Raw genomic sequence first — 55,923 nt, 5'->3', positions numbered from 1 at the left:
ACAAAGGGCTTCACCAGATAGTCGTCAGCCCCCATCTCAAGGCCGAGGATCCGGTCGCTGTCGTCGGTGCGGGCGGTGAGCATCAGCACCGGGATATCCTGTTGCGGGTTTGCGCGCAGCTGGCGACAGAGCGTTAAGCCATCCTCCCCCGGCATCATGATATCCAGCACAATCAGGTCGATTTGATGGTTTTTGAGCACCGACCACATGGCTTTGCCGTTCGCCGCGCCGCTGGCGCGGTATCCCGATTTTTCCAGATAGTCGACAATCAGTTCCCGGATGTCGCGGTCGTCATCGACGACCAGGATGTGGTCAATACGCTCCAAAGGCTGCTCCTGCGGCAAATTAGACTCTTCACAAGCATAAGCCGTGTTGCCGGAAGCGCAACGTCGCGCCGCCGGCAAGGCGCGGGTTACAAACGATCGGCATCCACCACCGCCTGCACAAACGCCGTCGGGTCCTCCTGCGGCGGGTTATGGCCCACCGGCCCCTGCAGATCCCGGTGCTCATATTTACCGGTAAATTTGGCCCGGTAGCTGGCGGGAGCCGGATGCGGCGCGCCGTTATTCGCCCCTTCCAGAGTGATGGTGGGCACCGTAATCGGCGGCAGCGCCGCCAGCCGTTGTTCATAGCTGGCATACTTCGCTTCCCCCTTCTCCAGTCCCAGGCGCCAGCGGTAGTTGCTGATGGTGATCGCCACGTGGTCCGGGTTATCCAGCGCCCGGGCGGTTTTGGCAAAGGTTGCGTCGCTGAATGGCCACTGCGGCGACGCCTGATGCCAGATAAATTTCGCAAAGTCATGGGTGTTCTGCCGGTAACCGGCTTCCCCGCGCGGAGTGGCAAAATAGAACTGATACCACCACGACAGCTCCGCCTGCGGCGGCAGCGGTTTTTCGCCAATCTGCTGACTGCTGATCAGATACCCGCTCACCGAGACCAGGGATTTCACCCGCTGCGGCCACAGCGCGGCGACGATATCCGCCGTGCGCGCCCCCCAGTCAAAGCCGGCCAGATCCGCCTGCCTGATGTTCAGGGCATCCATCAGATGGACAATATCGGCCGCCATCGCCGACGGCTGACCGTTACGCGGCGTGCTGGCGGAGAGGAAACGGGTGGTGCCGTAGCCGCGCAGATACGGCACAATCACCCGGTAGCCCTTCTGCGCTAAAGCTGGCGCCACCTGGGCATAGCTCTGAATATCGTAGGGCCAGCCGTGCAGCAGAATCACCGGCTGGCCGTCGCGCGGGCCGATATCCACGTAGCCAATATTCAGATCGCCGGCGTGGATCTGGTGGATCTTGTCGAACGCCCCCGCGTCTTCAGCGGCGCAAACGGCGGCGGACCACAGGGTGGATAACCCCAGCGCCGCGGCGCTGGTATACCGGATCAGGGATAATCTGTTCATCGCTATGTCACCTTTTATCGTCATCAAGAGAGTACGTAACCAGTTAAGCGGAAATTTGTATCCGCCGTGTTCCCGACCGGGGCCGTTTTTATCTCTTCATGTCAGCGATCCGCCGCGGGATACAGTGTGATACATAATCAATGTTGGCAATTGTTGCTGGCTTGTGAATTTCTGCTTGCCCCCGGGCATAAATCCGCTACCGTGACAGCCATTTTTACCACCTGATAACCCAGGAGCCCGCTGTGGCGATTTTTGATGGTCACAATGACCTGCTGCTGAATCTCTGGCTTCACCATCGCGAGGATCCGGTGAACGCTTTCTTTGCCGGGATAGAGAACGGCCACCTCGATTATCCGCGAATTCGCCAGGGCGGTCTGGCCGGCGGCCTGTTCGCCCTCTTTGTACCGCCGCAGGAGTATATCGCCCGCGTGGCGCCCCAGTACGCCAGTCAGGAGTGGGACCCATTAACGATCCTCTGGCAGCAGCTGGCTATCCTCAAGGCGATTTGCGCCCATGACGCCAGCCGCGCGCGGCTGTGCCTGAGCGCGGCGGATATCGAACGCTGCCGTCAGGATAATGCGCTGGCGATGGTGGCGCACATCGAAGGCGCCGGCGGGTTTGACGCCCAGGGCGAAGATCTGCAGGACTTTTATCGCGCCGGGGTGCGCAGCATTGGTCCGTTCTGGAACATCGCCAATCGCTTTGGCTGCGGGGTCACCGGCGCCTTTCCCGGCAGTCCGGACAGCGGGCCGGGTCTTACCGGCGAGGGCATCGCGCTCATTGCCCAGGCCAACGCCCTGAAGATGCAGATCGATGTTTCGCACATGAATGAACAGGCCTTTTGGGATACCGCCCGTCACTCCACCGCCCCGCTGGTGGCCACCCACTCCAATGCCCACGCCCTGTGCCCACAGCCGCGCAACCTGACCGATCGGCAACTGCGGGCGATCCGCGACAGCGGCGGCGTAGTGGGCGTTAATTTCGGCAACGCCTTCCTGCGCGCCGACGGACGGCGCGATAGCGACACGCCCTTCGCCACCATCATCCGGCATATCGACTATCTTATTAACATAATGGGTGAGGATCATGTGGCCCTTGGTTCGGATTTTGACGGCGTCACCCTGCCGGACGCGCTGGGGGATGTGGCCGGCTTACCGCGGCTTATCAATGCCTTGCGTGACAGCGGCTATGATCAATTGGTGCTGGATAAGCTGCTGTGGCGTAACTGGCTGCGGGTATTAAAAAATGTTTGGCAACAATAGGTTATATTGTAAACATAAAGTTAATTCCTTACAGATTCCGGGTTGATCTCTCTCCCGGTGAAGCGCAATATGCGGCGGCCGTCACAGATCCTGCATTATCCGTGAGGCCTGTCGTCATTTTTAAGAGGAACAAAACATGTGGAAGAAACCTGCTTTTATCGATTTACGTCTCGGTCTGGAAGTGACGCTGTACATTTCTAACCGCTAATCGCCCCGCCCGCCGTTCGCGCGGGCCTCTTTTTTCATTACCCGGTCCGTCTTCATGTTCATTAAAGTCCTCGGTTCCGCCGCCGGCGGCGGTTTCCCGCAATGGAACTGCAACTGCGCCAACTGTCAGGGTCTACGCGACGGCACGATCCAGGCCAGCGCCCGCACCCAGTCGTCGATCATCGTCAGCGATAACGGTCAAGAGTGGGTGCTGTGCAACGCCTCGCCGGATATCAGCCAGCAGATTGCCCACACGCCCGAGTTGAATAAAGCCGGCGTGCTGCGCGGAACGCATATCGGCGGCATTATTCTCACCGACAGCCAGATCGACCACACTACCGGGTTACTCAGCCTGCGCGAAGGCTGCCCGCACCAGGTGTGGTGCACCCCGGAGGTCCATGAGGATCTCTCCACCGGCTTCCCGGTGTTTACCATGCTGCGCCACTGGAACGGCGGCCTGGTGCATCACCCCATCGCGCCGCAGCAGCCTTTTACCGTTGACGCCTGTCCTGATTTGCGGTTTACCGCGGTGCCTATCGCCAGCAATGCGCCGCCCTATTCGCCGTATCGCGACCGGCCGCTGCCGGGCCATAACGTGGCGCTGTTTATCGAAAACCGCCACAACGGGCAGACGCTGTTCTACGCTCCGGGGCTCGGTGAGCCGGATGAGACCATTCTGCCCTGGCTGCAAAAAGCGGACTGTCTGCTGATCGATGGCACCGTCTGGCAGGATGACGAACTGCAGGCCGCCGGCGTCGGGCGCAATACCGGCCGCGATATGGGCCACCTGGCGCTCGGCGATGAGCACGGGATGATGGCCCTGCTGGCCTCCCTGCCGGCAAAACGCAAAATTCTTATTCATATCAATAACACCAACCCGATCCTTAATGAGCGCTCTCCCCAGCGTCAGGCGCTGACGCAGCAGGGGATTGAAGTGAGCTGGGACGGGATGGCTATCACCCTTCAGGATATCGCATGCTGATCACCGACACGCTGTCGCCGCAGGCCTTTGAAGCGGCCCTGCGGGCCAAAGGCGCCTTCTACCATATTCACCACCCTTACCACATCGCCATGCATAACGGCGACGCGACCCGCGAGCAAATTCAGGGCTGGGTGGCGAACCGGTTTTATTACCAGACCACTATCCCGCTGAAAGACGCGGCGATCATGGCCAACTGCCCGGACGCGCAGACCCGGCGCAAATGGGTGCAGCGGATCCTCGACCACGATGGCAGCCACGGCGAGGACGGCGGGATTGAAGCCTGGCTGCGGCTGGGGGAAGCGGTCGGTCTGAGCCGCGACGATCTGCTCAGCGAGCGCCACGTGCTGCCCGGCGTGCGCTTCGCGGTGGATGCCTATCTTAACTTCGCCCGTCGCGCCTGCTGGCAGGAGGCGGCCTGCAGCTCCCTGACCGAGCTGTTCGCTCCGCAGATCCATCAGTCGCGCCTCGACAGCTGGCCGCAGCACTATCCGTGGATCAAAGAGGAAGGCTATTTTTACTTCCGCAGCCGTCTGAGCCAGGCCAACCGCGACGTGGAGCATGGCCTGGCGCTGGCGAAGGCCTACTGCGACAGCGCTGAGAAACAGAACCGGATGCTGGAGATCCTGCAGTTTAAGCTCGACATTTTATGGTCGATGCTCGACGCCATGACCATGGCCTATGCCCTGCAGCGCCCGCCCTATCATACGGTCACCGACAAGGCGGCCTGGCACACGACCCGACTGGTGTAATCATGCAAAAAACCTCCATCGTTGCCTTTCGTCGCGGCTACCGCCTGCAGTGGGAAGCCGCCCAGGAGAGCCATGTGATCCTCTATCCGGAGGGAATGGCCAAACTCAATGAGACCGCCGCGGCGATCCTCGAGCTGGTGGATGGCCGGCGCGACGTCGCGGCGATTATCGCCATGCTCAACGACCGCTTCCCGGAAGCCGGAGGTGTTGATGACGACGTCATCGAGTTCCTGCAGATAGCCTGTCAACAGAAGTGGATCACCTGCCGTGAGCCAGCGTAAACCCGCCGTCAATCCGCCGCTGTGGCTGCTGGCGGAGCTAACCTATCGCTGCCCGTTGCAGTGCCCCTACTGTTCGAATCCGCTGGACTTCGCCCAACAGGAAAAAGAGCTGACGACCGAACAATGGATCGAGGTCTTTCGCCAGGCGCGGGCGATGGGCAGCGTACAGCTGGGCTTTTCCGGCGGCGAGCCGCTGACCCGTAAAGATCTGCCGGAGCTGATCCGCGCCGCGCGCGACCTAGGGTTTTATACCAACCTGATCACCTCCGGGATAGGGCTGACGGAGAGCAAACTCGACGCCTTCAGCGAGGCCGGGCTGGACCATATCCAGATTAGCTTCCAGGCCAGCGATGAAGTGCTCAACGCCGCGCTGGCCGGCAACAAAAAAGCCTTCCAGCAGAAGCTGGCGATGGCCAGAGCGGTGAAAGCGCGCGACTATCCGATGGTGCTCAACTTCGTTCTGCACCGGCACAACATCGATCAGCTGGATAAAATTATCGCGCTGTGCATTGAGCTGGAAGCGGATGACGTTGAGCTGGCCACCTGCCAGTTTTACGGTTGGGCGTTCCTCAATCGCGAGGGGCTGCTGCCGACCCGGGAGCAGATCGCCCGCGCCGAACAGGTGGTCGCCGACTACCGGCGGAAAATGGCCGCCAGCGGCAACCTCACCAACCTGCTGTTTGTCACCCCGGACTATTACGAAGAGCGGCCGAAAGGCTGCATGGGCGGCTGGGGATCGATTTTCCTCAGCGTCACCCCGGAAGGCACCGCCCTGCCGTGCCACAGCGCGCGCCAGCTGCCGGTGGCGTTTCCGTCGGTGCTGGAGCAGAGTCTGGAGTCGATCTGGTATGACTCGTTCGGCTTCAATCGTTACCGCGGGTATGACTGGATGCCGGAGCCGTGCCGCTCCTGTGATGAAAAAGAGAAAGACTTCGGCGGCTGCCGCTGCCAGGCCTTTATGCTGACCGGCAGCGCCGATAACGCCGACCCGGTGTGCAGCAAATCCCCGCATCATCACAAAATCCTCGACGCCCGGCGCGAAGCGGCCTGCAGCGAGATAAAAGTCAGCCAGCTGCAGTTCCGCAACCGGGCCAGCTCGCAGCTGATCTACAAAACCCGGGACCTGTAATGACGCTGGCGACCCGCACCGTCACGCTGCCGGGCGGCCTGCAGGCCACCCTGGTCTATCAGCCGCAGGCCGAACGCGCGGCGGCCCTGGCGCGGGTCGCCGCCGGCAGCCACCACGAACCCTCGCGCTTCCCCGGGCTGGCGCACCTGCTGGAACACCTGTTGTTTTACGGCGGTGAGCGCTACCGGGATGATGACCGGCTGATGGGCTGGGTGCAGCGCCAGGGCGGAAGCGTGAATGCCACCACCCTGGCCCGCCATAGCGCGTTCTTTTTCGAGGTCGCCGCCGATGGTCTGGCTGACGGTGTCGCGCGTCTACAGGAGATGCTGCAGGCGCCGCGGCTGCTCAGGGAAGATATTCAGCGCGAAGTGGCGGTGATTGACGCCGAGTACCGCCTTATCCAGCAGCATGAGCCGTCGCGCCGGGAAGCCGCCGTGCGTCACGCCGCCAGCGCGCCCGCGGCGTTTCGCCGCTTTCAGGTAGGCAGCGCCGACGCGCTGGCGGGCGATCTCCCTGCACTGCAGGCGGCCTTACGCGATTTTCACCACACCCATTACGTCGCCCGGCGGATGCAGCTCTGGCTGCAGGGACCGCAGTCGCTGGAGGCGCTCGGCGAGCTGGCGGTCCGTTTCGCCGCCGGGCTTGCCGCAGGCGAGGCTCCGCCGCCGGCGCCGCCGCTGCGCCTGGGCGAGACCACTGAGCTGCAGCTGGCGGTCGACGCCCGGCCCGCCCTGTGGCGCTGTCCGCTGATCGCCTTAAGTGACAACGTCACCTTACTGCGCGAGTTTTTGCTCGATGAAGCCCCCGGCAGCCTGATGGCCGGGCTGCGCCAGCGTGGTCAGGCGCACGAGGTCGCGCTGAACTGGCTGTATCAGGATCGGCACCTCGGCTGGCTGGCGCTGGTCTTCGCCAGCGACCAGCCGGAACAGGTCGACCGGCAGATAACCCACTGGCTGCAGGCGCTACAGCGGACGACGCCAGACCAGCAGCAACACTACTATCAGCTCTCCCGGCGCCGTTTTCAGGCGCTGTCGCCCCTCGATCAGCTGCGCCAGCGGGCATTCGGCTTTGCCCCCGGCGCGCCGCCCGTCGGGTTCGCCGATTTTTGCGCCGCCCTGCAAGCCGCCCCTACGGTCAGCCTGGCCTGCCAGACCCTTTCCCCAGGGGAGCCTGTTGCCACCCAGGGCTTTAGCCTGCCGCTCAGCCGCTGGCGCCGCCGCCCGGTCACTGCCCCGGCGCTGAAATTCGCTTTTTATCCGCAAGCCGCTGGCGGCCTCGTGGCCGAAAGTCCGGCGCAAGCCGCGCCGCTGCTCCACCTCCCGTCATCGGGAGAGCCGCCGAGGCTCCTGCTCCGACCGCCCTTCTCCTGCTCGCCCACTCAGGCCGAGGGGCTGGCGCGCGGGGAACAGCTGCGCCCGCTGCTCGCCGCGCTGCGCCACGCCGGGGGCCACGGCGAGTGGCATCGCGTCGACGGCAGCTGGCAGCTGCTCCTGCAGTTGCCAGCTGCCGGCCGGCGGCCGGAGGCTATTCTGCAGGCCATCGTGCGGCAGCTCGCGCTCCCGGCCGACCCGCTGACCCCGCCGCCGGAGAGTATTGCTATCCGTCATCTCATGGCCCAGCTCCCCGAACGGTTGGCCACATCAGAGCATCAGGCTGGTTGGCTGGCGGCCCTGGCCGGCGGCCGCGCGGAGGATGCGCGGTGGGTCGCGCGCCAGCTGAGCCTGCTTACCGTCCCGGTCAACCCGCCGGGCAGCCTCCCCGGCCCCTGCCGGCGCGGCGTCGAACGGCTGGCTTTCCCCGGGGGCGATACGGCGCTGCTGGTCTTTATTCCGCTGCCGGATGGCGCCTCGCTGGCGGCTCTGCGGGTGCTGGCGCAGCGCTGCGAACCGCTCTTCTTCCAGCGCCTGCGGGTAGAGCAGCAGATTGGCTATGTGGTGAGCTGCCGCTATCAGCGCGTCGCCGATCGCGACGGGCTGCTGATGGCGCTCCAGTCCCCGGATCGCCGCGCCGTGGAACTGCTGCGCTGTTGCAAAACCTTTCTGCGCCAGCTGCCGCCGCTGGATGAGGCGGCCTTCAGGCCGCTACAGCAGCGCCTGGCCGCACAGGTCCGCGCCCGGACGCCGCCCGAGGCGCAGGCGCTGGCCGCCCTGCGTCAGAAGTATGCTTTACCGGAGCTGACGGCGCAGGCGGCTGACGCGCTGCGCGTCGAAGCGGTCGTCGACCTGGCCCACGAGATGTCCCGCCGGCGTCGCCGCTGGCGGGTGCTATTCACTGCAGGGGATTAATGGCCGGGTGCATCAGGGGGCAGAAAGGCGCTGACGAAGCGCGTGAGGATTGCCGCGGCCTGCGGGCTCTCCTGCACCTCATTGTATAACCGCTGCGGGTCGATGCCCTCTGCCTGCAGCACCGCCTCCCGGTAGCGGATCAGCGCGCGGGCAATCGGCGCGGTGAACTCCGGGTGAAACTGCGTGGAGACCGCAAGCGGCCCGTAGCGCACGATCTGGTGGGGGTCGTGAGCGGACGCGGCCAGCACCGTGGCCCCCTCCGGCAGGCGGGTAATGGTTTGCATATGGCTCAGATGCGCGGGAAAGGCGGCCGGCAGGTCCCGGAGCAGCGGGTCGTCGACACCCCATGGCGATAGCGAAACGGTTTGGCTGCCGCTTTCCCGTCCGGCTGGATGATACGCCACCTCGCCACCCAGGGCATGAGCCATCAGCTGATGGCCATAGCAAACGCCGAACAGCGGCATGCCGATAGCCACCGCCTGACGGATCCAGTCGGCGGTCCGTTCGCTCCACGCCAGGCGGTCGGAAACCATCGCCCAGGAGCCGGTCAGCACCGCCACCGTCTGGCGATCCGGCGCCGGCAGCGGCTCGTCCTCAAACACCCGTACCGCGGTGAGCTGCGCCTGCCACGGCGCCAGCAGCGTGCGGAACCAGCGCGGCAGATCGCCATGCTCCTCGCGGATGGCTGCCGGGGGCGTCCCGGTCTGAACCAGCAATAATCGCTTACGTGTCACCCTTCCTCCTCACTCGTCATGTTCCTTAAAAATACTATGCCGCCGGGAAGATAAGGGGACAAATAACCAATTTCTATGAACGATGCGCCTGCGGAATAAGTCCTGCCGCTTACTGGGCGTCCGCGCTCTCCCGCTGCGGCACGTCGGCGGCCGCCGCCGGCGCCTGCTGCGGGACAAAAATATGGTCCAGGATGGCGCGCGCCGTCGGTCCGGCCACCACCCCGTCCCCGCCGCCGTTCTCCAGGATCAGCGCCATCGCCACCTTCGGATGCTGATAAGGGGCAAAGAGGGTATAGAAAATGTGGTCGCGCAGACGCACCGGGATCATTTTGGCGTTATAGGTCTGGTTTTGCTTCAGACTGAACACCTGCGAGGTCCCGGACTTTGCCGCAATCTGATACGGCGCGGTATGGAACAGTTTATAGCCGGTGCCGTTGGGCAGATTCGCCATCCCATACATGCCGTTGCGCACAATGCCCCAGTACGGGGATTTCGGATCGCCGACCTGCGGCAGGTTCGCCGGCTGCTGATAACGTTCCACATGATTGCCCTGCTTCATCGAATAGAGCAGATGCGGATCCTGCACCTTGCCGTTGTTCAGCAGCGTGGTGAGCGCTTTCACCATCTGGATGGGAGTGGCGATCCAGTATCCCTGGCCGATGCCGACGGAGATGGTATCCCCCTGATACCAGGGCTTTTTATGCACCCGCTGCTTCCACGCCCGACTCGGCAGTACCCCGGCATACTCCTCATTGAGATCGATGCCGGTAGACTGGCCGTAGCCGAACTTGCTCAGCCACTCATGGATCCGGTCGATACCCATCTCGAAGGCAACCTGGTAGAAAAAGGTGTCTGCGGACTCTTCAATGGCTTTGGTGACGTTGAGCATCCCGTGGCCGGTTTTCAGCCAGTCGCGATAGCGGCGTTGCGTGCCCGGCAGCGTCCACGTCGGCGCCCCGAAGAAGGTGGTATTCGGCGTGATCACGCCCGCGGAGAGCGCCGAGAGCGCCATATAGGGCTTCACCGTCGAGGCCGGGGGATACAGCCCCTGGGTGACACGGTTGATTAACGGTCGGTCGGGGTTATCCAGCAGCGATTTATAGGCCTGATAGCCGATGCCTTTGACGAACGGGTTAGGATCGTAGCTGGGGCTGGAGACCATCGCCAGTACCCCGCCATCCCGGGGATCGACCACCACCACCGCCGCGCGCTGCCCCTTCAGCACCGACTCGATATACTGCTGCAGGTGCAGGTCAAGGGTCAGGTAAAGGTTTTTCCCGGCTACCGGCGGTACCTCTTTCAGCAGACGTACCACCCGGCCGTGGTTATCCACCTCCACCTCCTGGTAGCCGGTGGTGCCGTGGAGCGCTTTTTCGTAATAGCCTTCGATCCCCTGCTTGCCGATATTGTGGTCGGCAGCATAGTTCTCCTCTTCACCGTCTTTCGCCAGCCGCTGCAGGTCGCTGTCGTTGATTTTCGACACATAGCCCACCACGTGCGCCAGCTCTGCGCCGTAGGGGTATTCACGCTGCTGGTAGCTCTCCACCGTCACCCCGGGGAAACGGAATTCGTTGACCGCGAAGCGGGCCACCTCTACGTCGCTGAGGTCGGACTTGAGGGTAACCGCTTTATAGCGGCTGCTGTGGTGCATATCGTCGCGGAAACTGGCGATGTCGTCCGGCGTCAGGTCGACAATCGGCGTCAGGCTTTGCAGCAGCGCGGCCATATCGGGAATTTTGCTCGGGATCACCTGCAGGCGATACAGGGTAATATTCTGCACCAGCGGAATGCCGTTGCGATCGAATATCAGCCCGCGGCTGGGGGCGATGGGCAGCATTTTGATATCGTTTTGGTTGGAGCGGGTCTGGTAGAAATCGTGCTGCTCCACCTGCAGATGGTAGAGGTTGAAAATCAGCACGCCAAAGCAGACCACCACCAGCAGAAAGGCGATTGCGGCCCGGCGGATAAACAGCATCTCTTCCGCGGAGTGGTCGCGAATTTCATCTCTCAAAAGGGGCATTAGCGGTACATCACCTGGATCACGGGAAAAACCAACGGCGTAACGGCCGGGAAGCATAGCCTTATCGCGGCGTTAGCCCTACTGAAAGGTTGCTAATGATCTGGCAGAAATGTTTCAGCATGTTAGAGCGTGGAGAGCCTTTCTCTGTGGAAGAAAGGCATCAGGGCGCGAGGTTGGCCAGCGACAGGTCTCGCTGGCTAACCTTTCCCCGGTAAACCCGGTTATTTTCTGGCCTCAAAAGCGATCTTAACCGCCATCCCGGCCAGTACCGTCGCCATCAGCCAGCGTTGAAATTGTTGCCAGCCCGGTCGCCGACCAAGAAAAAGCGCCACCTGCCCGGCCAGCAAGATAATCAGGCCGTTCACCGCCACGCTGATTAATACCTGGGTACAGCCTAATATTAACGACTGGCTGAGCACGCTGCCGAGTCCGGGGGTGATAAATTGCGGCAGCAGGGACAAATACAGGATGGCAACTTTGGGGTTCGCCAGGCTGGTGATAAATCCCATCAGAAACAGCTTACGCCCACTGTCGGCGGGTAAGTCGCGCACCGCGAATATCGGCCGCCCTCCCGGTTTAATCGCCTGCCACGCCAGATAGAGCAAATAAGCGACCCCGCACAAACGCAATGCATCGTAGGCGTAAGGGACCGCGAAAACCAACGCGGTAATGCCGAAAGCGGCACACAACATATAGAAGAAAAAACCCACGGCCACCCCGGCAAGGGAGATAAAGCCAGCGCGTTTTCCCTGGCAAATCGAACGCGAAGTGAGATACATCATATTGGGGCCAGGGGTTAACACTAACCCCAGCGCCACCGCGGCAAAGGCCATTAAAGAAGCTAATTCAGGCATAACTTATCTCCAGATAGCGGTAATGCCCAGGCGCGCGGCGACGTTGACCATGCTCCCCAACAGTATTCTGTCTTTAGCGCCAGTCACATGGTGTCTAAGTATTAGCTTATTCTGCGTTTGCCAACAACCCCTGCGTCGGGCATTCGTTACGCTCGCGCAGCGGAAAACCCTCATCCTTTTCTCATAGTAAAATTGTCATATCTCAAACAATTAGCATTCCTTCTGCCCGTTTGACACAGATCGTTTCCTTTGCCGTCTCGTTACGACTATGGTTAATGATGAGGTTTATTTTTTACCCCTGGATCCGCCAGGGCATATAAGAGGGTGTTTCGCCCTTCGTTGAACGGAATTAGCTATTAAATCCGTAGACTCATTCAAATATCGCTTATTGGTAGCAGTGTATATCGTAACGGCATTCACAAAAGCAAACGGAGCCTGATATGAGCACGTCTAACGACCCATCCAACAACGCATCCGCCGGAAAGTGCCCTTTCCACGCCGAGACGCCCAAGCAGAGCGCCGGCAGCGGCACCGGCAACCGCGACTGGTGGCCTAACCAGCTGCGTGTCGATCTGTTGAACCAGCACTCCAGTCGTTCCAACCCGTTGGGTGAGGATTTTAACTACAGGGAAGAGTTTAAAAAGCTCGATTACTCCGCGCTGAAGGCTGACCTCAGAGCGCTGCTGACCGATTCGCAAGAGTGGTGGCCGGCAGACTGGGGCAGCTATATCGGTCTGTTTATTCGTATGGCCTGGCACGGCGCCGGCACCTACCGCACCGTTGACGGTCGCGGCGGCGCGGGTCGTGGACAGCAGCGCTTTGCGCCGCTGAACTCCTGGCCTGATAACGTCAGCCTCGATAAAGCCCGCCGTCTGCTGTGGCCGGTGAAACAGAAATATGGCCAGAAAATCTCCTGGGCCGATCTTTACATGCTGGCGGGTAACGTTGCGCTGGAAAACGCCGGCTTCCGCACCTTTGGCTTCGGCGCCGGCCGTGAAGATGTCTGGGAACCGGATCTGGACGTCGACTGGGGCGATGAGAAAGAGTGGCTGGCCCACCGTCACCCGGAAAGCCTGGCGAAACAGGCCATCGGCGCCACCGAAATGGGGCTGATCTACGTTAACCCGGAAGGCCCTAACGCCAGCGGCGAGCCGCTGTCCGCCGCGGCGGCCATTCGCGCCACCTTCGGCAATATGGCGATGGACGATGAAGAGATTGTCGCGCTGATCGCCGGCGGCCACACCCTGGGTAAAACCCACGGCGCAGCCGAGACCAGCCACGTCGGCGCCGAGCCGGAAGCCGCCCCGCTGGAAGCCCAGGGTCTGGGCTGGCACTCCAGCTACGGCAGCGGCGCAGGCGCGGATGCCATCACCTCCGGTCTGGAAGTGGTCTGGACGCAGACGCCCACCCAGTGGAGCAACTACTTTTTCGAGAACCTGTTCAAATACGAATGGGTGCAGACCCGCAGCCCGGCGGGCGCTATCCAGTTCGAAGCCAAAGACGCGCCGGAAATTATCCCGGATCCGTTTAACCCGGGTAAAAAGCGCAAACCGACCATGCTGGTCACCGACCTGACCCTGCGCTTCGACCCGGAGTTTGAGAAGATCTCCCGTCGCTTCCTCAACGATCCGCAGGCCTTTAACGAGGCGTTCGCCCGAGCGTGGTTCAAGCTGACCCACCGCGATATGGGGCCGAAATCCCGTTACCTCGGGCCGGAAGTGCCGAAAGAAGATCTCATTTGGCAGGATCCGCTGCCGGCGGCGACCCATCAGCCGAGCGCGGACGACATCGCCAGCCTGAAAACCGCCATCGCCGGCGCCGGCCTGTCGGTGAGTGAGCTGGTGTCGGTCGCCTGGGCCTCCGCCTCCACCTTCCGCGGCGGTGATAAGCGCGGCGGCGCCAACGGCGCGCGTCTGGCGCTGGCCCCGCAGAAAGACTGGCCGGTCAATGCTATCGCCAGTCGGGTGCTGCCGACCCTGCAGGCGATCCAGCGCGCCTCCGGCAAAGCGTCGCTGGCCGATATCATCGTGCTGGCTGGCGTGGTCGGCGTTGAGCAGGCTGCGGCGGCGGCCGGCGTCAGCGTCAACGTGCCGTTTACTCCAGGCCGCGTCGACGCCCTGCCTGAGCAGACCGACGTCGAGTCGTTTGACCTGCTGCAGCCGCTGGCGGATGGCTTCCGCAACTACCGTCGCATCGAGGGCGGTGTGTCGACAGAAACGCTGTTGATCGATAAAGCGCAGCAGCTGACCTTAACCGCTCCGGAGATGACGGTTCTGGTGGGTGGACTGCGCGTGCTGGGCGCCAACTACGACGGCAGCAAACACGGGGTGTTTACCGACCGCGTCGGCGTGCTCAGCAATGACTTCTTCGTCAACCTGCTGGATATGGCCACCGTCTGGAAAGCGGCCGATGATCGGGCGGAGCTGTTTACCGGCAGCGACCGTAAAACCGGCGAAGCGAAGTACAGCGCCACCCGCGTGGATCTGGTGTTTGGCTCCAACTCGGTCCTGCGCGCGCTGGCGGAAGTCTACGCCTGCGCCGACGGGCAGCAGAAGCTGGTGCATGACTTTGTCGCCGCCTGGACCAAGGTTATGAACCTCGACCGTTTCGACCTGTGATCCCCTCGCCCCGGCACCCGCCGGGGCGTTTTTTTATACCGCCCGCGGCAGCTGTTGCAGGCGGCTCCGCGTTCGCTGAATATCCTCCAGTTCCACCCCGGCCACCAGCGTCTCCAGGTCGCAGCGGGTCACCAGCAGCAGGCGGTTCTGCTTTTCATACAGCACATCAATCACGTTGATAAAGCGCTGCTGCGCCGCCGGCCCTACCGTGGCCAGCGGCGGCACCTCGTCCAGCAACCAGACGGCATAACGTTCGCTGAGCGCCAGATAGTCCATCACCGCCGTGGCGGCCTGGCAGAGCTGGGCAAAAGAGAAATGGAGCAAGTCGGGTGACGCCGCGGCCGCCTGCAGCGTGCGATAGCCTACCGCCAGCGGAACCGGTTCGGCAGGCAGCGAGGGCAGATCGTACAGCTGACGCTGTTGTTCGCTCGGGTTAACCCATAGCCGCCCGCTGCAGAAGGCGTTATCCTGGCTCAGGTGCCGTTCGCGATAATCCTCCTCGCCGTTAAGCGCGACGACCGCCAGGTGGGCGCGGATCAGCGCGATCGACGGTAAAAAGCGATCGTGATACAGCGGATTAGGCAGCAGCATCTCCGGCGGGTAGTTAGAGGTTGCCAGCAGCACGATGCCCCGTTGAAAAAGGTGTTCCAGCAGCGCCTTTATCAGCATGGCGTCGCCGGGGTCGTGAAGATGAAATTCGTCAAAGCACAGCAGGCGGCAGCCGGAGGTCATCTGCATCATCACCGCCTGCAGGCCGGGCGCGCCGGGGGCATTCAGCCGCTGATGCAGTTCGCGGAAGAAGTGATGAAAATGGACCCGACGCCTGGCGGCGAGCGGCAGGCTGGCAAAAAAGTGGTCGAGAATAAAGCTTTTCCCTCGCCCGGTGCGTCCCCAAACGTACAGTCCCTGCGGCGTGCCGGGCGCGGACAATAGCTGCTGGCCCAGGGCGTCGAGGCGGGCGATGAGCGACAGCTGATCGTCGTCCAGCGTCAGACGGGCACGCGCCGCCTGCTCGGCCATCACGCGGGTAAAGCGAAAATCAGCCATCGTCATAGTCTGGGCAGATCCCGACGACACACATCCATTATTTAACATTCTTATAACCTCCGGCAGGAGGCCATTCTAGCCGCTTTCCCGCAGGTTGGCGAATCGCGCGGCGAGCGGCCATGTCTGCTGCCCCGCCGCCTGTCTCTACGCTTCCCCGACGCGCCAGTGAACCGCGGTGACGTTCTGCTGGCCGGCCACCTGCGCCATAATCTGCGCCAGCGTTTTGTGATGCTGCTTATGGCTAATCAGCTCCGCGCAAATCTCCAGCTGATCCGCCGTGTCTGCCGCCGCCGACTGCAGCCCCTGCAGGGTGAACCTCTGCTGCTGAGCAATATTCAGCAGCAGCTGACGCACGGCCTTTTCATGCTCGCGTAAACAGGTGACGCGCAAGATATAGCGTTTCTCTTCGTCTCCGGCGCCCGGCAAGGCATGAATGCGCTGCGCCGCTTCGCGGAGCAGGATATTGGCGCACAGAATAATCAGCGTCGCCGCCGTCGCGTTCCAGAACTGTCCCAGGCCGCAAAGGACACCGATACCGGCCGAGCACCACAGGGTGGCGGCGGTATTGAGGCCGCGAACGTTCATGCCATCGCGCATGATCACTCCTGCCCCAAGGAATCCGATACCGGAGACGATCTGCGCCGCAATGCGCCCGGGGCTGTCCGGCGACGCCGACATCGCGCTAAGAATAAACACCGCCGCGCCGGTGGCCACCAGCGCATTGGTCCGCAAGCCGGCCATACGTTGCCGCCACTGTCTTTCCGCGCCGATCAGCGCACCCAGCAGCATCGCCGCGAGTAAATGTGTCATATAAGGAAATACCATCGCGCCTTCCTCCAGATAACAGAAAGCCAAAAATTATTGATGTCGCGCTCAGCCGCGCCGGGCAATTAGCGGGCGGGTGATGGTGGAGGAAATAAGCTGGTGGGAAACAGAAACATAACGGTGCCTCTCGCGTACGGTCGCGAATTACTACATTCAGGGAGGCAATCCGATAATCAAAGATTGCTGCCCGCCGGTTTGGCAAGCAGCGAAAACAGTCGCGTTAGCTTGCCGGAGAAAAACAATAAGGATGACTGTCCAACGCATGACTCCTGTATGAAAGTGGGCACATTATAGCCCGGCGTAATAGCGGGTAAAGCGGGAAAACGCCGCCGGTGAGGATTCGTTTACTCTGTCTGGCCCGGACCCTGGGCAGCGCGATAACGCCAGGCGGGGAGCATTGCCGTCCACGGTGATTTACTTCAATTCTTCCCCTGGCGTGCGGCGAAAAGCAGCATGAATCTCAACTTTCCTCCTGTACGGCGCGATCTTGCGCTAAAGATTGCCGTTAACGCTGAAGATTAAAAATTTAAAACTATTAACAATCACTTAACATTAGCAGGCAAACCATTCTTCCTGAGGAACACAACACCATGTCTACCACCCAGGTTCTCGGCGAAACGCCCTATGCTTCGCCAGGACAACCGCACGCCAGCTTAACCGGACGCATTGACGCGCTGCCCGCCTCCTTCGGGTTATGGTCGTTTATCACCCTGCTCTCTCTCGGCGGCTTCTTCGAGCTCTACGACTTGTTCCAGACCGGGTACATCAGCGCGGGCCTGCTGGCGGAGGGTATTTTCCACACCGGCGCGGCGGGGATCTTTGGCATCGCCGATCAGGCGGCCTTTGCCTCCGCCACCTTTATGGGGCTGTTTATCGGCGCGAGCCTGCTGGCGCCGCTGGCGGACAAGCTGGGACGCCGGCTGACCTTTATGGTGGCGCTCGCCTGGTACGGCTTTTTCTCGCTGCTGATGGCGACCCAGAGCAGCGCGGAAGGGGTGATCTTCTTCCGCTTTCTGGTAGGGATCGGCCTCGGCATTGAGCTGGTGACCATTGACACTTACCTCAGCGAATGGGTCCCTACCCACCTGCGCAATAAAGCCTTCGCCTTTGCCTTCTTTATTCAGTTTCTGTCGGTTCCGGCGGTGGCGCTGATGTCCTGGATATTGGTGCCAACCACCCTCTTCGGCCTCAGCGGCTGGCGCTGGGTGATCATCTTCGGCGCACTGTTCTCGCTGGCGATCTGGTTTATCCGCAAAAAACTGCCGGAGTCAGCCCGCTGGCTGGAAACCAAAGGGCGGCATGATGAGGCGCATGCGGTGATGTGCGCGATGGAATCCCGCTGCGGCCTGACGCCGTCGCCGAAGCATGCGCAGGCGGCGGAGAGCGTCGTCAAACGCGGCACCTTCCGCGAAATCTGGGCGCCGCAGTATCGGCAGCGCACCCTGATGCTGATGGTGATGAATTTCTTCCAGGCGATTGGTTTCTTCGGCTTTGGCAACTGGCTGCCGGCATTGCTCTCCGGTCAAGGCGCCAGCATTACCCACAGTCTGCTGTACGCCTTCTTTATCACCCTCGCCTATCCGCTGGGCTGCCTGTTCTGCACCCGCTTCGTGCATCGCTTTGAGAACAAGTGGCAGATCGTCCTCTCCGCGCTGATGACCGTGATCTTCGGCACCCTGTTTGCCCTGCAGAACAGTCCGGTTCTGCTGGTGATCTGCGGGTTTATGATCACCTGGTCCAACGCCTGGCTGACCATCAGCTACCACGCCTACCAGGCCGAGGTCTTCCCGACCCATATTCGCGCCCGCGCCGTCGGCTTCTGCTACTCGTTCAGCCGGCTCTCGACCGCGGTGACCAGCATCCTGATCGGCATTATTCTGCAATATGCCGGTACGCCGGGGGTGATTAGCTTTATCGTCGTCAGTATGCTGATGGTGATGCTGTCGGTGGGGATCTTCGGCCCGAGAACCCGGGGCATTCGACTGGAGAATATCTGAGGCTGGCCTCAGCCAAAAATCCCCTGCGCCTCGGCGAAGCATTTTTCCGCCAGGGTCGAGACCGGCTCCTGCTGGCGCATAATCAGCGCCAGCTGCGAATCGACCTGGCTTTCGGCGATGGGCAGGATGTCAAGATTGTCGCTGAGGGCTTCCAGGCCGTTGTTGAGCGGCATGATGGCGCAGCAGATCCCCGCCTGCACCGCCTGGATAATCTGAAACGTCGAATCGCTTTCAAAGACAGACTTCGGCGTTAGCCCTTTGGCCTTAAAGCTGATTTCAATGGATTCCCGGTAGTACATTCCCTTGGTCAGAAAGCCAAGGGGCAGCGTCGCCAGCGTATCCCACCCCGGCGTCCCGTCGCTGAAGTCGAAATGGCGTTTATCGTGCAACAGTCCCATCCGGGTTTGCGGCAGCCGGGCGATCTTAAACAGACGTTCATCCAGATGCTGCAGGTAACAGATCCCCAGGTCCAGCTGGTTGCGGCTGACGCCATCGATAATCTGCTCCGAGGTCATTGACAGCAGGCTGAACTGCAGCGCCGGGTATTTCTCCGCGAGAGGTTTAATCAGCTGCATCGGATTGAGGCTCGCCAGCGGCACCATGCCAACCCGCAGCTGACCGACCATCTGTCCGCGACAAATGGCCGCCTCCGCCGCCAGACCGTCATGGGCGGCCAGCACCGCCCGCGCCCAGGCCAGGATCCGCTCCCCCTCCGGGGTAAAACCCTCGAAGCGCTGGCCGCGCTGGATAAGGGTCAGGTTCAGCTCCTCTTCCAGATTACGAATGCGCATGGAGAGGGTCGGCTGGGTAATATGGCAGGCTGCCGCCGCCTGGCCAAAATGGCGCGTCTGATCGAGCGCGATCAAATACTTGAGTTGCTTAATATCCATTCTTTTTCCCGTTTGAACCCCGCCGTTCACCCCCGGGGCCGCGCACAGGTTACCAGAATGTTAGTTTCATAACCGATAAATTCAAGCGAGGAGACGAGGGGGCGACGGGCGCAGGACGGCGCGACGCCGCCCAACGCCCTCCTTCTTTAACGCACGCCGGACAGCGGGCGGATCTCTTTCGAGCGCAGCGTCAGGCGGACGGGGACCGACTTATAGGAGGGCGTTCCGCTCTCTTCATCCAGATAGTTCAGCGGCACCAGCACGTTGGCTTCCGGATAATAGGCGCCGACGGTGCCGGGCGCGATGCCGTAGGCCACCACCGTGATATCTCTGAGCGTCAGCGAGCTGCCCGGCAGCGCAGTGTGGATATCGACCCGATCGCCATGCTCCAGACCCTGGGCGGCCATATCCTGCTCGTTCATAAACAGCACGTCGCGACGGCCGAAGACGCCGCGGTAGCGGTCATCCATAGCGTAGATGGTGGTGTTGTACTGGTCGTGGCTGCGCAGGGTCACTAAGCGCATCACCTCCTCGCCCTCCACCACCACGTTCTCATGCACGCCTTTGAAAACCGAGAACATGGCTTTGCCGGTGGCGGTAGGCCAGATGCGCTCGGTCGGCGGCAGCGGCATGCGAAAGCCCCCGGGGTGGCGAATGCGCTGGTTATATTTCTCGAACCCCGGAATGGTCTGTTCGATCAGATCGCGAATACGGTCGTAATCTTCCACCAGATACAGCCAGTCCACTTTGCTGGCCGGCAGAGTGGCCTTCGCCAGACCGGCGACAATCGCCGGCTCCGAGCGCAGCGTCGGCGAGGCGGGCTTTAGCTTGCCTGACGAGGCATGCACCATCGACATCGAATCCTCGACGGTGATCGACTGTCGGCCGCTGGCCTGCAGGTCAAGCTCGGTGCGGCCAAGGCACGGCAGAATAAAGGTCTCTTTCGCCGTCAGCAGGTGCGAGCGGTTGAGCTTGGTGCCGACGTGCACGCTGAGCTCAAGGCCGCGCATCGCCGGGAAGGCGCGTTCGTGATCCGGCATCGCCACGGCGAAGTTGCCCCCGAGGCAGATCAGGGCTTTGGCGTCGCCGGCGATCATGGCCTCCAGCGCCTTCACCGCATCGTGACCATGATGCCGCGGCGGCGTGATCCCCATCACCCGCTGCAGGCTGTCGAGGAAGGCCGCGGAAGGTTTTTCGCTGATCCCAACGGTGCGGTTTCCCTGCACGTTAGAGTGGCCGCGCAGCGGACAGATGCCGGCCCCCGGCTTGCCGATATTGCCGCGCATCAGCAGCAGGTCGGCAATCAGCCGGACGTTGGAAGTGCCTTTATTATGCTGAGTGATCCCCATGCCGTAGGTGACGATGGTGGCCCTGGATTTGGCGTAGGCCACGGCGACCTGGGTCAGCGACTCGCGCGTCAGGCCGGACTCCTGCTCAATGTCCTGCCAGCGGGTGGCGTGCAGATCCTCGGCGAAGGCGGCGAACCCCTGGGTATGTTGCGCAATAAACGCGTGGTCGAGCACCTGGCCCTGCTCCTCCTCCAGCTGCAGCAGCGCTTTGGCGATCCCTTTCAGCGCCGCCGCGTCGCCGCCGGCCCGCACCTGGTAGTAGGTCGAGGCGATCGGCGTCGAGCGATACGTCGCCATCTCCATCACGTTTTGCGGGTCGGCAAAACGCTCCAGCGCCCGCTCACGCAGCGGATTAAAAACGATAATCGGCACGCCGCGGCGGGAAAGCTCATGCAGGGTGCCCATCATCCGCGGGTGGTTGGTGCCCGGATTATGGCCGATAGAGATCACCAGCTCGGTCTGGTCAAAGTCGTCGAGGGAAACGGTGCCTTTGCCAATGCCGATCGACTGCGGCAGGCCCACGCTGGTGGATTCATGGCACATGTTAGAGCAGTCGGGAAAGTTATTGGTGCCATACTCGCGGGCAAAAAGCTGAAACAGCCATGCCGCTTCATTGGAGGCCCGTCCGGAGGTGTAGAATTCAACTTCATCCGGCTGCAGGCCGCGAAGGATCTCGCCGATACGGGCGAAAGCCTCTTCCCACGCCACCGGGCGCAGCGTGTCGCTGGCGCGGTCGTAAACCAAAGGATGGGTTAAGCGGCCATAGCCCTCCAGTTCAAAATCGCTTTTCGCCAGCAGGGAGGTCACGGTGTTAGCCGCGAGGAACGCTGGCGTCACCCGTTTGGTGGTCGCCTCCCAGGTCACAGCTTTGGCGCCGTTTTCGCAAAACTGAAAAGTGGATTTATGCTCTTTATCCGGCCAGGCGCAGCCCGGGCAATCGAAGCCGTCAGGCTGGTTGGTTCGCAGCAGCGTGGCGGGCGCTTCAAAGGCATCCATCTGGGTACGCACGGCGATGGCCGTCGCCTTCAACGCGCCCCACCCGCCTGCCGGACCGTCATAAGGGTGAACACCGGGAACCGCGCGTCTTTTATTGGTCATCTTTTTACTCCTGCTGCTCTGTTCTGGCCGCCGCCGGCGGAAAAAAAGCGTGCGACGACCCCGGCGACGAGGCGTGGTGTGCGCGGCGTCACCTGATAAGAATGCTGTTTCTCAAGGATAGTACGATGGGAAAGCGTAGGTACTGCGTTTGTTAACCGAATAATAACATACACCACAAATCTGTATAATTGATGTTATCTATCGGGTGTTAAATTTAACTTATTTGCAAATTTTGCTTTTATCGCCCCCTCCGTGCGGCGGGTCGCATGGGCGCGGGAAAGTGATGACCGGGCAGCGGAAACTGCCCGGTGCGCAGGGGCTCAGGTCAGGTTGAAGTACCGGTCCGGACGCAGCGTCTCCGGCAGCGGATGTTGACCGGTCATGTCGAGCAGATTGCGCTCAATGGTATTGCACATCGCGTTCAGCGGCAGGTCGTTGGCGGCGGTGCCGAAGGGATCCTCCAGCTCTTCCGCCAGTGAATCCCATGACAAAAAGGTGTAGGAGATAAAGACCGAGACAAACGGCGTCATGTAGTGCAGATCCCCGACCAGGGCGAACGGCAGCAGCGTGCAGAACAGATACACGGTGCGCTGTAGGATCAGGGTATAGGCGAACGGCACCGGGGTGGTGGCCAGCCTTTCGCAGCCGCCCAGCACGTGCGCCAGCTCATCGAGTTTGTTGTCCATCAGCCCATAGGTGATGTCGCTAAGCTTGCCCGCCTCGCGCAGCTGGCCGATTTCGTTGCCGACCAGCAGCAGGATCCGGTTGGTGGGCATTGAGCTGGCGAGGATCTCCGCCACCTGGTCCGCCGGCTGCAACCGCCGCAGGTCAGCCGTCGGATCGGTTTTGCGCAGCTGGTGCTTCAGGCTCCAGCTAAAAGCCACCAGGTAGCTGACGATGCGGCGATGGGCATCGTGTTCGGCCGGCAGGATATTGCGCAACTGGCGCACCAGCGTACGTTCGGCGATAAGCACCGTCCCCCACAGATTGCGCGCCTCGACGAAGCGGCTGTAGCTGGCGCTGTTGCGAAAGCCGAGGAAAATCGCTATCGCGATCCCCAGCAGGCTGAACGGCGCCACCGTTAAGTGGATCCCCCACTGCGCGTACCATTGATAGCTGATAATGGCGATGATGGACATCAGCACATTAAGCAGCAGACGAAAGATGATTTTTGACAGCACGGAGCCGTGCCAGTCAAATAGGCGAAGAAACCAGTGTTGTTCTGGCCGAATGATCATTGTCTGACTTCCTGAATTACCGCTCTGGTTATTATCTCTAAATAAAAAATAGAGAGTATCGATGAACCGATTGGTTTATTTTATCGTTAACTGCAACGGGCAGATCTGCGCCATTATTTAGCGATGGTCATGGCCGGCTCAGTATGAGCCTTATTTATCGTTCGGGCAATCAAAGTGCGAGCGGGTGGCCGAGGAATAATGGCTCAGGGATAAAATAAACGCTGAGCCAGTCTGTTTTCCGCTTATGACGTCAGGCAGTTTGCCTCCCCCGGCGAACCGGCAACCGCCGCGCTGGGATCGAGATGCACCATCACATTGAGCACCGGATGGTGCGCTATGACTCGCGCCCGCGCCTGCCGGGCAATCTGATGCCCTTCGGCTACCGACAGCTCTCCGGCCACCTCGAGATGGACATCCACCAGCACCAGATCCCCCGCCTTACGGGTTTTCAAATCGTGCAGACCCGCTACGCCCGGCGTGGCCCGCAGCGTGCCGGCGATCGCCCGCTGCGTCTCTTCATCGACGGCGCGGTCCATTAAATCGTGCAGCGCGGTGGCGGCGAAACGATAGCCCATCCGCGTAATCACCAGCCCCACCGCCAGCGCGGCGAGCGGATCGAACCAGGCAAACCCGGCCAGATTACCGATGATCCCCAGCGCCACCACCAGGGATGACGCGGCGTCCGAGCGGGCATGCCAGGCGTTGGCGATGAGCAGCGAGGAGTTCAGCCGCCTGGCGGCCGCCAGCATATAGCGAAACAGTCCCTCTTTGACCACCAGCGCCGTCAGCGCCATCCACAGCGCCACGCTGTGCACCGGCGCAATCGTCTGCGGTTGCGCGAGATGACCCGCTGCAGACCACAGCATACCGACCCCGACCAGCGCCAGGATCGCGCCGAGGATCAGAGAGGCGCCGTTCTCATAGCGCCAGTGGCCATAATGGTGATCGTGGTCAGAGGGCCGGCGACTCTTTTTATTCGCCACCAGCACAACGCCATCGGCGAGCAGATCGGAAAAAGAGTGCATTCCATCGGCAATTAACCCCTGGGAACCCGAGAATATTCCCACCGCAATCTGCAACGTGGAGAGAAAAATATTGACCACCACGCTAACCAGGGTACTCTTTCGCGCCTGCTCCGAACGCTGATGATATTTATTATCATTGTCAAAATTATGTTGTGTCATTATTTCTCTCCCTCAGTGAGCGGGAAGAATAAACTGACAAGCTGAGTTTATGCTTAACAATATAAAAGCCATTGCCTTGCGGTTTAACGAATTCGCTGCGGTCGTTAATGAATAGATTCTGAAAGTGTGGCCGGAGAGGTACAACCGCGCGCGGATGGACTATCTTATCACTGGCGCCGACAGGTCGGGCCGCCTTCTCTTAGCCACCACAGGAGTCAGCGATGTCAGATATCACACCCTCCCGGCTGCGTTTTGCCATTAATCTGGGCAATGCGGTACTGGCCCATCCTGGCGAAAGGGGCGTGCCGACAGGCATTACCCCCGAGCTCAGCCATCGACTGGCGAAGCGCTGGGGCGTCGCCGCCGAGTTCGTCACCTATCCTGCCGCCGGTAAAGTGGTGGCCGACGCCGGCGGCGAACGCTGGGATATTGCCTTTCTGGCCATCGATCCGGCACGGGAGGCGACCCTGCGCTTTACCTCTCCCTATATCACCATCCAGGGAACCGCGCTGGTGAGAGCCGGTTCGCCCTGCCAGAGCGTGGCCAATATGGATCGCCCGGCAACCACGATTAACGTCGGGCAAAACGCCGCCTACGATCTGTGGTTAACCCGCCATCTGCAGCACGCCAGCCTGAATCGTCTCCCCTCCTCGCAGGAGGCCATCGACGCCTTCCTCGCCGGTGAAGGGGATATGGTCGCCGGCATCCGTCAGCCGCTGGAGGCGACAGCGCGCCGCCATCCGGAGGTGCGGGTCCTGGCGGATAATTTTACCGAGATCCACCAGGCCATCTGCGTCGCCCGGGAAGACGTGGCCCGCTTTAGCGCGGTGAACGACGCGTTGAACGAATGGCGAGCGGACGGTAGCCTGGAGGCGCTGATTGCCCGGCACCTGGGCGAGGCGGGCTGAATCACGCCTCTGCCATCCGGCGCATGGCGCAATGCCAGGCGCCGTTGCGTACCGAGGCGCGCAGCACGCGGGCGATAGCCTGCACCATCAGACGCGTCGTGCGCCGCTGCAGCGGCGTCAGCGACAGTCCCAGCATCTCCTGCGCCCATGGCGGCAGAAGATCGATCCCGGCCCTCATCATCACCTGGCCAACCGGCTGAATCAGGCGACCCGGCAGACGGGTGGTGAGCAGCACCTCGGCCACCTCCCGGGTACGTTCGTCACAGCGCAGCTGCGGGCGCATCGCCTCAAGATAGTCCGCGACCTCATTCGGCGTCCGGGGAATATCCTCGGCCCCCAGCCGGCGAGCGATCTCCGCCGACTCGCGAAAATAGTCCTCCTGGCGCTGGACGCTGACCACCGTGCGCTTATAGCGCAGGTGGGAGGCCATAAAGCGGCTGCACTCGGCGACATGCACCCAGGTCAACAGCGCCGGGTCGCTTGCCTGATACGGCGTGCCGTCCTTATCCACCCCGGCGATCCGCTGATGGATCCCCTGCACTTTGGCGATCAGCCGCTCCGCGTCAGGGGTGGCGGCAAAGGTGGTGGCGGAGATAAACTGACTGGTGCGGCGCAGGCGGCCAAAGATATCCTCGCGAAAACGGGAGTGGTCCCAGACGCCGGCCAGCGCCAGGGGATGCAGCATCTGCAGCAGCAACGCGCTAATGCCGCCGCACAACATAGAGGTAAAATCGCCATGCACCTGCCAGATGGCTGATTGCGGACCAAACAGCCCCGGCTCCCCTTTGGGCTGTTCAAAATCAATCTCTTTTAGCGCCATGCCGGTCAGGCCGAGCACCTGCGCCTCGATCATCCCGCGAATGCCGATCATGATGGATTCCTTTACGTTTGCGAAAGGACCAAAGATACCACTATTGCGCAGCGGAGGCAGTGGCGGGGAGAGAGATCGCGGGAACGGTGCCCGCAGAGTGCGGGCACGACAGCTTACGGATTCAGCTGGTAGTCGAGGGTGATATTGGCTTTCAGCACCTGCGATACCGGGCAGCCGGCCTTCGCTTTCTGGATGATCTCATCGAACGCCGCCGGCGCGACGCCCGGCAGGACAATCTGGCTTTGCAGCGCAATGTCGGTTATCGCAAACCCGCCGTCGGTTTTATTGAGGGTGACCACCGCGGTGGTGTCGATGGACGTCGCGGTATAGCCCTCTTCGCTGAGCATCAGCGACAGAGCCATCGAGAAGCAGGCGGCATGCGCGGCGCCGATCAGCTCCTCGGGGTTGGTGCCTTTCACCCCTTCAAAACGGGTGTTAAAGCCGTAGGGCTGCTGGCTCAGCGCCCCGCTCTCCGTCGACACGGTGCCTTTGCCATGCTTGAGATCGCCTTCCCAGTGCGCCAGCCCTTTCTTATGAATCGCCATATGACTCCTCCTGTGATGATGTCGAACAAAAAGTATAGTGCCTGATGCCGAACCTGCGTCTATTCTGCAGCCCGCCACCCCGGCGTTCCCGAAAAGTACCCGTTGCGGGTGACGCTAACGGCCATCGTGAGGATGATAAGGATCGGTTTTGTCATCCTCGCTGTCGTCCCGTTTACGCGGCACTTCGCCCTGTTCGCCCGGCGCCTCGCGCGCAGGGTGCTTCCCGCGCTCCTCGCCGTGCGGGTGAGATGTTGTGCTCATACCGGCAAGCTCCCCTTATTTAGGCGACTGTTTGAGCAGGCGATCGATACGCACTACCGGCGGCGTCATTTTGCGATCAAGGCTACCGTTAATACTGACCAGATCGTCAGGCTCTACATGCTGTTCATTAAACGCGGCAACCGGAATAATAGCGGTGATGGTGCCGCTTTTATCGCGAAACTGATAACGGTCATCTCCCTGCCGGGTCAGCAGATTGCCGCGCAACGAAATCGTGGCGCCGTCGTGCATGGTTTTCGCCTGCTCAACGGTCATGATCCGCCCCTCCTCGACGCCGCGATAGCCGTCATCCAGTTTGTGCGGCGGCGGCGGCGCGGCATCCTGGCTAAAACCGCCCTTATCGTCCGCTTGCGCGACAGCGGCGGCAAACAAACAGGCCATGGCCAAGGCTAATTTTTTCATCATGCCTCCTTGTTTTTGCTGATGAACAGAATAAAGCCTGGCTGAGGCTGGCCATTTTTACAAAGTCAATTGTTCTGATATCGTCTAATATAAGAATGTCCTTATCGTTGCGCTGATGCCGAAACGAAACGCGGGGGAAATTATAATGATTGAGAATCAACAGTCTTGTCCCATCGTCGACGAAAATGAACGAGCCCTCCGCTTTGAATATCGCTTCAGGCGCTATGGGATAATTGTACTCAGCCTCATTATCCTTACCGCGTTAAGCGGCCTGTGGTCCTCTGGTTATTTCAGTGAGGCGCACCGGGAAAGCGCCGGAGGTGAATTAATCGTCGATTACCAGCGTTATGCCAGACTGATGAGTGAAACCGAACTGAATATTCAGATCAAACCCAACCAGGAAAATGACACCACGATCAGCTTCGCCGCCACGTTATTAACTCGCTACCAGCTTGGCGATATCCGCCCGCAGCCGGATAAAATGTTCAGTGCCGACGGGAAATTATATCTGGTGTATCAGCGGACGACCAGCCGCTCGCCGCTCTCGGTGTGGTTAGCGATTACCCCCAAAACCATAGGCACTATCCCTCTGCAGGCGGCCGTCAACGATCGCCCTGCCGTCAGCTGGCAGCAGTTTGTCTATCCGTAGGAGTCGCGATGGAAATGGTCCTTAGAGCCGCAGCAATCTATCTGATATTGCTGATTATTTTCAAGATTGCCGGCAGACGAACCCTGATGCAGTTAACGAATTTTGACCTGATATTGCTGCTGATTATCAGCGAAGCTACCCAGCAGGCAATGCTCAGCACAGACTATTCCGTCACCGGTTCGATGCTGACTATCGTCACCCTGGTCAGTATTGATATTTTATTTGGTTATATTAAGAAAAAATTTGCCCAGGCGGAAAATTTCCTTGATGGCACGCCGGTTATCGTGGTGGAAAATGGTGCTGTCATCGATGAGAAAATCAAGCTCGTCAATATTTCTGTCGATGATATCCTGCTGGCGGCCAGGCAGCACCATGGGATTTATGAACTGAAAGCGATCAAATTCGCTATTCTCGAACGTAACGGCCAGATATCCATTATTCCGCAACAGGAATAACAGCGGAATAGCTATTTATCGCGCTCCGGTTGTTTATCCCCCGATTCCGGGGCGCGGGTGGCGTCATCCTCTTCTTTTTCAACGCTACGCGTGTTTAATGTCAACATTTTTCCTCCTCGCGGGTTGTTAGGGACCTTACAGATTATAGAACCTCAACGCCTGCTTATGCAGAAACAGGCCAGAGTCATCACGATATGTCGCCTGATTCACACTGCGCTTATTCCAGGATATTTCCCACCTCACCGTTGTTATTGGTGCTTAATAATTATTCGATCCGTGCAGCTTAAATTTGTGATAGCGAAAAAATGAATGAGGTCACTATGTCCGTGATGGTTATTACCGGCGGAACCGCCGGGGCAGGAAAAGCCACCGCGCTGCGTTTCGCCCGCGCAGGGTATCACGTGGCGCTGATCGCCCGCGATGAAACGGGTCTGCAGGAGACGCAGCAGGCCTGCGAACGGTTTGGCGTCAAAACGCTGGCGATTAGCGCCGATGTTGCCGATGCCGGGGCTGTGCAGCGCGCCGCCGCCGAGGTGGAAGCCACCCTCGGTGCCATAGACGTCTGGATCAACAACGCCATGACCACCGTGCTGGCGCCCTTTCGTCAGATGAGCGACGACGAATTTCGCCGGGTGACGGAGGTGACCTATCTTGGCTATGTCAACGGCACCCGCGCGGCGCTGGAGGTGATGACGCCCCGGGATCGGGGGGTGATTATTCAGGCTGGATCGGCGCTGGCCTGGCGCTCGATCCCCCTGCAGTCGGCCTATTGCGGAGCCAAAGCGGCCATTCGCGGCTTCACCGATGCCGTGCGCACCGAGCTGATGCATGAGAAAAGCCACCTCCAGTTGACCATGGTCCAGCTGCCGGGGATGAACACCGCTCAGTTTGGCTGGGCGCGCAACAAAATGGATCAGGCCATGCAGCCGGTACCGCCGGTCTATCAGCCGGAGGTCGCCGCCGAGGCTATCTACAGCGTGATCCAGCGGCCGGTGAACGAGCTGTGGGTGGGGAAAAGCACCATCCAGTCGATCCTCGGCCAGGTCTTCTTCCCTCGTCTGCTCGATCGGCTGATGGTGAAGAAAGCGTGGGAGGGACAGTTTTCCGGCCAGCCGAAGCCGGCAGAGCACCAGGACGACCTGTTCACGCCGGTGCGCGGCAATCATCCCGGACACGGCCCCTTTAACGATGGCGCACGGCGTAAAGCAGTGACCATCAGCGCCGATCTCCCGGGAAAAGTGGCTGCCGGCGTCGGCGTGGCGGTGGCGACGATGGCCCTGCGGGCGTTGTTCCGTCGACCGGGGAGACGGCGCTAAGGCAGGCTGCGGCTGAACCAGCGGTAGCCATACCCTGAGAGCGCCAGCCGCGCCTCTTTCCCGCCATGCAGCCCGTCCTGGTAGAACTTATCTTCCAGAATCGGGCTCCAGTAGTCCTCGGCCAGCGGCGGAAGCTGCACCTCTACCGCCTGCTGGCTGCAGTTCGCCAGCATCAGCACCTCCCGCGATTCACTGCGATAGCACAAGCCCAGCACCGCGGCAGGCTTCACCGTAAGGAGGGTAAAAGGGATGGATCCCGGTTCAGTATATTCCGTGCGCGCCAGCACCATATTGCGCACCCGATGCAGTAGCGAGCGGGGGTGGCGCAGCGCCGCTTCGACATTGATCCGCTGGTAGCGAAACCGTCCGCTGGCCACCGGTTTTACCGGCAAATCCTCCCGCGCCGCCCGGGAGAAGCCGCCGTTGGGCGCCGCCGACCACTGCATCGGCGTTCGGACCGCGTAGCGCTCCGGTAAGCGCAGATCGTCGCCCATACCAATCTCGTCGCCATAGCGCATCACCGGCACGCCAGGCAGCGCCAGCAGGATAGCATGGGCCAGCGCGATGCGTCGGGTATCGCCACCCAGCATTGGCGCCAGCCGCCGGCGCACGCCGCGCTGGTAAACCGACATCGATTTATCCGGGGCAAAGGTGCGGATAACCTGGCGCTTGTTGCGTTCGCCAATCCCCTCCAGGTCCAGTTCATCATGGTTACGCAGCCAGTTGACGAAGCAGCATCCGTCCGGCGGGGCCACCATCGCCTGCAGCGCCTTCACCACCGGGGCGGCGCGCTGCTGCGCCAGGCTGACATAGAGGTATTTATTAAGCCAGAAATTGAGCACCATCTGCAGCCGATCGCCGCGGCCGAAATAATGGCGATACGCCTCCACCTCCACGTCCACTTCACCCAGCAGTATCGCGTCGGGGTTAATGCGCTGCACGACCTGCCGGAGATGCGTCAGCAGCGGGTAGCCCCGCGCCTCTTCGCCCTTCCCGGCCTGCTTCACCAGATGTGACGCCGCATCGAGGCGAAATCCTGACACCCCGGCCTGCAGCCAGAAGGTGATGATGTTTTCTATTTCGGCGATCACCGGCGGATGAGCGAGATTCAGGTCGGGCTCATGCCGATAAAACATGTGACGATAGTATTGTCCGGCCTGGTCGTCCCAGCTCCAGACGCTCTCCTCGACGCCGGGAAACATGGGCGGATCGTCGTTCTCCGGTGGCCGATCGGCCCAAAGATAGTATGGCCGCAAAGGCGAGCGGGGATCGCGTCGCGCCGCCTGAAACCACGGGTGCTGGGCGGAGGTGTGCTGGATAACCAGCTCAACGATCACCCGCAGTCCCAGCTCCCGGGCGCGGGCAATCAGCTCAATCACGTCGGCGATGGTCCCGAAGCGGGGATCGGGCTGCAGATGGTCGCTGATATCATAGCCATCATCCTGCAATGGGGTGAGATAGAAAGGGGTCAGCCAGAGCACCGTCGCCCCCAGACTACGAATGTAGTGCAGCTTTTGGCGGATACCGGCAAGATCGCCAAACCCATCGCCATTGGCATCGTAAAACAGAGAACTGTCCACCTGATAGATGACCGCTCTGTGAAACCACTCTTCCTGTTGCATCACTATCACCTTGCGTTCTGCCCGCCACTGTCAGCTTCCTCAGCGCGCCCTCCTGTTCCTGACGTCTGCTTTGCCGACAGGCGGTACGGGATCGGGCTCTGCAGGAGGGGCCCTGTTCGCCACCGCGTCCACCAGCGCCTGCTGCCTGGCGGTTAATTTCAGCGGAACCGCTTTCTCAGTGGCGAGGAGCTCGATGGTGTGGCGCTTAACCATAATTGACTCCGGCGGCTTATTGTCCGGCCTCAACGCCGGGCAGATTGTTATGCATCAGATATTGCCCGGTCAGCGCCGGCAGATGATGCAGCAGCCAGTCAGCCATCCCTCTCTCTTCGGCAAGGATCCCTTCCAGAGTAGGCATCGCGCTATGGTCCCCCACTCGCTTCGCCGCCGTTAATAAAGCGGTATAGCAGGCGACCTCAAAATGGGCAAAAACGTAGGCGGTGATAATCAGTTTAATGAGCTCATCGCCGGGCAGCATGATGCCAATAGTCTGGCCCAGGGCTGCGACCCGGCTCATCGCATCCTTCAGCGCCGAGCGGGAAATGTGGTTGCGGGCGATAAGGTCCTGCAGGGCCGACAGTTGCCGACGGGTTTCATAGAGATGTTGTTCAAGGCGGGTCCGTAATTGCGGTTCATTATCGAGGCGTCTGATGGTGGCCATAAGCAGTGACTCGGCCTGTTTTTCCATGGCATGGGCATCGCGAAGCCAGTTATGGTAATTTTCACTATCCGTCATATCCACCTCTGATCATTAATTTTTTATTTTGACGGGGAATCTTCATTCTCTTCCGCCGCCTGGTCAGCTCGCGCTGCGCTATATCCAGATAAATGCCCAACAATATTAGCGTAAATACTGATAAGAATGACCCACAGGACGCTGTCTTTCCACCAGATTAACGAGGGTATCGCCAGACCCACCCACATAACGGCGGCCACAAGATGACAACGCTTAATAAATACCGGCGTCAGTTTCATTTTATTACCTTAGATCTGAACAATATTTAGCAAGCGGATGTGTTGCTGCCCACCCCTGGCATCCGGCGGTTAATGCCCGGCTAACAATATCTTCCCTTTCCACAGCCATAAAAACAGTGCCGTCATTTACTCGCCCTTACCGCTTCGCCGGCACATTGCCGCTGCGGTAAACAGCGCTTAATAATTAAGGTTGCTATAATTTAATTATCCTGCTCCTTTTCTTTCATCGCGGACAATAGACGATGGGTGAAGGAAAGCGTTCGCAAATAAACAGAAACCTGCGGACCGCCAGGCCCACAGGTTTCTGTCCCGACGCCGTCGAAACGGCGTCACGGGTCATCAGTCGCTAGCTGTCGCCGGCTTTACGGCCGCCGCCATGACTGTTCTTACCACCCTTTTTACCGGCTTCGGATGCACGCTCAGGATCATTTTTAAAGTTCCCGCCGCTGTGCTGTCCACCTTTACGCCCGGCTTCGGATGCTTTTTCACGATCTTCTGCAAAATTACCTGAACCGCCTCTATGCTCTGCCATAATGTTCACCTTTGGTTTGATCAATATCGGTTGGTAAATGGAAAATGACCCTGTTACAAATCATCGCCCTCGATATCTAACACTAGAGGAATACCCGCAGGAGTCAAATTAATTCCGGCCATTGATCAGCGTTACCAATAAATAAATTAACCACAGCGAAGCGGCACTAAAAATTAATCTTTCCGCAACCCCTTCTTCGCTTTGGATTATATGCCCATTATGGTCTGTTCTGCGGACAGCGATCCTCGTTTGTAAACAAATGAAAATAAAGTGATGAATAAATATTTCTTCCACTCCCGGACAGCCACCCTTACAAAAAATACCACCTAAGAGGCATGGCGTTATTAGCCATGCGTAGCGGGTTAACTTAATATTCCCTTTTTCACGACGCGTCTTCCTCTCCGTCTTTAAAAAAATTTCCCAGGGAGAAAAATAGCCCAGCCACGTTAAATATTGATGGAATAATCCTAATTTCACCCCAGCGATATTAACGCAGCGCTATTCACTTAAATACGCCGGGGATCAGTCGGTTAAGGAATAACAGTACCTCTTTTCCCGGGCATTCACTGGCCCTGGGCGAATCACCCGGGGTCTGGCGATGGGGGAACCTGACCTATCCTTACAGCTGGCCCGTTCTGTCTGAAGGAGATGACTATGCAAGATGAAAAACCGCCAATGAAGAAATTACCCACCTCCATGTTGCCAGAAGAGACGGCTCCACGTCCGGAGTTCCCGGAGCAAGAACAAAACCCGCCGGGTCTGGATGCTGAAATGGAGCCGTCACCGGACCATGGGGAAACCAGCTACACCGGCACCGGGCGGCTGGCCGGTAAGAAAGCGCTCATTACCGGCGGTGACTCCGGCATTGGCCGCGCGGTGGCGATCGCCTTTGCCCGCGAAGGGGCCGATGTCGCCATAAGCTATCTGCCGGAAGAGCAAGAGGATGCCGATGAAGTCATCGCCCTGATTAAAGCCGAAGGCCGCACCGCGGTGGCCCTGCCGGGGGATATTCGCTCCGAGTCCTTCTGTCAGTCGCTGGTGGCCGATGCGGTGGAACAGCTGGGTGGCCTGAGCATCCTGGTCAATAACGCCGGGCGTCAGCAATATTGTGAGACTCTCGAGGAGCTCACCACCGAAGACTTTGACGCCACCTTTAAAACCAATGTCTACGCGCCGTTCTGGATCACCCGCGCCGCGCTGCCCCATCTCCAGGCCGGGAGCGCGATCATCAACACCACCTCGGTGCAAGCCTATAAACCCAGTCCGATCCTGCTCGATTACGCCCAGACCAAAGCCTGCCTGGCGATTTTCACTAAATCGCTGGCCAAACAGGTGGCAAAACGCGGCATTCGCGTTAACGCCGTGGCGCCAGGCCCTTACTGGACGGTACTGCAGTCCAGCGGCGGTCAGCCGGACGAGAAAGTGAAACAGTTCGGGAAAGACACGCCGATGGGGCGTCCGGGACAGCCGGTCGAGATCGCCCCGCTGTACGTCACCCTGGCATCCGATGCCTGCTCTTATACCTCCGGCCAGGTTTGGTGCTCTGACGGTGGGGACGGGGTAGTCTAAGCCTCCCGGCAGACCGGCGTGCGACATCGCGCGCCGGTTTTACCTTCCGCTCCCCGGGGATCGGTATCTGCCCTCTCGCCTCGCCGGCGCGGCGATTTTTCCTCTCCTGCAGCCTACCGGCCGCATGCTATGATACTCGCCCGCCGCTGTGCGCTAACCCCGGCCCTGACGCCAATCCTGAGGACGACAGATGAGTAATGACATCCCCCTGAAATTTTATGACATCGTGGACGAATACGAGACCGAAGCGGCTGCCCCGGTTAAGGATGAGGAACGCGATGCGCTGGCGCGCTATTTTCAGCTGCTGATTGCGCGGTTAACCAATAACGAAGAGATAGACGAAGAAGCGCAGCAGGAGATGGCCCGCGAGGCGGCCGTTGACGAGCGCCGTATTGACGATATCGCTAACTTCCTCAATCAGTGGGGCAACGAGTAAGTCTTATCGTCAGCTCACCGGCAGGGCCGCCGCCCGCCGGTGTTGCCGCTGAAGGCGACGCCGCTGCTCAGGCATCGGCGAGCGTCTCCCCCAGACGTCGCTGCAGCGCATCCAGAAACAGCGGCAGTCCATCGGGCTGATAGTCGCGGGAAAGATAGATGCCGTAAACGCTCAGCGCCTTCGGCGTCCAGTCAGGCAGCACCACCTCCAGCGCGCCGCTGGCAATCGCGCCCCGCGCCTCCAGTTCGGGGAGCATCGCGATACCGCACCCGGCGACCGCCGCCTCCAGCAGCAAGGAAGAGATCCCCGCGCTCAGATTACCGTTCACCGACACCGACGCCTCCAGCCCCTGCGCATCGCTGAACTGCCAGCGCTGGCCGGCAAAATGGCTGTATAACAGGCAGTTATGCTGTTGCAGATCGTCAAGCGTCGTCAGCGGACCATGCTGGCGGAGCCAGCGCGGCGCAGCGCAGAGTAGCGACCGGCACACGCCGAGACGGCGAGCGATAGCCCCGGCCTCCGGATTATCGGTAATGCGAATGGCCACGTCGATGCGCTCGCCGATCAGGCTGACCGGATGGTTATTGATATCCAGCTCCAGGCGCAACAGCGGATAGCGAGCGAGAAAGTCCGGCAGCAGCGGGGAGATCAGCTGCATCGCGGTAAAATGCGCGCACGCCACCCGCAGCGTGCCGCTGGGGTCGGCCCGCTGGCGCTCGCCGGCGATTTCATCGGCGATCCGCGTCAACCCGCGGGTCTTGAGCAACACCGTCTCCCCCGCCGGGGTCAGCGTCAGCCGCCGGGTTGAGCGATGGATCAGCCGGGCGCCGGCCCAGCTCTCCATCTGTTCCAGATAGCGGCTGACCATCGGGCGCGACATCCCCAGCGCGCGCGCCGCGGCGCTGAGGCTTCCCAGTTCGCAAATCCGCAGATATACCTGCGCCGCAATCACCCTGTCCATCACGCCCCCTTCATCTGCACGATTTATGAAACTCAGCATCTCTTATTTCAGGAATTCTATCAAATAGCGAAATCCGTACAATGCTACGCATTCCCCTGTGACTGAGAATAAATGATGAAATTATCTGCCCTTGCTATTGCCACCGCCCTGTTCAGCGGCGCGGTCTTCGCGGCGCCGCTGACGCTGCAGACTTACAACCCTCAGGAGAAAGGTATTTTTGCCGTCAACTCCACCCTCGTTTCCGGCCCGCATGAAGCGGTGCTGTTTGACGCCCAGTTCAGCGTCAAAGACGGCGAAAAGCTGGTGGACATGATCAAGAAAAACGGCAAACCGCTGTCGCGGATTGTGATCACCTCCGGCGATCCTGACTTCTACTTTGGCCTTGAGCCGCTGGTGAAAGCCTTCCCGCAGGCGGAAGTGGTCGCCACGCCGGAAGTGGTTAAACATATTGAAGCCACCAAAGCGGCAAAGCTGGCGTACTGGGGCCCGCAGATGAAAGACGGCGCGCCGACGCAGGTATACGTCCCGCAGGCGCTGAAAGCCAACAGCTTTACCATCGATGGCGAAACAGTGACGATTATGCAGCCGCATGACTACGCGGCGTTCGTTTGGATCCGGGCGAACAAAACGATCCTCGGCGGCACCGGCGTGGCGTGGGGCATGCATCTCTGGACCGCCGACACCCAGACGCCGGCCAGTCGCCAGCAGTGGCGCACTACGCTGGACCAGATGATTGCCCTGCACCCGCAGCAGGTGATCCCGGGGCATTACCTCGGCACGCCGCCGGAGGGTGACCGCGCGGTGCGCTTTACAAAAACCTACCTCCAGCAGTTTGAGCAGGCGCTGAAGACACATAAGGATTCCGCCGGGGTGATCAAGGCCATGGAGACGCAGTGGCCGGGGCTGGCGGAAACCAGCTCGCTGGAGCTTAGCGCCAAAGTTAACACCGGCGAGATGAAGTGGTAATGCCGGCGCTGCGCGAGGGAGACTGTTCTTAATCTGGCGCGCTAAGGTTGCTATTGCCCTGAAAATGGACCACCCTACCTGAGGCCGCATAAAAAACGTGCGGCCAACTTTGGGTTACATTTCATCCGGTCACCACCGGGTTTGCCCTTGAAACCAGAACAGGATAAAGGAGTCAGAATGAAATCGAACCATCAGGCACGTCATCTTCTCGGTCTGAACTACAAGCTTTCCCAGCAGAAAAAAGTGGTGCTGGAAGGCGATGAAGAAACCACCCTCAACCATATCCATGCTACCGGCCGCAAACGCCGCGGTGGTTAATTTTCAGCCTGAGTGATGATAAACAACACCGTCCTGTTGCCGGGATGGTGTTTTTTTATGGTAATTGACGGCTTGTTTACCCGCTTGAAGACCTTCTGCTCTATACTCTGCCCGCTGCTTTTCCACCCGCCCTTCGCTTATCGCCGCGCCGGGACTGTGGACACGATCAAGGAGTTAGTGCGATGCAATTTACCCATAAGAAAAACCGTTCCCTGTACATCCCCTACGCGGGCCCCGTTCTGCTTGAATTCCCTCTGCTCAACAAGGGCAGCGCCTTCAGTATGGAAGAGCGCAGCAGTTTCAACCTGCTTGGCCTGCTGCCGGAAGTGGTTGAAACCATCGAAGAGCAAGCGGAACGCGCCTGGATCCAGTATCAGGGATTCAAAACAGAAATCGACAAACACATTTACCTGCGTAATATCCAGGACACCAACGAGACCCTTTTCTATCGCCTGATTGGCAACCATCTCGAAGAGATGATGCCGGTTATCTATACCCCGACGGTGGGCGCCGCCTGCGAACGTTTCTCCGAGATTTACCGTCGCGCCCGCGGCGTCTTTATCTCCTACCAGAATCGCCATAACCTTGACGACATTCTGCAAAACGTCCCGAACCATAATGTCAAAGTGATTGTGGTGACCGATGGCGAGCGTATCCTCGGCCTCGGCGACCAGGGGATCGGCGGGATGGGGATCCCGATCGGTAAACTGTCGCTGTACACCACCTGCGGCGGCATCAGCCCGGCTTACACCCTGCCCATCGTGCTGGACGTCGGGACAAACAACCAGCAGCTGCTGGACGATCCGCTGTATATGGGCTGGCGTCATCCGCGTATTACCGACGACGAGTACTATCAGTTCGTTGACGACGTGATCCAGGCGATTAAAGCCCGCTGGCCGGACGTACTGCTGCAGTTTGAAGACTTTGCGCAGAAGAACGCCATGCCGCTGCTCAACCGCTACCGCAATGAGATCTGCTCCTTTAACGACGATATTCAGGGCACCGCGGCGGTCACCGTCGGGACGCTGATCGCCGCCAGCCGCGGCGCCGGCAGCCAGCTGAGCGAACAGAAAATCGTCTTCCTCGGGGCGGGCTCCGCCGGCTGCGGCATCGCCGAGCAAATTATCGCCCAGATCGTCCGCGAAGGACTCAGTGAAGAAGAGGCCCGCCAGCGCGTATTTATGGTTGACCGCTTCGGCCTGTTAACCGACGGCATGCCTAATCTGCTGCCGTTCCAGAACAAGCTGGTGCAGAAGCGTGAACATCTGCAGGGCTGGGATACCACTAACGATGTCCTGTCCCTGCTGGACGTGGTGCGCAACGTGAAACCGAACATCCTGATCGGCGTTTCGGGTCAGCCGGGGCTGTTCACGGAAGAGATTATCCGCGAGATGCACAAGCATTGCCCGCGGCCGATCGTGATGCCGCTCTCCAACCCAACGTCACGGGTGGAAGCCACGCCGCAGAATATCCTGAGCTGGACCGACGGCGAGGCGCTGGTCGCCACCGGCAGTCCGTTTGCCCCGGTCACCGTGAAAGGCAAACAGTATCCCATCGCCCAGTGCAACAACTCCTATATCTTCCCGGGCATTGGTCTGGGGGTGATCGCCTCCGGCGCGTCGCGGGTCACCGACGAGATGCTGATGGCCGCCAGCGAAACCCTGGCGAAACACTCGCCGCTGGTGAACAACGGCGAAGGCCCGGTTCTGCCGGAGTTGAAGGATATCCAGACCGTCTCGCGGGCGATCGCCTTCGCGGTCGGTAAGGTGGCTCAGGAGCAGGGCGTGGCGGTGAAAACGTCCGCGGAAGCGCTGCTGCAGTCCATCAGCGATAATTTCTGGCTGCCGGAATATCGTAATTACCGCCGCACCTCAATTTAATCGCGCTCACCGGGCCGCACGATCGGCCCGGTTATTAATAGCGTCCGGATAATATTCCCCGCCACTGAAACGCCTTTTTCGCCCATATTCATTTATCGTAAAAATATAAAACGGATAGCATTTGCCGCGCGCCTTGTGCCACGCAAAATCATGGCCTCTGCCCCCTCGCAGACGATCCGCAGGCAGAAACTACAGCCGCGCTGGGCGGGACAATCGATATCCGACGCTTCTCCACACCCTGCTAGTTTTGTCACTGGCGCGCTTTTCCTTTCCCCACTACACTGCCATCACCCATTCACTTACTGAATATAAAAGGAGGCCCCCCATGCTGTATTGTGAAATGTTTATTGTTTCACATGCCTTAGGCAATGGCGCCAGCTCAAGCGTTATCGGTATCGTGCTGCGATAACTTTGGCTTGAGCGAAGACCCTTCACAGAATCCCTTCTCTCCGGCTTACCGGGTTATCGTCAGCGAGTTTTGACGAGGCATTCCCATGCCTGTAACTCTTGAGTAAGTTGACTATGAGTACATTACTAACTGCCCATGCGCTCCACGTGGAGACTGCCTTCGGGCCGCTGTTTAATACCCTCTCCTTCACCCTGAAGAAAGGCGACCGCATCGGTCTCATCGGCCATAACGGTTGCGGCAAAAGCACCCTGCTGCAGGTGCTGGACGGCACCCTCGCGCCCACCTCGGGCAGCGTCTCACTCGCCGGTCAGTGTCTGATGGCCCGCGTTGAACAGCATCTGCCGGAGGCGCTGCGTTCGCAGTCGCTGCTGCAGGCGGTGCTGGACCTGTTACCCGCCGACGCGCGGGAAGCACAGCGCTGGCTGGCCGAACGCCTGCTGGCGCAGATGGGTTTCACGCCGGCGGTGATGGAGCAGCAAACCAGCACCCTGAGCGGCGGACAGCATACACGCCTGCTGCTGGCCCGGGCGCTGATCCGCCAGCCTGACCTGCTGCTGCTGGATGAGCCCGGCAACCATCTCGATCTGCCCACCCTGCTGTGGCTGGAAAGCTTCTTGCAGACCTGGCAGGGGAGCTTCGTGCTGGTGTCACACGACAACGCTTTACTGGATGCTGTAACTAATGCCAGTTGGATCCTCCGCGACCAGACGCTGCACAGCTTCGCCTTGCCCTGCAGCGCTGCCCGTCAGGCACTGCAGGAGCAGGATGAAAGCGCCGCGTTACGTCATAAGGCGGAGCAAAAAGAGATCGACCGGGTCAGCGCCAGCGCCCGGCGGCTGGCCACCTGGGGGCGGGTGTATGACAACGAAGATCTCGCCCGCAAAGCCAAACAGATGGAGAAGCAGGTCGCCCGCCTGAAAGACGAGCAGACCGAGCTCAGCATCGGCCCGCCGTGGCGCCTGGTGTTGCAGGGGGACGCCCTGCCGGCGGACCGCCTGCTGGACATAGACAGGCTGCCGGTGGCTCCCGCGCCGGGACTACCGGCCCTGTTCACCACCGGCGTAGCGCGACTGCGCAGCGGCGATCGCGTGGCCATCATGGGCCGCAACGGCGGCGGGAAATCGTCCTTGCTGCGCCTGCTGTGGCAGCAGATGAACGACGCATCGCCGCTTCCGGGGCTGCGTCTGCACCCCCGGCTTCACCCCGGGTACTACGACCAGACCCTGGCGCAGTTGCCGGACGAGGCCAGCCTGCTCGACGCCCTGACGCCGTTCGCCCCGTCGGCGGACACCCGTAAACGGGCGCTGATTGCCGCCGGGTTTGGCTGGGCGAGGCATGGACAGAAGGTCTGCACCCTCAGCGGCGGCGAGCGGTCGCGGCTGCTGTTCGTCGGTCTGTCGCTGGCGCGCTACAGCCTGCTGCTGCTGGATGAACCCACCAACCATCTGGATATGGAGGGCAAAGCGGCGCTGGCGCAGACGCTCCGCGACTACCCCGGCGGCGTACTGCTGGTCAGTCATGACCGCCAGCTTATTAGCGAAAGCTGTAACCGCTTCTGGCTGATCGACAGCGCCGGGTTAACGGAGTGGCACAGTCTGGAGGAGGTCTATGCCCGTCTGCAGGCGCAGATCCCCACCCTGACGGCGGCCTCCTCACCCCAGGAGCCGTCACTCGCGGCTGATGATGAAGAGGCGCTGCTGACGCGCCTGATAGCCCTGGAGCAATGGCTGGCGGACGATATGGCCCGTAAGCCGAAACATCAAAAGCCCTCGCTGCAGGCCCAGTGGCGAGAGGAGATCGCCCGGCTGCTTAACCAGCTGGCGTAATCTTCGCGCTCCCCGCCGGCTAAGGCACCACGCCCTTAGCCGGCGTTTCCTGGCCGGGTAAACTGCTGCTCGGTCATCATCTTTCCCCACTGGTCTCCCTGCCATTCGCGGGTTAACGTGAAGCCAAAGGACTCATACAGTTTGCGGGCCGCGTCCAGACCTTTAAACGTCCACAGCTGAACGGCGCTGAACTGACGACTGTCGCAGAAAGCCATCGCCTCACTGAGCAGCCGCCTGCCAATGCCGGTTCCCCGGCAGCTGTCATCGAGAATGAACCAGCGCAGATGCGCCTGCTGCTGGCCGAGATCCTCGCCATCGATCGCCACCGAACCGACAATCTTCCCCTCGCGCATCGCCAGCCAGATCTGGTTGACCGGCGAGGAAAGCCGGGTGGCGAATTCCGCGACGCCGCTGGCAACCTTGCCTTCAAAAAAAGCGCCGAAATCATGGTGCCGGGCGTAATACTCCCCGTGCATCTGGGCTATCCGGCCGATCGCCCCCGGCTTATAGCCGGTTACCAGCGAAATTTGCGGCGTCGTTTCCGCAAGCGCAGCATCCCGACACTGCGCCAGCGCCTGAGCATAGGCCGCCAGTCCGCTGGCGACGGTCCGCTGCTGCGTCTCATCGAGATGCGCTAACGCCTCCACCACCCGGCGGGTACCGTAGGCGTTAATCGTTGCCACCGTGTCGTGCCCTTTCGCGGTCAGCGCCAGCGATTTAGATCGCGCGTCCTCCGCGCAGGGGCGCTCCTCCAGCTCTCCGGCGGCCAGCAGACGGGCGACCATCCGGCTGACGCTCGATTTTTCCAGCCCGAGCAATGTGACCAGCTGCGCGGCGGTTATCGTCCCCCTGACCGACACCTCCAGCAGGGTATGCACCGCCGAGGGTGAATAGTGGGTGGCGGCCAGCGTGGTGTTCATAAAACCCAGCTCGCGCACCATTAACCGCGAGGCCGTTCGAATTTGTTGGATTAAAGGCGTGTCAGACATCGTGAGGCGTCCAGTGAAGTAGATAGTTGTATAATACAACCATTTACTTCAGGCCGCGTCAAGAGGATAAACTATCCAGCATGGCAAGGTAGCGTATCGGATGATGGCGTGCCGCGGGCGCCGGACTGCGCCCGCGATAAGTATTATTGCGGGTTCTTTGCCTTCCAGGCCTCCCAGGCCGATTTGATCTCTTGCTTCGCGGCGGCGGCATCATTAAAACCGGCCAGCTCGACCTTTTTCCGCCCCTCTGGTAGTTCTTTGTAGACCCGGAAGAAGGCCTCCAGCCGCTGCTGCTCGATTTTCGGCAGATCGGTGATGGTCTGAATGTCGTCATAGGTCGGATCAATTTTACTGGCCGGGACGGCGATGATTTTGTCGTCTTTCTCACCGCCGTCTATCATCTTAAGAACGCCGATCGGCCGCAGCTTAATCAGCGTGCCCGGGGCCATCGGCGCGCGGGTGTAAAACACCACGTCCAGCGGGTCGCCATCCCCGGCCAGCGACTGGGTTAATGAACCGTAGTTCGCCGGGTAAGCCACCGGCATCGACTGAAAGCGGTCGGCGACGATAAACCCCGTTTTAGCGTCGGTTTCATACTTAATGATCCCGCCTGCCGGGATCTCGGTGACCGCGTAAAACTCTTCCGGATTGTTTTCCGGCTGCGGGAATTCCAGCACATTGTGAGCCTGCGCGGCGGCGGAAAAAAGCAGACCTGCGGTGAGGAGCGTTTTGACCAGATGCATTGTTGTATCACTCTGTTGTTATAAGAAATTGATGCGCAAAACAATAGAGTTGGGTGATGAAGAAAACATGACCATTCCGTGACACTATTATTACCTACCAAAATTAGAGGTATTGTCTGAATTTTGTGCTACGGATGTAGCAAAAAACCACATCCTGTACTAAAGCGCCTTGTTTTTTTCTCCATAGCGTCTAATCCTTATTGGGTAATATTGCATTAATAAAATTAATCAATCCGCTCTCAAGGAGACAGGCATGAAGGCAGCTGTTGTTACTCACGACCATCAGGTTAACGTTACGGAAAAAACGCTGCGCCCGCTGGAATACGGCGAAGCGCTGTTGAAAATGGAATGCTGCGGCGTGTGTCATACTGACCTGCACGTGAAAAACGGCGATTTTGGCGATAAAACCGGCGTTATTCTCGGTCATGAAGGGATCGGGGTAGTACAAAAAGTCGGCCCTGGCGTCACCTCCCTGAAGCCAGGCGATCGCGCCAGCGTGGCGTGGTTCTTCGAAGGCTGCGGCCACTGCGATTACTGTAACAGCGGCAACGAGACGCTGTGCCGCTCGGTGAAAAACGCTGGCTATACCGTCGACGGCGGCATGGCGGAAGAGTGCATCGTCACCGCCAACTACGCGGTTAAAGTCCCGGACGGCCTCGACTCCGCCGCCGCCAGCAGCATTACCTGCGCTGGGGTCACCACCTACAAAGCCGTTAAGGTCTCCCACATCAAACCGGGCCAGTGGATCGCTATCTACGGCCTCGGCGGGCTGGGCAACCTGGCGCTGCAGTATGCCAAGAATGTCTTTAACGCCAAAGTGATCGCTATCGACGTCAACGACGGCCAGCTGGAGCTGGCGGCGTCGATGGGCGCTGACCTGACCATCAACTCGCGCAATGAAGATGCGGCGAAAGTGATTCAGGAAAAAACCGGCGGCGCCCACGCTGCGGTGGTGACCGCGGTGGCCAAAGCGGCCTTTAACTCGGCGGTGGATGCCGTTCGCGCCGGCGGCCGCGTGGTGGCGGTTGGCCTGCCGCCAGAGGCGATGAGCCTCGATATTCCACGTCTGGTACTTGACGGCATCGAGGTGGTCGGCTCGCTGGTCGGCACCCGTCAGGATCTGGTGGAAGCGTTCCAGTTCGCCGCCGAAGGCAAAGTGGTGCCGAAAGTCACCCTGCGTCCGCTGGAAGATATCAATGCCATCTTCAAAGAGATGGAACAGGGTCAGATCCGCGGCCGTATGGTTATCGATCTGCGTAGCTAATCGCCAGCGCCTCTCCCGCCCGGGCGAGGCGCTTCTCCTCGCTTCCCCTCGCTTCCCCTGGTTTCCCGCCGCGTAAAGTAAATGCAATTTCCGCAAATGCTTAGCGCAATTCCTTGGTTCCTTTGTTTTTAGCCGCGCCCGATGATGGCAACACAATAGATAACAAAGGAATTCACCATGCATCGTCATTTTCGCCTGCCCGCGCTGGCCGCGCTGTTTCTCTCCGGCGCTTTTTCCGTCTGGGCCGCCGACACGCCGGTTAAAGGCGGTACCTTGATTTATCTGGAGCAGCAACCGCACACCAATCTCTATCCACCCGCCGGCGGCTTTTATCCCAATGGCGGCATACTCAATCAGATCACCGACAAGCTGACCTGGCAGAACCCGAAAACGCTGGAGATTGAGCCGTGGATCGCCGAAAGCTGGACCAGCAATGCCGATAAAACCGAGTACACTTTCCACCTGCGAAAAGGGGTCACCTTCTCGGATGGCACGCCGCTGGACGCCGCCGCGGTCGCCAAAAACTTCGACACCTATGGGCTGGGGGATAAAGCCCATCGCCTGCCCGTCTCGGAGGTGATCAATAACTACCAGCGCAGCGAAGTGATCGACCCGCTGACGGTGAAATTCTACTTCAACAAGCCGTCGCCGGGCTTCCTGCAGGGGACCGCCACCATCGGCTCCGGTCTGGTCTCCCTCAGCACCCTGCAGCGCAATTTCGAGGAGCTGGGCGATGCCCGGCACATCATCGGCTCCGGTCCCTTCGTGGTGCAGGATGAAAAACCGGGCCGCGAGCTGACGCTGGTGGCGCGCAAGGATTATCAGTGGGGGCCGAAAAACATCGCCCAGCAGGGCCCCGCTAACCTCGACGGCATCACCTATATTGTCACCCCGGAAGACAGCGTGCGCATCGGCGCGCTGCTGGCGGGCCAGGCGGGCTTTATTCGCCAGGTGCAGGCCTACGATGAAAAGCAGGCGACCGATCAGGGATTTACGGTCTACGCCGCGCCTACCCGCGGGGTCAACGACAGCCTGAGCTTCCGCCCGGATAACCCACTGGTCGCCGACCTGCGGGTGCGCCAGGCCCTGCTCCATGCCACCAACGCCCGGCAGGTGGTGGAGACGCTGTTCTCCGCTAACTACCCGCAAGCCACCTCCGTGCTGGCCAGCTCCGCCGCCGGCTATGTCAATCTGAGCGATAAGCTCACCTTCGACCAGGCCAAAGCCCGGCAGTTGCTGGATGAGGCCGGCTGGAAACCCGCCGCCGACGGCATTCGCAGCAAAGACGGGCAGCGGCTGGCGCTGACGGTCTATGAGTCGCTCCCCCAGCCGCAGAATAAAGAAGTGCTGCAGCTGATCGCCCAGCAATGGCGCCAGGTGGGGGTAGCGTTAACGGTCAAAGCCGGGGACGCCGGCAGCCGGACGCTCGACAACCTCGACCCGCAGAAAACCCCGCTCACCGTCTCGGAAGTGGGCCGCGCCGACCCGGATGTAGTAAAAAGCATGTTCTTTCCTAACAACCGTGACGCGCTGCTGCAGAAAGGCGGCTCCAGCGATAAAGTGCAGCACTTTCGCGATGATAAGCTGAACGACCTGCTGACCGGCATCTCCGCGGCGGTGGAGCCGCAGCAGCGCCTGCAGTTAACCGGCGATGCCCAGCGCTATCTGATCGATAACGCCTATGTGATCCCCATTTTCGAAGAGCCGCAGGTGTTCGCCGGCGCGCCGTGGGTGAAAGGCGTCAGCTTCGAAGCCGTCGGGCGTCCGTCGTTCTACGGCGCCTGGCTGGATAAACACTAAGAGGCCGGATATGAGCGCTTATCTTCTGCGACGGTTCGGCCAGGGGCTGCTGGTCCTGTGGGCGGCGTTTACCCTCACCTTTTTCCTGCTGCAGGTGCTGCCGGGGGATGCGGTGCTGATCAAGTTTCAGAACCCGGACCTCGGTCTGAGCCCGGCGCAAATCGCCGACATGCGGCTGGCCTACGGCGCCGACAGCCCGCTGTGGCGCCAGTACCTGCACACGCTGCTGGCGATGCTGCACGGCGACTTTGGCTATTCCCTGCAGGCGGGTCTGGCGGTCAGTAGCCTGATTGCCAGCAACCTGCCGGATACCTTAAGCCTCGCCCTGCCGGCGTTCCTGCTGGCCGTGATCCTGGCGTTTGCCCTCGCTTTCGCCTCACGTCTGCCGGGGTTGCGCTGGCTCAGTAACCTCCTGCAGTCGCTGCCGGTGCTGTTTATCTCGTTGCCCACCTTCTGGCTGGGTATCGCCCTGATCCAGCTCTTTTCGTTTCAGCTGCGCTGGATCCCGGTGATCAACCCCGGTCCGCTGGAGGGGCTGATTTTACCGGTTATCGCCGTCGCGCTGCCCATCTCCGCCCCGCTGGCGCAGATCCTGATGCGCAGCATGGATCAGGTGGCGGTTCAGCCCTTCGTCGCGGTCGCCCGCGCCAAGGGAATGAGCGAGACCGGCGTCCTCTGGCGCCATGTGATGGGTAACGCCCTGCTGCCGGCGCTGAATATAGCCGGGCTGCTGCTGGGCGAGCTGATTGCCGGGGCGCTGATCACCGAGACCGTCTTCGGCCGCAGCGGCCTCGGCCAGCTGACCCAGCAGGCGGTGAATAACCAGGATATCGCCGTGCTGCAGGCGGTGGTGATGATCTCAGCTCTCGGTTTTGTCCTGATCAACCTGCTGGTCGACCTGGTCATGCCGCGGCTGGATCCCCGACTCCAATTACAGACCGGAGGTGCGAAATGAGCCTGGTCGACTATGCCATCGCGGTTCGCCGCCGCCCGGAGTGGCGCAAAGTGCGTCTGCAGCCAGGCCTGTGGCTGGCGTGGGCGGTGATGATCACCGCCCTGTTAATGGCCCTTGCCCCACAGTGGTTTACCTCCGCTAACCCGCTGGAAGGGATCCCCGGCGCTCAGCGCCTGGCGCCGCAGGCGCACTACTGGCTGGGTACCGACCAGCTGGGCCGCGACCTGTGGACGCGGGTGGTTTACGGCGCGGTACATTCTCTGTCGGCGGCGCTGATCGCCGTCGCCATCGGTCTGGTGGCGGGCACCGCCCTTGGCACCCTCGCCGGGGCGCTGGCCGGCCGCGTGGAATCAACCATCATGCGCCTGGTGGATGTCCTGCTGGCTATCCCTTCTCTGCTGCTGCAGCTGACGGTAATCATTCTGCTGGGTTTTGGCACGGTGAATGCGGCGGTGGCGGTCGGCGTGGCGGCCATCGCCAGCTTCGCGCGCCTGGCGCGGGCGGAGGTGGTGCGCGTGCGCCACAGTGATTACGTCGAGGCGGCCCGGGGCAGCGGCGGCACCTTTCTCGCCATCTTCTGGCGTCATATCCTGCCCAACTCGCTCACCGCGGTACTCGCCTTCGCCACGCTGCAGTTTGGTCAGGCGATGCTGGCGCTGGCCACCCTCAGCTTCCTTGGCTACGGCACCCCGCCGCCGGTCCCGGAGTGGGGATTACTGATCGCCGAAGGTCGTAATTACCTGTCGACCGCCTGGTGGCTGACCACCTTCCCCGGCCTCGCCGTGGTCGCGGTGGTCCTGGCCGCCAATCGTCTTAGCCGCCAGTGGAGTGGAGTACGCCCATGAACGTTCTCTCTGTTGAAGATCTGCGCATCAGCTACCGGTCGCGGGGCGAATGGCGCGAAGTGGTGCATAACGTCAGCTTTTCCATTCAGCGCGGCGAAATGCTGGCCTTCGTCGGTGAATCCGGCTCGGGGAAAACCACGACCGCGCAGGCCATTATCGGCCTGCTGGCGGATAACGCCCGCCGCGACGCCGGGCGGATTATCCTCAATGGCGAAGTGATTAGCGACTGGTCGGCAAAACGCCTGAACCGCCTGCGCGGGGTGAGCATCAGCCTGGTGCCGCAGGACCCCGGCAATTCGCTTAATCCGGTAAAAACCATTGGTCAGCAAGTGGAAGAGATCCTGCGGCTGCATCAGTCCCTTTCCGCCGCCGAACGCCGGCAGCAGGTCCTCAACCTGCTCGCTAAAGTCGGGCTCAGCCACCCGGAACAGCGTTTTGACCAGTACCCGCATCAGCTGTCGGGCGGGATGAAACAGCGGGTGCTGATCGCCATCGCCATCGCCCTGCAGCCGGATCTGATTATTGCCGACGAGCCCACCAGCGCCCTCGACGTTACGGTGCAAAAGCGCATTCTCGATCTGCTCGACATCCTGCGGCGCGAGTCGGGAACCGCCGTGCTGTTTGTCACTCACGATCTGGCGCTGGCCGCCGAACGCGCCGACCGGATCATGGTGTTTCGCCAGGGCGAGATTCAGGAACAGGGCGCCACCGAGGCGATTGTCCGGCGTCCCCAGCACCCTTACACCCGCCAGTTGCTCCACGATCTGCAGGACGCGCCGCTGAGGCTGACGGCGGATCGTCACCGTCCGCTGGCCACGCCGGCCATTCGCGTCGAAGAGATCAGCAAACGCTTCTCGCTGGGCAAACAGGCCCTGCAGGCGCTCGACAGCGTCAGCTTTGAGGTCAGACGCGGCAGCACCCATGCGCTGGTGGGCGAATCCGGCTCCGGGAAAACCACCCTGGCGCGGATCCTGCTGGGCTTCGAGCGCGCCGACGCCGGACAGGTGACCATCGACGGTATTGACGCCGGGCATCTCAGCCGCGAGGCGCAGCGTCAGCTGCGGCGCAAAATCCAGTTCGTCTACCAGAACCCCTTCGCTTCGCTCGACCCGCGCCAGACGCTGTTTGCGATTATCGAAGAGCCGTTAAAAAACTTTGAGCGCCTCAGCGCGGCGACGCGTCGCCAGCGTGTGGAGAGCGTCGCCGCCCGGGTAGCCCTGGCCCCGGAGCTACTGTCGCGGACGCCGCGGGAGCTTTCCGGCGGCCAGCGGCAGCGGGTGGCGATTGCCCGGGCGCTGATCCTCGAGCCGGCGATACTGGTTCTTGACGAAGCGACCTCGGCGCTCGATGTCACCGTTCAGGCGCAGATCCTCGCCCTGCTGCAGCAGCTACAGCAGCAGCTTGGTCTGAGCTACCTGTTCATTACCCACGATCTGGCGACGGTGAGGCGGATTGCCGACAGCGTCACGGTGCTGCGCGCCGGCCAGGTGGTGGAGCATGGCGACGTTGGGCGCCTGTTCGCCGCTCCGCAGCAGGCTTACACCCGCGAACTGATCGCCGCCATTCCCCAGGTTTCCCCACGCCTGGCTCAGGCCCACATGGAGAACGCATAATGCCTAAACGCCTCGGCTTTTTTACCCGTCTGCTCGATCAGGGCTCCGCACAAACGCGCTACCGGCTGGCGGCCGAACAGATCCGCCACGCGGAGCGCGTCGGCTTCGACAGCGCATGGATTGCCCAGCACCATTTTCATGAACAGGAAGGCGGCCTGCCTTCCCCGCTGGTGTTCCTCGCCCACGTGGCGGCGCAGACTGACCGCATTCGCCTCGGCACAGCGATTATCACGTTGCCCATGGAGAATCCGCTGCGCGTCGCCGAAGACGCGGCGGTGCTGGATTTACTCACCGACGGGCGTCTGGAGGTGGGATTTGGTTCCGGCGGCACGCCAACGTCGTTTCTGCCCTTCGGCCTGACCAGCGAGCAGCGCGGGGCAGTGTTTGCCGACCATCTGCACCTGATCCACAGCGCCTGGCGCGGCGACACCCTCAGCCACCCGGACAACCGTCTCTATCCGCCCGCGCCGCAGCTGGCGGCGCGCATCTGGATCGCCACCTTCTCGGTGGAAGGCGCCATCCGCGCCGGTCAGGCGGGGCACGGGCTGATGCTGTCGCGCACGCAGCCTCGGCCGCCCGGTGAGCCACGCCTGCCGCTGGACGCCATTCAGAACCCGATCGTCGACGCCTATCTGGCGGCGCTGCCGGACGGCGTTGCGCCGCGGATCCTCGCTTCGCGCACCGCCTTCGTCGCCGACAGTCACGCCCACGCCCTGCAGATCGCCGAACCCGGCCTGCGTAAGCAGGCGGCACAGCACCGGGCTGCGGGGCATCTGATAGAAGGTGACAGTGTCACTGACTATCTGCAACAACTGGATGCCCACGTGGGCGATCCTGAACATGTTGTTGCATCCCTGGCGCAGGACAGCGTGCTGGCCCGCGCCACCGATGTTTCGTTCCAGGTGCACTCGGTGGAGCCTTCGCACCGGGATACGCTGCGTTCCATTGAGCTGATCGCTCAGCATATTGCCCCCCACATCAGATAAGGAGTCACCATGACGCTGAGTCAGGATATTCTGGCCGAACTGGCGGAGATCGCCGCCGGTTCCCCGCTCGACCAGGCGCGCGCAGTCCGCGATGCCGCTACCCGACACGCGCAGGGAAGTTATGAAGTGCTGTTCAGCCAGCAGGACGCCGACTTTCCCCTCGATGAACGCTTCGCGGTGGCGGCAAAGGTGGCGAAGCTCCATCAGGCGGACGCGCTGGCGGCGCACTATGCCTGCTTCGGCCTGGCCGATCCGACCACGGATCGTCTGGTTCCGGCGCTGGCCTTTGCCCGCCTGCTGACCTTCACCCCCGTCGAAGCGACACCCGGCGCGCTGCAGGCTCTGACAAACGCGGGCTGGAGCCTGCGGGGCATCGTCACCCTGGCGCAGCTGGTGGCCTTTGTCAGCTTCCAGAGCCGCCTGCTGCTGGGTCTGCGGGCGCTCAACCACCAGCCCATCGTCAGCGCCGATACGCCGGTGGTGGCCGGGTACTGGCACACCACCCCGCACGCGCAGAGCGGTAAAGCGGCCCCGGTGCGCTTCACCCGCGAGGAGCTGCACTGGGAACCCTGGCTGGCGGATAAACCGCTGGCGGAATTTAGCGCTGAAGAACAGGCGATTCTGGCCAAATATGGCCATAGCGATTCACCCTACTTCCGCCTGCTGGCGCGCAACCAGCCGGTGCTGGAGCAGCGGACGCTGACCGATAAAGGCATTTTCTATACCCCGGGGGGATTACCGCGCGCCGAACGTGAACTGGCCGCCACGGTGGCCAGTAAAATCAACGGCTGTATTTACTGCGCCTCGGTGCATGCCCGCAAAGCGGCGCAGCTGGCGAAGAACGAGACCGCCGTCGACACGCTGCTGGCGGTGACGCCGGGAGAGGATCTGCGCGGTGGGCAGTCGCCGCGCTGGCAGGCGGAAATCGCCGCCGCCGCCGCGCTATCGGTGACGCCGCCCGCGCTGAATGCCAGCCATCTGGCAGCGCTTGATGAACAGGGCTTAGATACTCTGGCCCAGCTGGATCTGCTGCAGTCAGCGGCCTTTTTCGCCTGGGCCAACCGGCTGATGCTGACGCTCGGCGAGCCCTGGCGTGAGTAAGCGTCGTTAGCAAGCCTGTCGGCGCTGATGGCGGCCGTAGATGAGCAAGGCGCTCATCGCCAGAAACGACAGCGTGGCGGCGGGGAGCGCCACGCTGTTCCAGCCGAAGCCCTGAGCAATCATCATTCCACCGCAGAAGGCGCCGATGGCGCTCCCGAGGTTAAAGGCGATCTGCCCCCCTGCCGCCCCCAGCATCTCGCCGCCTTTGGCGTTCTGCAGCAACAGGATCTGCAGCGGCGCCGACAGGGCGAACAGCCCGGCACAGCAGAAAAACGCCAGCGTCAGCGAAGCGATTTTATGCTCCCCGAAGGCAAAGATCAGCAGCAGCGTCACAGCGATCGCCCCGTCGGTGATGGCCGCGATGCGCAGCGGACTGTAGCGCCCGGAAATTTTGCCGCTGAACAGGTTGCCGACCACCATCCCCAGCCCCGCCAGCATCATAATCAGCATCATCCGGCTTTCGGCAAAGCCGGAAACGTTGAGCATAAAAGGCTTGATATAGCTGAACCACGCGAACACCCCGGCGTTGCCGAACATGGTGGCGGCAAAAATCAGCCACGGCGCCGGGGAAGCGAGGAAACGGAACTGCTCGCGCAGCCGGGTGGTGGCCCGATCATACAGCGTAGGGACCCAGCAGAAGATGGCCATAAACACCGCGACGTTAAACACCGCGATGAGCGCGAAGGTATAGCGCCAGCTAAAATGATGCCCAAGCCAGGTGCCCCCGGGAACGCCCACCAGGTTAGCCACCGTCATGCCGCCGATCATCCCCGCCACCGCGGCGGTCACCCTCCCCGGCGGCGCGATTTTCGACAGGATGATCGCCCCCACGCCGAAGAAAGCCCCGTGGGGAAACCCGGAAACCAGCCGGCCAAGCGCCAGCATGGCGTAGCTGCTGGAGAAGGTAAACAGGGTATTGCCGAGAATGCACAGGGCGGCGAGAAACAGCATCACCGATTTCAACGAAAACCGACTGGAGAGCAACGCCATGATCGGCGCGCCGATCACCACGCCGAAGGCATACCAGGCAATCATATTGCCGGCGGCGGGGATTGAAATCCCGACATCGCGCGCCATGTCCGGCAGCACGCCCATAATGCCAAATTCCGCCATGCCGAGTCCGAAAGTGCCTAGCGCCAGTGAAAAAATCGTTTTTTTCATACATCTTATAGGGGTATTGAGAGACGGCCGGCATTATTGACCATCCCGCCTCGCCACACCAGCTAAAAACGCCCGACGGCAGTATCCTCCATACAACGGCCTGATTCGTTCATGCGCTCGCCAGCGCCACCATGGCGGTCCTGCTGGCGGCAGAGGCGCCGGGCGGTGGATAATTCCCTGTAAAAATTGGTGGGCACGCAGGGACACATTGTGGATTGATCTCAAGTTAACTTGAGGTTGTAAAGTCGAGACATCGTTCACCTCGGGAGAATCATCCATGCAAAATGTTGATGTTGGCTTTACCCATGTCGCCTTTACCGTCCGCTGTCTGGCCAGCAGCATCGATTTTTATACCCGCTACACGGCGATGACCGTTATTCACCAGCGCGAACCCAACCTCCCCTCGGCGCGTAAAGTGGCGTGGCTCAGCGATCGCACCCGACCTTTCGCCCTGGTGCTGGTGCAAAGTGATGACCCTGCCGACACGCCGCTGGGTCCGTTCGGCCATCTCGGCGTCGCCTGCGCCACCCAGGCGGAGATCGATGAGAAGGTCGCCCAGGCGCGGCGGGAAGGCGTTCTGCGCCGGGAACCGGAGCAGCTGGGCGATCCTGTGGGCTATTTCGCTTTCTTTGCCGACCCGGACGGTAACACCCTGGAGCTGTCATGGGGGCAGCGAGTGGGGCTGGAAGTCATTGCCGCGGGGAACGTCAGCTAGCCCGTCCCGGGCGCGAATATTTTCCACCGCCACGCCAGTGAAGGATTACACTTCAAAGGGATACCTCGGCAACACGGAGCATGGCGATGGGTAATAAGAAAAGCGGTCATCCTGTCGACGCGGCGGTGAAGATCGCCCCGCTCGACAATAAAGCGTACGAGAAGGCGCTGCGCAAGCTCCACGTTGAGCTGGTAAAACTGCAGCGCTGGGTGGTGCATAAAGGGCTGAAGGTGTGCATCGTCTTTGAAGGCCGGGACGGCGCCGGCAAAGGCGGCACGATTAAGGCGATCACCGAGCGCGTCAGTCCGCGGATCTTCCGGGTCGTCGCCTTACCCTCGCCCACCGAACGCGAGAAAAGTCAGCTCTATTTTCAGCGCTATATCAAGCACCTCCCGGCGGCTGGCGAAATCGTGATTTTCGATCGCAGCTGGTATAACCGCGCCGGCGTCGAACGGGTGATGGGCTTTTGTACCCCGGAGGAGGTGCAGAAGTTCCTCGACGGCGCGCCGATGGTGGAGCGCGGCATGGTCGAGTCGGGCATTATCCTGCTCAAGTACTGGCTGGAGGTCTCGCCGCAGGAGCAGGAGCGGCGCCTGCGGGATCGCATCGACGACGGGCGCAAGATCTGGAAGCTCTCGCCGATGGACATCAAGTCTTTCAACCGCTGGGATGAATATACCGCTGCCCGCGACGCCATGTTCGCCGCCACCGACACCGCCTGGGCGCCGTGGTTCGTCGCCCGCTCCGAGGATAAAAAGCGGGTGCGTCTGAATATCATTACCCACCTGCTGTCGCAGATCCCCTACGAAGCCTTGCCAGTGGAGCATGTCACGTTGCCGAAGCGCAAAATGGGCAAAATGAAACAGACCAATTTCCCCTTCCGCTTTATTCCGGAGAAGTTCTGATGATTTCCCGCCGCGCTGGTTAATGCCAGCGCCGGGTTTATTACCATAACCATGAATATTTCATGCGGTTGCTTTCCTCTGGAAGTTGCTTCGCAAAATAAAAAACAAATCCGAACCAGGTATTTCTTTTCATCGCACACCGCGTGATAATCAGCTCGCCAACAACAAGGAGCAGATAATGAAACAGAATGCCGTTAACAAGTCACAGACTCGCGATCGTACAACAACGGTTAACCCGCAAAACCAGGCACTTACCATCGTCGATGCGGACAAACGCCGAAAAGACCAGGAATTCATTAAGGCACTGAATGAGTTCACTGCCCGTGCAGGGTTGTTGTCAGAGGATCCTTTTTTCGGAGGGATTTAATGGCGTCACAATTTGATATCTTTCGTAACCCATCATCGAGAACCAATGCGTTTCAACCTTATTTAATGGTAATTCAACATGATTATTTTAATGACCTTGGTACACGTTTAATTGTGCCGCTGAGCTATCATTCTCATTTGACCGGCCATTATCATGCTGCCGCCCCGATTATTAATATGGAGTTTGAGAAACTGTTCATCAACACGCCGGCAATCACCAGCGTGGCAAAGCAAAGGCTGGATAAAAAATATTTTATCTGCAATTTGGCTAAAGAAAGAACGACCATGATATCAGCGATGGACGCATTAATCACTAACACATAAACCCGCTCCAGCAAACTGGAGCGGGCCTCCTGGCCAGACGGCTTACTTCATCCCTTCGCGACTCTCTTTGATCGCCTCCAGACGTTCGACATCGCGATACCAGCGCGGGTGATGTTTCTTCGCCCAACGGCGGCTGACCTTGCCTTCAATCATCCCCTTAATCGACCCCTTCACCCAGAACGCCATATACATATGGATAAGGATCGCGTGGATCAGAATAATGGCCGACGTCGCGTGAATTAACAGGCTGTAGCGAATCACCTGAATCGGGAAATAATGGGCAAACCAGGGACGCCAGATAATCACGCCGGTCACCAGCAGCACAAAAATCATGCTCATGATGGTCCAGAACATCATCTTTTGCCCGGCGTTATATTTACCGACCCGCGCCACTTTATGCTCGTTGCCTTTCAGCACCTCCACAATGCCTTTCAGCCAGGGGATATCCTGTTTATCTGGGATGTTGTGATTGACAAAACGCACGAACATAAACATCAGGGCGATAAAAATCAGCACTCCGAAGAAGGGGTGCAGAATACGCCCCATCTGCGGGGTACCGAAGGTTTCCGTCAGCCACTGCAGGGTCGGGAAGAAAAACGAAATACCCGATAGCGCCACGAGGAAGAAAGCGATCACCACCGTCCAGTGACAGGCGCGATCGATAAAGGTCGTGCGCACTATCATCTTCGATTTACTCATCATGCTCCTCCTCGTCGTCGTCAACTTCCTTATTTGGCCCGATACCGATGTAGTGATAGATAAGCCCGGCAAAGGTAGCGATAAAGCCCGCCGCCGACAGCGGCTTCAGGATCCCTTTCCACAGCTCCACCGAGGTATCAATCTTCGGCGCAGCAGGCAGCTTGTGATAAAGCTCGGGCTGGTCGGCATGATGCAGGACGTACATCACATGGGTGCCGCCGACGCCCTGCGGGTTGTAAATCCCGGCCATGGCATAGCCGCGTTTTTTCAGCTTAGCCACCCGCTCCTCGGCCACCTCCAGCATCTCTTTGGCTTTGTTGAATAAATCAGATTTCGGGTAAGTCTCCCCCGTAGCGGGTTGTGTTTTCAGGCAATACGCACGCT

At 60.5% G+C, this 55,923-nt stretch carries 58 protein-coding genes and 1 riboswitch (1 of these 59 only partly in view); of the genes, 30 read left to right on the top strand and 28 right to left on the bottom strand.

The features are described from left to right. Both K5R89_RS12600 and K5R89_RS12595 read right to left on the bottom strand, forming a co-directional pair. Positions 1-326, bottom strand: the beginning of a protein-coding gene (locus K5R89_RS12600) for a response regulator (protein WP_017900551.1). 415 nt of this gene lie to the left of the window's left edge; only the first 326 of its 741 coding nucleotides appear in the window; the start codon lies at positions 324-326; its stop codon lies beyond the left edge, outside the window. A gap of 86 nt (positions 327-412) precedes the next feature. Continuing rightward, positions 413-1,405, bottom strand: a complete 993-nt coding sequence (locus K5R89_RS12595; protein WP_023289793.1) for an alpha/beta fold hydrolase — start codon at positions 1,403-1,405, stop codon at positions 413-415. A 242-nt stretch (positions 1,406-1,647) separates the two neighbouring features. Between K5R89_RS12595 and K5R89_RS12590 the strand changes: the two genes are divergently transcribed. The 7 genes from K5R89_RS12590 (at position 1,648) to pqqF (ending at position 8,300) form a co-directional block, all read left to right on the top strand. Next, positions 1,648-2,667, top strand: coding sequence for a dipeptidase (locus K5R89_RS12590; protein ID WP_064154573.1), 1,020 nt, complete (start codon positions 1,648-1,650; stop codon positions 2,665-2,667). Positions 2,668-2,803: 136 nt separating this feature from the next. Next, positions 2,804-2,875 carry a pyrroloquinoline quinone precursor peptide PqqA gene (gene pqqA, locus K5R89_RS12585; RefSeq protein WP_002905689.1) on the top strand — a complete coding sequence of 24 codons (72 nt, stop codon included), beginning with the start codon at positions 2,804-2,806 and terminating at the stop codon, positions 2,873-2,875. Between the two features lie 54 nt (positions 2,876-2,929). Continuing rightward, positions 2,930-3,856: a pyrroloquinoline quinone biosynthesis protein PqqB gene (pqqB, locus tag K5R89_RS12580; RefSeq protein ID WP_217259409.1), complete on the top strand. Its 927-nt coding sequence runs from the start codon at positions 2,930-2,932 to the stop codon at positions 3,854-3,856. Next, positions 3,850-4,605 (top strand): pyrroloquinoline-quinone synthase PqqC, encoded by a 756-nt coding sequence (gene pqqC, locus K5R89_RS12575; protein ID WP_023289796.1) that lies wholly within the window; start codon positions 3,850-3,852, stop codon positions 4,603-4,605. Before pqqB ends, pqqC begins: the two co-directional genes overlap by 7 nt. 2 nt (positions 4,606-4,607) lie before the next feature. Further along, a complete protein-coding gene (gene pqqD, locus K5R89_RS12570; protein WP_044523416.1) occupies positions 4,608-4,886 on the top strand; it encodes a pyrroloquinoline quinone biosynthesis peptide chaperone PqqD in 279 nt (92 codons plus the stop codon). Beyond that, positions 4,873-6,015 (top strand): pyrroloquinoline quinone biosynthesis protein PqqE, encoded by a 1,143-nt coding sequence (gene pqqE / locus K5R89_RS12565; protein ID WP_044523417.1) that lies wholly within the window; start codon positions 4,873-4,875, stop codon positions 6,013-6,015. The genes pqqD and pqqE overlap by 14 nt, the downstream gene beginning before the upstream one ends. Beyond that, positions 6,015-8,300 carry a pyrroloquinoline quinone biosynthesis protein PqqF gene (gene pqqF, locus K5R89_RS12560; RefSeq protein WP_217259410.1) on the top strand — a complete coding sequence of 762 codons (2,286 nt, stop codon included), beginning with the start codon at positions 6,015-6,017 and terminating at the stop codon, positions 8,298-8,300. The genes pqqE and pqqF overlap by 1 nt, the downstream gene beginning before the upstream one ends. Here pqqF and K5R89_RS12555 read toward each other — a convergent pair. The 3 genes from K5R89_RS12555 to K5R89_RS12545 form a co-directional block, all read right to left on the bottom strand. After that, entirely contained in the window at positions 8,297-9,034 is a 738-nt protein-coding gene (locus tag K5R89_RS12555; RefSeq protein WP_101989557.1) for a glutamine amidotransferase, read from the bottom strand. The two genes, pqqF and K5R89_RS12555, sit on opposite strands and share 4 nt — an antisense overlap. A 109-nt stretch (positions 9,035-9,143) precedes the next feature. After that, positions 9,144-11,054, bottom strand: a complete 1,911-nt coding sequence (gene mrdA / locus K5R89_RS12550; protein WP_032452966.1) for a penicillin-binding protein 2 — start codon at positions 11,052-11,054, stop codon at positions 9,144-9,146. Between the two features lie 221 nt (positions 11,055-11,275). Then, positions 11,276-11,908: a LysE family translocator gene (locus K5R89_RS12545; RefSeq protein ID WP_023289802.1), complete on the bottom strand. Its 633-nt coding sequence runs from the start codon at positions 11,906-11,908 to the stop codon at positions 11,276-11,278. 17 nt (positions 11,909-11,925) lie between these two features. Beyond that, positions 11,926-12,005: riboswitch (ZMP/ZTP riboswitch) on the bottom strand. A 343-nt stretch (positions 12,006-12,348) separates the two neighbouring features. Between K5R89_RS12545 and katG the strand changes: the two genes are divergently transcribed. Continuing rightward, positions 12,349-14,526, top strand: coding sequence for a catalase/peroxidase HPI (gene katG, locus K5R89_RS12540; RefSeq protein ID WP_044523422.1), 2,178 nt, complete (start codon positions 12,349-12,351; stop codon positions 14,524-14,526). 33 nt (positions 14,527-14,559) lie between these two features. On the opposite strand, the gene zapE is transcribed toward katG, so the two are convergent. Beyond that, the gene (gene zapE / locus K5R89_RS12535) at positions 14,560-15,579 is read right to left on the bottom strand and encodes a cell division protein ZapE (RefSeq protein ID WP_254242821.1); all 1,020 of its coding nucleotides are present in this window, start codon (positions 15,577-15,579) and stop codon (positions 14,560-14,562) included. 138 nt (positions 15,580-15,717) lie between these two features. Further along, positions 15,718-16,398: an MgtC family protein gene (locus K5R89_RS12530; protein ID WP_064154571.1), complete on the bottom strand. Its 681-nt coding sequence runs from the start codon at positions 16,396-16,398 to the stop codon at positions 15,718-15,720. 590 nt (positions 16,399-16,988) lie between these two features. Here K5R89_RS12530 and K5R89_RS12525 point away from each other — a divergent pair. Further along, entirely contained in the window at positions 16,989-18,395 is a 1,407-nt protein-coding gene (locus tag K5R89_RS12525) for an MFS transporter (RefSeq protein ID WP_072420121.1), read from the top strand. Between the two features lie 8 nt (positions 18,396-18,403). On the opposite strand, the gene K5R89_RS12520 is transcribed toward K5R89_RS12525, so the two are convergent. From K5R89_RS12520 to K5R89_RS12505, 4 genes are all read right to left on the bottom strand, one after another. After that, complete coding sequence (locus K5R89_RS12520) at positions 18,404-19,285, bottom strand: LysR family transcriptional regulator (RefSeq protein WP_023289814.1); 882 nt, start codon at positions 19,283-19,285, stop codon at positions 18,404-18,406. Positions 19,286-19,431: 146 nt separating this feature from the next. Further along, positions 19,432-21,732 carry an FdhF/YdeP family oxidoreductase gene (locus K5R89_RS12515; RefSeq protein ID WP_044523429.1) on the bottom strand — a complete coding sequence of 767 codons (2,301 nt, stop codon included), beginning with the start codon at positions 21,730-21,732 and terminating at the stop codon, positions 19,432-19,434. 320 nt (positions 21,733-22,052) lie between these two features. Further along, positions 22,053-22,970 (bottom strand): bestrophin family protein, encoded by a 918-nt coding sequence (locus K5R89_RS12510; RefSeq protein ID WP_217220351.1) that lies wholly within the window; start codon positions 22,968-22,970, stop codon positions 22,053-22,055. A gap of 242 nt (positions 22,971-23,212) precedes the next feature. Further along, positions 23,213-24,154, bottom strand: a complete 942-nt coding sequence (locus tag K5R89_RS12505; protein WP_064154566.1) for a cation diffusion facilitator family transporter — start codon at positions 24,152-24,154, stop codon at positions 23,213-23,215. Positions 24,155-24,375: 221 nt separating this feature from the next. On the opposite strand from K5R89_RS12505, the gene K5R89_RS12500 reads away from it, so the two are divergent. Beyond that, a complete protein-coding gene (locus tag K5R89_RS12500; RefSeq protein WP_048297579.1) occupies positions 24,376-25,062 on the top strand; it encodes an ABC transporter substrate-binding protein in 687 nt (228 codons plus the stop codon). Position 25,063: 1 nt separating this feature from the next. On the opposite strand, the gene K5R89_RS12495 is transcribed toward K5R89_RS12500, so the two are convergent. From K5R89_RS12495 to K5R89_RS12480, 4 genes are all read right to left on the bottom strand, one after another. Further along, the gene (locus tag K5R89_RS12495) at positions 25,064-25,933 is read right to left on the bottom strand and encodes an oxygenase MpaB family protein (RefSeq protein ID WP_048297580.1); all 870 of its coding nucleotides are present in this window, start codon (positions 25,931-25,933) and stop codon (positions 25,064-25,066) included. 113 nt (positions 25,934-26,046) lie between these two features. After that, complete coding sequence (locus K5R89_RS12490) at positions 26,047-26,478, bottom strand: OsmC family protein (protein WP_004202630.1); 432 nt, start codon at positions 26,476-26,478, stop codon at positions 26,047-26,049. A gap of 114 nt (positions 26,479-26,592) precedes the next feature. Next, positions 26,593-26,739: a hypothetical protein gene (locus K5R89_RS12485; protein WP_032452980.1), complete on the bottom strand. Its 147-nt coding sequence runs from the start codon at positions 26,737-26,739 to the stop codon at positions 26,593-26,595. A 15-nt stretch (positions 26,740-26,754) separates the two neighbouring features. Next, a complete protein-coding gene (locus tag K5R89_RS12480) occupies positions 26,755-27,159 on the bottom strand; it encodes a YdeI family stress tolerance OB fold protein (protein ID WP_032452981.1) in 405 nt (134 codons plus the stop codon). Between the two features lie 145 nt (positions 27,160-27,304). Between K5R89_RS12480 and K5R89_RS12475 the strand changes: the two genes are divergently transcribed. The 3 genes from K5R89_RS12475 (at position 27,305) to K5R89_RS12465 (ending at position 29,579) form a co-directional block, all read left to right on the top strand. After that, on the top strand, positions 27,305-27,808 hold the full coding sequence (locus K5R89_RS12475) for a hypothetical protein (RefSeq protein WP_101989551.1): 504 nt from the start codon (positions 27,305-27,307) through the stop codon (positions 27,806-27,808). An 8-nt stretch (positions 27,809-27,816) separates the two neighbouring features. Continuing rightward, a complete protein-coding gene (locus tag K5R89_RS12470) occupies positions 27,817-28,263 on the top strand; it encodes a DUF421 domain-containing protein (protein ID WP_023289822.1) in 447 nt (148 codons plus the stop codon). Positions 28,264-28,583: 320 nt separating this feature from the next. Further along, positions 28,584-29,579: an SDR family oxidoreductase gene (locus K5R89_RS12465; RefSeq protein ID WP_217259412.1), complete on the top strand. Its 996-nt coding sequence runs from the start codon at positions 28,584-28,586 to the stop codon at positions 29,577-29,579. Here K5R89_RS12465 and K5R89_RS12460 read toward each other — a convergent pair. From K5R89_RS12460 to K5R89_RS12435, 6 genes are all read right to left on the bottom strand, one after another. Beyond that, positions 29,576-31,201, bottom strand: coding sequence for an alpha-amylase family protein (locus K5R89_RS12460; protein WP_217259413.1), 1,626 nt, complete (start codon positions 31,199-31,201; stop codon positions 29,576-29,578). The two genes, K5R89_RS12465 and K5R89_RS12460, sit on opposite strands and share 4 nt — an antisense overlap. 39 nt (positions 31,202-31,240) lie before the next feature. Further along, complete coding sequence (locus K5R89_RS12455) at positions 31,241-31,414, bottom strand: hypothetical protein (protein ID WP_217220352.1); 174 nt, start codon at positions 31,412-31,414, stop codon at positions 31,241-31,243. A 16-nt stretch (positions 31,415-31,430) separates the two neighbouring features. After that, a complete protein-coding gene (locus K5R89_RS12450; protein ID WP_023289827.1) occupies positions 31,431-31,937 on the bottom strand; it encodes a ferritin-like domain-containing protein in 507 nt (168 codons plus the stop codon). Between the two features lie 23 nt (positions 31,938-31,960). After that, positions 31,961-32,176: a hypothetical protein gene (locus K5R89_RS12445; RefSeq protein WP_004202641.1), complete on the bottom strand. Its 216-nt coding sequence runs from the start codon at positions 32,174-32,176 to the stop codon at positions 31,961-31,963. 346 nt (positions 32,177-32,522) lie between these two features. Beyond that, complete coding sequence (locus K5R89_RS12440; RefSeq protein WP_008804757.1) at positions 32,523-32,708, bottom strand: general stress protein; 186 nt, start codon at positions 32,706-32,708, stop codon at positions 32,523-32,525. A 108-nt stretch (positions 32,709-32,816) separates the two neighbouring features. Then, positions 32,817-33,185, bottom strand: a complete 369-nt coding sequence (locus K5R89_RS12435) for a hypothetical protein (RefSeq protein ID WP_130940642.1) — start codon at positions 33,183-33,185, stop codon at positions 32,817-32,819. A 177-nt stretch (positions 33,186-33,362) separates the two neighbouring features. Between K5R89_RS12435 and K5R89_RS12430 the strand changes: the two genes are divergently transcribed. Together K5R89_RS12430 and K5R89_RS12425 are read left to right on the top strand one after the other, a co-directional pair. After that, positions 33,363-34,277, top strand: a complete 915-nt coding sequence (locus K5R89_RS12430) for an SDR family oxidoreductase (RefSeq protein ID WP_023289828.1) — start codon at positions 33,363-33,365, stop codon at positions 34,275-34,277. Between the two features lie 190 nt (positions 34,278-34,467). Further along, positions 34,468-34,713 carry a YmjA family protein gene (locus K5R89_RS12425; protein WP_044523445.1) on the top strand — a complete coding sequence of 82 codons (246 nt, stop codon included), beginning with the start codon at positions 34,468-34,470 and terminating at the stop codon, positions 34,711-34,713. A gap of 67 nt (positions 34,714-34,780) precedes the next feature. Here the strand turns inward: K5R89_RS12425 and K5R89_RS12420 are convergent, their stop codons facing one another. Continuing rightward, the gene (locus K5R89_RS12420) at positions 34,781-35,674 is read right to left on the bottom strand and encodes a LysR family transcriptional regulator (protein ID WP_101989548.1); all 894 of its coding nucleotides are present in this window, start codon (positions 35,672-35,674) and stop codon (positions 34,781-34,783) included. A 114-nt stretch (positions 35,675-35,788) separates the two neighbouring features. On the opposite strand from K5R89_RS12420, the gene K5R89_RS12415 reads away from it, so the two are divergent. Further along, complete coding sequence (locus K5R89_RS12415) at positions 35,789-36,640, top strand: Vmh family MBL fold metallo-hydrolase (protein WP_044523543.1); 852 nt, start codon at positions 35,789-35,791, stop codon at positions 36,638-36,640. 177 nt (positions 36,641-36,817) lie between these two features. After that, positions 36,818-36,958: a stationary-phase-induced ribosome-associated protein gene (sra, locus tag K5R89_RS12410; RefSeq protein ID WP_012541615.1), complete on the top strand. Its 141-nt coding sequence runs from the start codon at positions 36,818-36,820 to the stop codon at positions 36,956-36,958. Here the strand turns inward: sra and K5R89_RS12405 are convergent. Beyond that, positions 36,955-37,062, bottom strand: a complete 108-nt coding sequence (locus K5R89_RS12405) for a hypothetical protein (RefSeq protein WP_171005072.1) — start codon at positions 37,060-37,062, stop codon at positions 36,955-36,957. The genes sra and K5R89_RS12405 overlap by 4 nt on opposite strands. A 78-nt stretch (positions 37,063-37,140) precedes the next feature. On the opposite strand from K5R89_RS12405, the gene K5R89_RS12400 reads away from it, so the two are divergent. Continuing rightward, complete coding sequence (locus K5R89_RS12400) at positions 37,141-38,838, top strand: NAD-dependent malic enzyme (RefSeq protein WP_004202648.1); 1,698 nt, start codon at positions 37,141-37,143, stop codon at positions 38,836-38,838. Between the two features lie 522 nt (positions 38,839-39,360). Next, on the top strand, positions 39,361-41,073 hold the full coding sequence (locus tag K5R89_RS12395) for an ABC-F family ATP-binding cassette domain-containing protein (RefSeq protein ID WP_217220355.1): 1,713 nt from the start codon (positions 39,361-39,363) through the stop codon (positions 41,071-41,073). Positions 41,074-41,108: 35 nt separating this feature from the next. On the opposite strand, the gene K5R89_RS12390 is transcribed toward K5R89_RS12395, so the two are convergent. Together K5R89_RS12390 and K5R89_RS12385 are read right to left on the bottom strand one after the other, a co-directional pair. Then, the gene (locus K5R89_RS12390) at positions 41,109-42,062 is read right to left on the bottom strand and encodes a helix-turn-helix domain-containing GNAT family N-acetyltransferase (protein WP_101989546.1); all 954 of its coding nucleotides are present in this window, start codon (positions 42,060-42,062) and stop codon (positions 41,109-41,111) included. A gap of 143 nt (positions 42,063-42,205) precedes the next feature. Beyond that, positions 42,206-42,805, bottom strand: coding sequence for an inorganic diphosphatase (locus tag K5R89_RS12385; protein ID WP_023289834.1), 600 nt, complete (start codon positions 42,803-42,805; stop codon positions 42,206-42,208). A 253-nt stretch (positions 42,806-43,058) separates the two neighbouring features. Between K5R89_RS12385 and adhP the strand changes: the two genes are divergently transcribed. The 7 genes from adhP (at position 43,059) to K5R89_RS12350 (ending at position 51,369) form a co-directional block, all read left to right on the top strand. Further along, complete coding sequence (gene adhP / locus K5R89_RS12380) at positions 43,059-44,069, top strand: alcohol dehydrogenase AdhP (protein ID WP_002906221.1); 1,011 nt, start codon at positions 43,059-43,061, stop codon at positions 44,067-44,069. 177 nt (positions 44,070-44,246) lie between these two features. Continuing rightward, the gene (locus K5R89_RS12375) at positions 44,247-45,869 is read left to right on the top strand and encodes a TIGR04028 family ABC transporter substrate-binding protein (RefSeq protein WP_032452998.1); all 1,623 of its coding nucleotides are present in this window, start codon (positions 44,247-44,249) and stop codon (positions 45,867-45,869) included. A 10-nt stretch (positions 45,870-45,879) separates the two neighbouring features. Beyond that, positions 45,880-46,824: an ABC transporter permease gene (locus K5R89_RS12370; protein WP_023289836.1), complete on the top strand. Its 945-nt coding sequence runs from the start codon at positions 45,880-45,882 to the stop codon at positions 46,822-46,824. After that, positions 46,821-47,669 (top strand): ABC transporter permease, encoded by an 849-nt coding sequence (locus K5R89_RS12365; RefSeq protein WP_072420114.1) that lies wholly within the window; start codon positions 46,821-46,823, stop codon positions 47,667-47,669. Before K5R89_RS12370 ends, K5R89_RS12365 begins: the two co-directional genes overlap by 4 nt. Continuing rightward, entirely contained in the window at positions 47,666-49,282 is a 1,617-nt protein-coding gene (locus K5R89_RS12360) for an ABC transporter ATP-binding protein (RefSeq protein WP_044523453.1), read from the top strand. Before K5R89_RS12365 ends, K5R89_RS12360 begins: the two co-directional genes overlap by 4 nt. After that, entirely contained in the window at positions 49,282-50,268 is a 987-nt protein-coding gene (locus K5R89_RS12355; protein ID WP_065812591.1) for a putative FMN-dependent luciferase-like monooxygenase, read from the top strand. Before K5R89_RS12360 ends, K5R89_RS12355 begins: the two co-directional genes overlap by 1 nt. 9 nt (positions 50,269-50,277) lie before the next feature. After that, positions 50,278-51,369 carry an alkylhydroperoxidase domain protein gene (locus tag K5R89_RS12350; RefSeq protein WP_217259414.1) on the top strand — a complete coding sequence of 364 codons (1,092 nt, stop codon included), beginning with the start codon at positions 50,278-50,280 and terminating at the stop codon, positions 51,367-51,369. A gap of 6 nt (positions 51,370-51,375) precedes the next feature. On the opposite strand, the gene araJ is transcribed toward K5R89_RS12350, so the two are convergent. Further along, positions 51,376-52,530 (bottom strand): MFS transporter AraJ, encoded by a 1,155-nt coding sequence (gene araJ, locus K5R89_RS12345; RefSeq protein ID WP_023289841.1) that lies wholly within the window; start codon positions 52,528-52,530, stop codon positions 51,376-51,378. Positions 52,531-52,807: 277 nt separating this feature from the next. Between araJ and K5R89_RS12340 the strand changes: the two genes are divergently transcribed. The 4 genes from K5R89_RS12340 (at position 52,808) to K5R89_RS12325 (ending at position 54,840) form a co-directional block, all read left to right on the top strand. Further along, positions 52,808-53,245 (top strand): VOC family protein, encoded by a 438-nt coding sequence (locus K5R89_RS12340; protein ID WP_023289842.1) that lies wholly within the window; start codon positions 52,808-52,810, stop codon positions 53,243-53,245. A gap of 86 nt (positions 53,246-53,331) precedes the next feature. Further along, on the top strand, positions 53,332-54,150 hold the full coding sequence (gene ppk2 / locus K5R89_RS12335; RefSeq protein ID WP_023289843.1) for a polyphosphate kinase 2: 819 nt from the start codon (positions 53,332-53,334) through the stop codon (positions 54,148-54,150). 178 nt (positions 54,151-54,328) lie between these two features. Next, positions 54,329-54,517 carry a hypothetical protein gene (locus K5R89_RS12330; RefSeq protein WP_044523461.1) on the top strand — a complete coding sequence of 63 codons (189 nt, stop codon included), beginning with the start codon at positions 54,329-54,331 and terminating at the stop codon, positions 54,515-54,517. Next, entirely contained in the window at positions 54,517-54,840 is a 324-nt protein-coding gene (locus K5R89_RS12325; RefSeq protein WP_217259415.1) for a CcdB family protein, read from the top strand. Before K5R89_RS12330 ends, K5R89_RS12325 begins: the two co-directional genes overlap by 1 nt. 42 nt (positions 54,841-54,882) lie before the next feature. Here K5R89_RS12325 and fdnI read toward each other — a convergent pair whose 3' ends face one another. Beyond that, positions 54,883-55,539, bottom strand: a complete 657-nt coding sequence (gene fdnI, locus K5R89_RS12320) for a formate dehydrogenase-N subunit gamma (protein WP_101989540.1) — start codon at positions 55,537-55,539, stop codon at positions 54,883-54,885. Beyond that, the coding region (locus tag K5R89_RS12315; protein ID WP_313771220.1) for a formate dehydrogenase N subunit beta transmembrane domain-containing protein at positions 55,532-55,923 on the bottom strand (392 nt) is incomplete at its 5' end. The genes fdnI and K5R89_RS12315, both read right to left, overlap by 8 nt.

This window comes from Klebsiella sp. TF21-TM, from assembly GCF_019753495.1.
Lineage (GTDB): Bacteria > Pseudomonadota > Gammaproteobacteria > Enterobacterales > Enterobacteriaceae > Klebsiella > Klebsiella quasipneumoniae.
This window is presented reverse-complemented; position numbering and strand designations above follow the sequence as displayed.

Coding starts and splice junctions, on each gene's coding strand:
- K5R89_RS12395 (WP_217220355.1), top strand. CDS start 39,361: ATGAGTACATTACTAACTGCCCATGCGCTCCACGTGGAGACTGCCTTC.
- pqqC (WP_023289796.1), top strand. CDS start 3,850: ATGCTGATCACCGACACGCTGTCGCCGCAGGCCTTTGAAGCGGCCCTG.
- fdnI (WP_101989540.1), bottom strand. CDS start 55,539: ATGAGTAAATCGAAGATGATAGTGCGCACGACCTTTATCGATCGCGCC.
- K5R89_RS12475 (WP_101989551.1), top strand. CDS start 27,305: ATGATTGAGAATCAACAGTCTTGTCCCATCGTCGACGAAAATGAACGA.
- K5R89_RS12350 (WP_217259414.1), top strand. CDS start 50,278: ATGACGCTGAGTCAGGATATTCTGGCCGAACTGGCGGAGATCGCCGCC.
- K5R89_RS12525 (WP_072420121.1), top strand. CDS start 16,989: ATGTCTACCACCCAGGTTCTCGGCGAAACGCCCTATGCTTCGCCAGGA.
- pqqF (WP_217259410.1), top strand. CDS start 6,015: ATGACGCTGGCGACCCGCACCGTCACGCTGCCGGGCGGCCTGCAGGCC.
- araJ (WP_023289841.1), bottom strand. CDS start 52,530: ATGAAAAAAACGATTTTTTCACTGGCGCTAGGCACTTTCGGACTCGGC.
- K5R89_RS12425 (WP_044523445.1), top strand. CDS start 34,468: ATGAGTAATGACATCCCCCTGAAATTTTATGACATCGTGGACGAATAC.
- K5R89_RS12545 (WP_023289802.1), bottom strand. CDS start 11,908: ATGCCTGAATTAGCTTCTTTAATGGCCTTTGCCGCGGTGGCGCTGGGG.
- K5R89_RS12510 (WP_217220351.1), bottom strand. CDS start 22,970: ATGATCATTCGGCCAGAACAACACTGGTTTCTTCGCCTATTTGACTGG.
- K5R89_RS12365 (WP_072420114.1), top strand. CDS start 46,821: ATGAGCCTGGTCGACTATGCCATCGCGGTTCGCCGCCGCCCGGAGTGG.
- sra (WP_012541615.1), top strand. CDS start 36,818: ATGAAATCGAACCATCAGGCACGTCATCTTCTCGGTCTGAACTACAAG.
- K5R89_RS12500 (WP_048297579.1), top strand. CDS start 24,376: ATGTCAGATATCACACCCTCCCGGCTGCGTTTTGCCATTAATCTGGGC.
- K5R89_RS12420 (WP_101989548.1), bottom strand. CDS start 35,674: ATGGACAGGGTGATTGCGGCGCAGGTATATCTGCGGATTTGCGAACTG.
- K5R89_RS12520 (WP_023289814.1), bottom strand. CDS start 19,285: ATGGATATTAAGCAACTCAAGTATTTGATCGCGCTCGATCAGACGCGC.
- K5R89_RS12485 (WP_032452980.1), bottom strand. CDS start 26,739: ATGAGCACAACATCTCACCCGCACGGCGAGGAGCGCGGGAAGCACCCT.
- K5R89_RS12355 (WP_065812591.1), top strand. CDS start 49,282: ATGCCTAAACGCCTCGGCTTTTTTACCCGTCTGCTCGATCAGGGCTCC.
- K5R89_RS12360 (WP_044523453.1), top strand. CDS start 47,666: ATGAACGTTCTCTCTGTTGAAGATCTGCGCATCAGCTACCGGTCGCGG.
- K5R89_RS12415 (WP_044523543.1), top strand. CDS start 35,789: ATGAAATTATCTGCCCTTGCTATTGCCACCGCCCTGTTCAGCGGCGCG.
- mrdA (WP_032452966.1), bottom strand. CDS start 11,054: ATGCCCCTTTTGAGAGATGAAATTCGCGACCACTCCGCGGAAGAGATG.
- K5R89_RS12460 (WP_217259413.1), bottom strand. CDS start 31,201: ATGCAACAGGAAGAGTGGTTTCACAGAGCGGTCATCTATCAGGTGGAC.
- katG (WP_044523422.1), top strand. CDS start 12,349: ATGAGCACGTCTAACGACCCATCCAACAACGCATCCGCCGGAAAGTGC.
- K5R89_RS12400 (WP_004202648.1), top strand. CDS start 37,141: ATGCAATTTACCCATAAGAAAAACCGTTCCCTGTACATCCCCTACGCG.
- K5R89_RS12375 (WP_032452998.1), top strand. CDS start 44,247: ATGCATCGTCATTTTCGCCTGCCCGCGCTGGCCGCGCTGTTTCTCTCC.
- K5R89_RS12470 (WP_023289822.1), top strand. CDS start 27,817: ATGGAAATGGTCCTTAGAGCCGCAGCAATCTATCTGATATTGCTGATT.
- K5R89_RS12445 (WP_004202641.1), bottom strand. CDS start 32,176: ATGAAACTGACGCCGGTATTTATTAAGCGTTGTCATCTTGTGGCCGCC.
- K5R89_RS12490 (WP_004202630.1), bottom strand. CDS start 26,478: ATGGCGATTCATAAGAAAGGGCTGGCGCACTGGGAAGGCGATCTCAAG.
- K5R89_RS12530 (WP_064154571.1), bottom strand. CDS start 16,398: ATGGTATTTCCTTATATGACACATTTACTCGCGGCGATGCTGCTGGGT.
- K5R89_RS12340 (WP_023289842.1), top strand. CDS start 52,808: ATGCAAAATGTTGATGTTGGCTTTACCCATGTCGCCTTTACCGTCCGC.
- adhP (WP_002906221.1), top strand. CDS start 43,059: ATGAAGGCAGCTGTTGTTACTCACGACCATCAGGTTAACGTTACGGAA.
- K5R89_RS12430 (WP_023289828.1), top strand. CDS start 33,363: ATGCAAGATGAAAAACCGCCAATGAAGAAATTACCCACCTCCATGTTG.
- zapE (WP_254242821.1), bottom strand. CDS start 15,579: ATGACGATGGCTGATTTTCGCTTTACCCGCGTGATGGCCGAGCAGGCG.
- K5R89_RS12440 (WP_008804757.1), bottom strand. CDS start 32,708: ATGGCAGAGCATAGAGGCGGTTCAGGTAATTTTGCAGAAGATCGTGAA.
- K5R89_RS12505 (WP_064154566.1), bottom strand. CDS start 24,154: ATGACACAACATAATTTTGACAATGATAATAAATATCATCAGCGTTCG.
- K5R89_RS12595 (WP_023289793.1), bottom strand. CDS start 1,405: ATGAACAGATTATCCCTGATCCGGTATACCAGCGCCGCGGCGCTGGGG.
- K5R89_RS12480 (WP_032452981.1), bottom strand. CDS start 27,159: ATGAAAAAATTAGCCTTGGCCATGGCCTGTTTGTTTGCCGCCGCTGTC.
- K5R89_RS12370 (WP_023289836.1), top strand. CDS start 45,880: ATGAGCGCTTATCTTCTGCGACGGTTCGGCCAGGGGCTGCTGGTCCTG.
- K5R89_RS12515 (WP_044523429.1), bottom strand. CDS start 21,732: ATGACCAATAAAAGACGCGCGGTTCCCGGTGTTCACCCTTATGACGGT.
- ppk2 (WP_023289843.1), top strand. CDS start 53,332: ATGGGTAATAAGAAAAGCGGTCATCCTGTCGACGCGGCGGTGAAGATC.
- K5R89_RS12450 (WP_023289827.1), bottom strand. CDS start 31,937: ATGACGGATAGTGAAAATTACCATAACTGGCTTCGCGATGCCCATGCC.
- K5R89_RS12325 (WP_217259415.1), top strand. CDS start 54,517: ATGGCGTCACAATTTGATATCTTTCGTAACCCATCATCGAGAACCAAT.
- K5R89_RS12495 (WP_048297580.1), bottom strand. CDS start 25,933: ATGATCGGCATTCGCGGGATGATCGAGGCGCAGGTGCTCGGCCTGACC.
- K5R89_RS12465 (WP_217259412.1), top strand. CDS start 28,584: ATGTCCGTGATGGTTATTACCGGCGGAACCGCCGGGGCAGGAAAAGCC.
- K5R89_RS12455 (WP_217220352.1), bottom strand. CDS start 31,414: ATGGTTAAGCGCCACACCATCGAGCTCCTCGCCACTGAGAAAGCGGTT.
- K5R89_RS12390 (WP_101989546.1), bottom strand. CDS start 42,062: ATGTCTGACACGCCTTTAATCCAACAAATTCGAACGGCCTCGCGGTTA.
- pqqB (WP_217259409.1), top strand. CDS start 2,930: ATGTTCATTAAAGTCCTCGGTTCCGCCGCCGGCGGCGGTTTCCCGCAA.
- K5R89_RS12330 (WP_044523461.1), top strand. CDS start 54,329: ATGAAACAGAATGCCGTTAACAAGTCACAGACTCGCGATCGTACAACA.
- pqqD (WP_044523416.1), top strand. CDS start 4,608: ATGCAAAAAACCTCCATCGTTGCCTTTCGTCGCGGCTACCGCCTGCAG.
- K5R89_RS12385 (WP_023289834.1), bottom strand. CDS start 42,805: ATGCATCTGGTCAAAACGCTCCTCACCGCAGGTCTGCTTTTTTCCGCC.